The organism is Nocardiopsis synnemataformans (assembly GCF_965343085.1).
Classification (GTDB): domain Bacteria; phylum Actinomycetota; class Actinomycetes; order Streptosporangiales; family Streptosporangiaceae; genus Nocardiopsis; species Nocardiopsis alborubida.
Map to the genome: position 1 here is coordinate 54,424 of NZ_CBDRFA010000014.1, position 53,517 is coordinate 107,940.

Annotated in this window: 63 protein-coding genes and 3 pseudogenes (2 of these 66 cut by a window edge); 13 read left to right on the plus strand and 53 right to left on the minus strand. The window is 69.2% G+C overall.

The annotated features are described in order from the left end of the window. On the minus strand, positions 1-45 hold the 5' portion of the coding sequence (locus tag ACSIH6_RS10550; RefSeq protein WP_435108063.1) for a zinc finger domain-containing protein. It extends 1,602 nt beyond the left edge of the window; only the first 45 of its 1,647 coding nucleotides appear in the window; the start codon lies at positions 43-45; its stop codon lies beyond the left edge, outside the window. 56 nt (positions 46-101) lie between these two features. Next, positions 102-452, minus strand: a complete 351-nt coding sequence (locus ACSIH6_RS10555) for a hypothetical protein (RefSeq protein WP_435108064.1) — start codon at positions 450-452, stop codon at positions 102-104. A gap of 472 nt (positions 453-924) precedes the next feature. On the opposite strand from ACSIH6_RS10555, the gene ACSIH6_RS10560 reads away from it, so the two are divergent. Beyond that, on the plus strand, positions 925-2,295 hold the full coding sequence (locus tag ACSIH6_RS10560) for a type I-G CRISPR-associated protein, Cas3-extension family (protein WP_435108065.1): 1,371 nt from the start codon (positions 925-927) through the stop codon (positions 2,293-2,295). Further along, a complete protein-coding gene (locus tag ACSIH6_RS10565) occupies positions 2,295-3,296 on the plus strand; it encodes a site-specific integrase (protein WP_435108066.1) in 1,002 nt (333 codons plus the stop codon). The genes ACSIH6_RS10560 and ACSIH6_RS10565 overlap by 1 nt, the downstream gene beginning before the upstream one ends. A 137-nt stretch (positions 3,297-3,433) precedes the next feature. Here ACSIH6_RS10565 and ACSIH6_RS10570 read toward each other — a convergent pair whose 3' ends face one another. The 4 genes from ACSIH6_RS10570 to ACSIH6_RS10585 all read right to left on the minus strand — a co-directional run bounded on the left by ACSIH6_RS10570 (position 3,434) and on the right by ACSIH6_RS10585 (position 6,277). Further along, positions 3,434-3,577, minus strand: coding sequence for a hypothetical protein (locus tag ACSIH6_RS10570; RefSeq protein WP_435108067.1), 144 nt, complete (start codon positions 3,575-3,577; stop codon positions 3,434-3,436). Positions 3,578-3,718: 141 nt separating this feature from the next. Further along, entirely contained in the window at positions 3,719-3,988 is a 270-nt protein-coding gene (locus ACSIH6_RS10575; RefSeq protein WP_435108068.1) for a hypothetical protein, read from the minus strand. A 1,148-nt stretch (positions 3,989-5,136) separates the two neighbouring features. Beyond that, positions 5,137-5,469: a hypothetical protein gene (locus ACSIH6_RS10580; RefSeq protein WP_435108069.1), complete on the minus strand. Its 333-nt coding sequence runs from the start codon at positions 5,467-5,469 to the stop codon at positions 5,137-5,139. Between the two features lie 367 nt (positions 5,470-5,836). Further along, positions 5,837-6,277 carry a hypothetical protein gene (locus ACSIH6_RS10585; RefSeq protein ID WP_435108070.1) on the minus strand — a complete coding sequence of 147 codons (441 nt, stop codon included), beginning with the start codon at positions 6,275-6,277 and terminating at the stop codon, positions 5,837-5,839. A 103-nt stretch (positions 6,278-6,380) separates the two neighbouring features. On the opposite strand from ACSIH6_RS10585, the gene ACSIH6_RS10590 reads away from it, so the two are divergent. Further along, positions 6,381-7,382 (plus strand): hypothetical protein, encoded by a 1,002-nt coding sequence (locus tag ACSIH6_RS10590; RefSeq protein ID WP_435108071.1) that lies wholly within the window; start codon positions 6,381-6,383, stop codon positions 7,380-7,382. A gap of 57 nt (positions 7,383-7,439) precedes the next feature. On the opposite strand, the gene ACSIH6_RS10595 is transcribed toward ACSIH6_RS10590, so the two are convergent. From ACSIH6_RS10595 to ACSIH6_RS10610, 4 genes are all read right to left on the minus strand, one after another. Further along, positions 7,440-8,264 carry a hypothetical protein gene (locus ACSIH6_RS10595; protein WP_435108072.1) on the minus strand — a complete coding sequence of 275 codons (825 nt, stop codon included), beginning with the start codon at positions 8,262-8,264 and terminating at the stop codon, positions 7,440-7,442. A gap of 63 nt (positions 8,265-8,327) precedes the next feature. After that, complete coding sequence (locus ACSIH6_RS10600) at positions 8,328-9,119, minus strand: DUF6042 family protein (RefSeq protein WP_435108073.1); 792 nt, start codon at positions 9,117-9,119, stop codon at positions 8,328-8,330. Between the two features lie 479 nt (positions 9,120-9,598). Further along, entirely contained in the window at positions 9,599-11,110 is a 1,512-nt protein-coding gene (gene casA, locus ACSIH6_RS10605; RefSeq protein ID WP_435108074.1) for a type I-E CRISPR-associated protein Cse1/CasA, read from the minus strand. Between the two features lie 165 nt (positions 11,111-11,275). Further along, entirely contained in the window at positions 11,276-11,734 is a 459-nt protein-coding gene (locus tag ACSIH6_RS10610; protein ID WP_435108075.1) for a hypothetical protein, read from the minus strand. A gap of 353 nt (positions 11,735-12,087) precedes the next feature. Here ACSIH6_RS10610 and ACSIH6_RS10615 point away from each other — a divergent pair, with 353 nt between their 5' ends. Then, entirely contained in the window at positions 12,088-12,354 is a 267-nt protein-coding gene (locus tag ACSIH6_RS10615; protein WP_435108076.1) for a hypothetical protein, read from the plus strand. Between the two features lie 95 nt (positions 12,355-12,449). Here ACSIH6_RS10615 and ACSIH6_RS10620 read toward each other — a convergent pair whose 3' ends face one another. After that, positions 12,450-13,196: a hypothetical protein gene (locus tag ACSIH6_RS10620; protein WP_435108077.1), complete on the minus strand. Its 747-nt coding sequence runs from the start codon at positions 13,194-13,196 to the stop codon at positions 12,450-12,452. A 161-nt stretch (positions 13,197-13,357) separates the two neighbouring features. Further along, on the minus strand, positions 13,358-14,290 hold the full coding sequence (locus tag ACSIH6_RS10625) for a hypothetical protein (RefSeq protein WP_435108078.1): 933 nt from the start codon (positions 14,288-14,290) through the stop codon (positions 13,358-13,360). Between the two features lie 203 nt (positions 14,291-14,493). Between ACSIH6_RS10625 and ACSIH6_RS10630 the strand changes: the two genes are divergently transcribed. Next, on the plus strand, positions 14,494-14,925 hold the full coding sequence (locus ACSIH6_RS10630; protein ID WP_435108079.1) for a hypothetical protein: 432 nt from the start codon (positions 14,494-14,496) through the stop codon (positions 14,923-14,925). Between the two features lie 855 nt (positions 14,926-15,780). Here ACSIH6_RS10630 and casB read toward each other — a convergent pair. The 16 genes and pseudogenes from casB to ACSIH6_RS10710 all read right to left on the minus strand — a co-directional run bounded on the left by casB (position 15,781) and on the right by ACSIH6_RS10710 (position 31,095). Then, a pseudogene (gene casB / locus ACSIH6_RS10635) lies at positions 15,781-16,449 on the minus strand (type I-E CRISPR-associated protein Cse2/CasB). After that, positions 16,450-18,144 (minus strand): annotated as a pseudogene (gene casA, locus ACSIH6_RS10640) (type I-E CRISPR-associated protein Cse1/CasA); the annotation flags it as partial. Positions 18,145-18,477: 333 nt separating this feature from the next. Then, a complete protein-coding gene (locus tag ACSIH6_RS10645) occupies positions 18,478-18,744 on the minus strand; it encodes a hypothetical protein (RefSeq protein ID WP_435108080.1) in 267 nt (88 codons plus the stop codon). A gap of 142 nt (positions 18,745-18,886) precedes the next feature. Then, positions 18,887-19,537 (minus strand): hypothetical protein, encoded by a 651-nt coding sequence (locus ACSIH6_RS10650; RefSeq protein ID WP_435108081.1) that lies wholly within the window; start codon positions 19,535-19,537, stop codon positions 18,887-18,889. 159 nt (positions 19,538-19,696) lie between these two features. After that, entirely contained in the window at positions 19,697-20,284 is a 588-nt protein-coding gene (locus ACSIH6_RS10655; protein WP_435108082.1) for a hypothetical protein, read from the minus strand. 156 nt (positions 20,285-20,440) lie between these two features. Next, the gene (locus ACSIH6_RS10660) at positions 20,441-20,950 is read right to left on the minus strand and encodes a hypothetical protein (protein WP_435108083.1); all 510 of its coding nucleotides are present in this window, start codon (positions 20,948-20,950) and stop codon (positions 20,441-20,443) included. Between the two features lie 79 nt (positions 20,951-21,029). After that, entirely contained in the window at positions 21,030-22,091 is a 1,062-nt protein-coding gene (locus ACSIH6_RS10665; RefSeq protein ID WP_435108084.1) for a hypothetical protein, read from the minus strand. A gap of 142 nt (positions 22,092-22,233) precedes the next feature. Next, positions 22,234-23,838 (minus strand): hypothetical protein, encoded by a 1,605-nt coding sequence (locus tag ACSIH6_RS10670; RefSeq protein ID WP_435108085.1) that lies wholly within the window; start codon positions 23,836-23,838, stop codon positions 22,234-22,236. Between the two features lie 28 nt (positions 23,839-23,866). Next, complete coding sequence (locus tag ACSIH6_RS10675) at positions 23,867-24,730, minus strand: hypothetical protein (protein WP_435108086.1); 864 nt, start codon at positions 24,728-24,730, stop codon at positions 23,867-23,869. Further along, positions 24,727-25,128: a type II toxin-antitoxin system prevent-host-death family antitoxin gene (locus ACSIH6_RS10680; protein WP_435108087.1), complete on the minus strand. Its 402-nt coding sequence runs from the start codon at positions 25,126-25,128 to the stop codon at positions 24,727-24,729. The genes ACSIH6_RS10675 and ACSIH6_RS10680 overlap by 4 nt, the downstream gene beginning before the upstream one ends. A 111-nt stretch (positions 25,129-25,239) precedes the next feature. Further along, positions 25,240-27,894 carry a UvrD-helicase domain-containing protein gene (locus ACSIH6_RS10685; protein WP_435108088.1) on the minus strand — a complete coding sequence of 885 codons (2,655 nt, stop codon included), beginning with the start codon at positions 27,892-27,894 and terminating at the stop codon, positions 25,240-25,242. Positions 27,895-27,984: 90 nt separating this feature from the next. Continuing rightward, positions 27,985-28,536 (minus strand): hypothetical protein, encoded by a 552-nt coding sequence (locus ACSIH6_RS10690; protein ID WP_435108089.1) that lies wholly within the window; start codon positions 28,534-28,536, stop codon positions 27,985-27,987. A 73-nt stretch (positions 28,537-28,609) separates the two neighbouring features. Then, the gene (locus ACSIH6_RS10695) at positions 28,610-29,215 is read right to left on the minus strand and encodes a hypothetical protein (protein WP_435108090.1); all 606 of its coding nucleotides are present in this window, start codon (positions 29,213-29,215) and stop codon (positions 28,610-28,612) included. 18 nt (positions 29,216-29,233) lie between these two features. After that, positions 29,234-29,527: a hypothetical protein gene (locus ACSIH6_RS10700; protein WP_435108091.1), complete on the minus strand. Its 294-nt coding sequence runs from the start codon at positions 29,525-29,527 to the stop codon at positions 29,234-29,236. Between the two features lie 211 nt (positions 29,528-29,738). After that, positions 29,739-30,644, minus strand: coding sequence for a hypothetical protein (locus ACSIH6_RS10705; RefSeq protein ID WP_435108092.1), 906 nt, complete (start codon positions 30,642-30,644; stop codon positions 29,739-29,741). Positions 30,645-30,900: 256 nt separating this feature from the next. Continuing rightward, complete coding sequence (locus tag ACSIH6_RS10710; RefSeq protein WP_435108093.1) at positions 30,901-31,095, minus strand: type II toxin-antitoxin system prevent-host-death family antitoxin; 195 nt, start codon at positions 31,093-31,095, stop codon at positions 30,901-30,903. 165 nt (positions 31,096-31,260) lie between these two features. Between ACSIH6_RS10710 and ACSIH6_RS10715 the strand changes: the two genes are divergently transcribed. The 3 genes from ACSIH6_RS10715 (at position 31,261) to ACSIH6_RS10725 (ending at position 34,286) form a co-directional block, all read left to right on the plus strand. Beyond that, the gene (locus tag ACSIH6_RS10715; protein WP_435108094.1) at positions 31,261-31,728 is read left to right on the plus strand and encodes a MarR family winged helix-turn-helix transcriptional regulator; all 468 of its coding nucleotides are present in this window, start codon (positions 31,261-31,263) and stop codon (positions 31,726-31,728) included. Positions 31,729-33,357: 1,629 nt separating this feature from the next. Next, positions 33,358-33,591 (plus strand): hypothetical protein, encoded by a 234-nt coding sequence (locus tag ACSIH6_RS10720; protein ID WP_435108095.1) that lies wholly within the window; start codon positions 33,358-33,360, stop codon positions 33,589-33,591. Positions 33,592-33,647: 56 nt separating this feature from the next. Then, positions 33,648-34,286, plus strand: coding sequence for a hypothetical protein (locus ACSIH6_RS10725; RefSeq protein ID WP_435108096.1), 639 nt, complete (start codon positions 33,648-33,650; stop codon positions 34,284-34,286). A gap of 692 nt (positions 34,287-34,978) precedes the next feature. Here the strand turns inward: ACSIH6_RS10725 and ACSIH6_RS10730 are convergent. The 6 genes from ACSIH6_RS10730 to ACSIH6_RS10755 form a co-directional block, all read right to left on the minus strand. Beyond that, positions 34,979-35,512, minus strand: a complete 534-nt coding sequence (locus ACSIH6_RS10730) for a hypothetical protein (protein ID WP_435108097.1) — start codon at positions 35,510-35,512, stop codon at positions 34,979-34,981. Between the two features lie 25 nt (positions 35,513-35,537). Then, positions 35,538-36,245 carry a hypothetical protein gene (locus tag ACSIH6_RS10735; protein WP_435108098.1) on the minus strand — a complete coding sequence of 236 codons (708 nt, stop codon included), beginning with the start codon at positions 36,243-36,245 and terminating at the stop codon, positions 35,538-35,540. Further along, positions 36,242-36,586 (minus strand): hypothetical protein, encoded by a 345-nt coding sequence (locus tag ACSIH6_RS10740; RefSeq protein ID WP_435108099.1) that lies wholly within the window; start codon positions 36,584-36,586, stop codon positions 36,242-36,244. Before ACSIH6_RS10740 ends, ACSIH6_RS10735 begins: the two co-directional genes overlap by 4 nt. Further along, entirely contained in the window at positions 36,586-37,281 is a 696-nt protein-coding gene (locus ACSIH6_RS10745; protein WP_435108100.1) for a hypothetical protein, read from the minus strand. Before ACSIH6_RS10745 ends, ACSIH6_RS10740 begins: the two co-directional genes overlap by 1 nt. Positions 37,282-37,411: 130 nt before the next feature. After that, entirely contained in the window at positions 37,412-37,714 is a 303-nt protein-coding gene (locus ACSIH6_RS10750; protein WP_435108101.1) for a hypothetical protein, read from the minus strand. A 60-nt stretch (positions 37,715-37,774) separates the two neighbouring features. Beyond that, positions 37,775-38,464 (minus strand): DUF6573 family protein, encoded by a 690-nt coding sequence (locus ACSIH6_RS10755; protein ID WP_435108102.1) that lies wholly within the window; start codon positions 38,462-38,464, stop codon positions 37,775-37,777. 156 nt (positions 38,465-38,620) lie between these two features. On the opposite strand from ACSIH6_RS10755, the gene ACSIH6_RS10760 reads away from it, so the two are divergent. The 3 genes from ACSIH6_RS10760 (at position 38,621) to ACSIH6_RS10770 (ending at position 40,827) form a co-directional block, all read left to right on the plus strand. Beyond that, positions 38,621-38,881, plus strand: coding sequence for a hypothetical protein (locus ACSIH6_RS10760; protein WP_435108103.1), 261 nt, complete (start codon positions 38,621-38,623; stop codon positions 38,879-38,881). A gap of 143 nt (positions 38,882-39,024) precedes the next feature. After that, positions 39,025-39,192, plus strand: a complete 168-nt coding sequence (locus ACSIH6_RS10765) for a hypothetical protein (protein ID WP_435108104.1) — start codon at positions 39,025-39,027, stop codon at positions 39,190-39,192. A 927-nt stretch (positions 39,193-40,119) separates the two neighbouring features. Further along, positions 40,120-40,827 (plus strand): DUF6879 family protein, encoded by a 708-nt coding sequence (locus ACSIH6_RS10770; RefSeq protein WP_435108105.1) that lies wholly within the window; start codon positions 40,120-40,122, stop codon positions 40,825-40,827. Positions 40,828-41,003: 176 nt separating this feature from the next. On the opposite strand, the gene ACSIH6_RS10775 is transcribed toward ACSIH6_RS10770, so the two are convergent. From ACSIH6_RS10775 to ACSIH6_RS10825, 11 genes and pseudogenes are all read right to left on the minus strand, one after another. After that, positions 41,004-41,504 carry a hypothetical protein gene (locus ACSIH6_RS10775; protein WP_435108106.1) on the minus strand — a complete coding sequence of 167 codons (501 nt, stop codon included), beginning with the start codon at positions 41,502-41,504 and terminating at the stop codon, positions 41,004-41,006. Beyond that, complete coding sequence (locus ACSIH6_RS10780) at positions 41,504-41,803, minus strand: hypothetical protein (RefSeq protein WP_435108107.1); 300 nt, start codon at positions 41,801-41,803, stop codon at positions 41,504-41,506. Before ACSIH6_RS10780 ends, ACSIH6_RS10775 begins: the two co-directional genes overlap by 1 nt. A gap of 175 nt (positions 41,804-41,978) precedes the next feature. After that, the gene (locus tag ACSIH6_RS10785; RefSeq protein ID WP_435108108.1) at positions 41,979-42,296 is read right to left on the minus strand and encodes a hypothetical protein; all 318 of its coding nucleotides are present in this window, start codon (positions 42,294-42,296) and stop codon (positions 41,979-41,981) included. 20 nt (positions 42,297-42,316) lie between these two features. Then, entirely contained in the window at positions 42,317-42,865 is a 549-nt protein-coding gene (locus tag ACSIH6_RS10790; RefSeq protein WP_435108109.1) for a hypothetical protein, read from the minus strand. Between the two features lie 219 nt (positions 42,866-43,084). Then, positions 43,085-43,504 carry a DUF6283 family protein gene (locus ACSIH6_RS10795; RefSeq protein ID WP_435108110.1) on the minus strand — a complete coding sequence of 140 codons (420 nt, stop codon included), beginning with the start codon at positions 43,502-43,504 and terminating at the stop codon, positions 43,085-43,087. Between the two features lie 257 nt (positions 43,505-43,761). Further along, entirely contained in the window at positions 43,762-44,913 is a 1,152-nt protein-coding gene (locus ACSIH6_RS10800) for a hypothetical protein (RefSeq protein ID WP_435108111.1), read from the minus strand. A 32-nt stretch (positions 44,914-44,945) separates the two neighbouring features. Continuing rightward, positions 44,946-45,383, minus strand: coding sequence for a hypothetical protein (locus ACSIH6_RS10805; RefSeq protein WP_435108112.1), 438 nt, complete (start codon positions 45,381-45,383; stop codon positions 44,946-44,948). Positions 45,384-45,487: 104 nt separating this feature from the next. Then, a complete protein-coding gene (locus ACSIH6_RS10810) occupies positions 45,488-45,904 on the minus strand; it encodes a hypothetical protein (RefSeq protein ID WP_435108113.1) in 417 nt (138 codons plus the stop codon). Positions 45,905-46,005: 101 nt separating this feature from the next. Further along, positions 46,006-46,272 (minus strand): annotated as a pseudogene (locus ACSIH6_RS10815) (DUF6283 family protein); the annotation flags it as partial. 43 nt (positions 46,273-46,315) lie between these two features. Continuing rightward, positions 46,316-46,528: a hypothetical protein gene (locus tag ACSIH6_RS10820; RefSeq protein WP_435108114.1), complete on the minus strand. Its 213-nt coding sequence runs from the start codon at positions 46,526-46,528 to the stop codon at positions 46,316-46,318. A 209-nt stretch (positions 46,529-46,737) separates the two neighbouring features. Beyond that, positions 46,738-47,046, minus strand: coding sequence for a hypothetical protein (locus ACSIH6_RS10825; protein WP_435108115.1), 309 nt, complete (start codon positions 47,044-47,046; stop codon positions 46,738-46,740). Between the two features lie 258 nt (positions 47,047-47,304). Between ACSIH6_RS10825 and ACSIH6_RS10830 the strand changes: the two genes are divergently transcribed. Then, a complete protein-coding gene (locus ACSIH6_RS10830; RefSeq protein ID WP_435108116.1) occupies positions 47,305-48,636 on the plus strand; it encodes a coiled-coil domain-containing protein in 1,332 nt (443 codons plus the stop codon). A 65-nt stretch (positions 48,637-48,701) separates the two neighbouring features. Beyond that, a complete protein-coding gene (locus ACSIH6_RS10835) occupies positions 48,702-48,950 on the plus strand; it encodes a hypothetical protein (RefSeq protein ID WP_435108117.1) in 249 nt (82 codons plus the stop codon). 258 nt (positions 48,951-49,208) lie between these two features. Here the strand turns inward: ACSIH6_RS10835 and ACSIH6_RS10840 are convergent, their stop codons facing one another. The 8 genes from ACSIH6_RS10840 to ACSIH6_RS10875 all read right to left on the minus strand — a co-directional run. Then, positions 49,209-49,880 carry a hypothetical protein gene (locus tag ACSIH6_RS10840; RefSeq protein ID WP_435108118.1) on the minus strand — a complete coding sequence of 224 codons (672 nt, stop codon included), beginning with the start codon at positions 49,878-49,880 and terminating at the stop codon, positions 49,209-49,211. 228 nt (positions 49,881-50,108) lie between these two features. Beyond that, a complete protein-coding gene (locus tag ACSIH6_RS10845) occupies positions 50,109-50,240 on the minus strand; it encodes a hypothetical protein (protein ID WP_435108119.1) in 132 nt (43 codons plus the stop codon). 259 nt (positions 50,241-50,499) lie between these two features. Next, positions 50,500-50,904, minus strand: a complete 405-nt coding sequence (locus ACSIH6_RS10850) for a hypothetical protein (RefSeq protein ID WP_435108120.1) — start codon at positions 50,902-50,904, stop codon at positions 50,500-50,502. Further along, positions 50,904-51,575, minus strand: coding sequence for a hypothetical protein (locus ACSIH6_RS10855; protein ID WP_435108121.1), 672 nt, complete (start codon positions 51,573-51,575; stop codon positions 50,904-50,906). The genes ACSIH6_RS10850 and ACSIH6_RS10855 overlap by 1 nt, the downstream gene beginning before the upstream one ends. Continuing rightward, a complete protein-coding gene (locus tag ACSIH6_RS10860; RefSeq protein WP_435108122.1) occupies positions 51,575-52,393 on the minus strand; it encodes a hypothetical protein in 819 nt (272 codons plus the stop codon). The genes ACSIH6_RS10855 and ACSIH6_RS10860 overlap by 1 nt, the downstream gene beginning before the upstream one ends. After that, positions 52,390-52,980, minus strand: coding sequence for a hypothetical protein (locus tag ACSIH6_RS10865; RefSeq protein WP_435108123.1), 591 nt, complete (start codon positions 52,978-52,980; stop codon positions 52,390-52,392). Before ACSIH6_RS10865 ends, ACSIH6_RS10860 begins: the two co-directional genes overlap by 4 nt. Next, on the minus strand, positions 52,973-53,386 hold the full coding sequence (locus tag ACSIH6_RS10870; protein ID WP_435108124.1) for a hypothetical protein: 414 nt from the start codon (positions 53,384-53,386) through the stop codon (positions 52,973-52,975). Before ACSIH6_RS10870 ends, ACSIH6_RS10865 begins: the two co-directional genes overlap by 8 nt. A 75-nt stretch (positions 53,387-53,461) precedes the next feature. Then, positions 53,462-53,517: the 3' end of a hypothetical protein gene (locus ACSIH6_RS10875; protein WP_435108125.1), read on the minus strand. It continues 376 nt past the right edge of the window; the window shows 56 of its 432 coding nt (coding positions 377-432); the start codon falls outside the window, past its right edge — the gene reads right to left on this strand; the stop codon is at positions 53,462-53,464.

Below are 53,517 nucleotides of genomic sequence, written 5' to 3' on the forward strand. Positions count from 1 at the left end.
CCGGCAGACCGGGCAGGGGTAGAGCAGGGAGTACAGGATGCTCACCTCACGGTGTCGGGGGCCTTCGAACGCTGACGTGCGCCCGGGACCGGCCAGGGCTTTCAGGTCGTGGGGGCGGGGTGGAGGCGGTCCAGGACGGCGTGCAGGCGCTGGCGCAGGAGCTGGCCCTCGCGGTCCTCGATGGTGATCAGCCACTCCAGCACGGTCCGCGGCTCGGCGTCCAGTGCCCCCTGGTCCTGGAACCAGGGGGCCAGCCCATCGCGGAGCGCGACGCTCGCAGCCCGCTGCTGGGGGTCGGGGTGGTGGTGGGCCTCCCCCATCAGATCGGTCCAGGCCCCCAGCACCCCAGCGCGCATGCGGCGCGCGAACGCTGGGACGGCGTGGGCGGCCTGCGGGTGGTGGCGGTGGACCTGCTGGGCGATGTGCTGGGCGTGGTCATCGGTGCGGCGCATGGGACTCCCTGGGACGTGCACGGGGGCGGGGATGATCCGTCGGCGGATCGGCTCCTTGGTGGGAGCACCGATCACGACGGGGCGCGCTCGCGTGCGCGCGAACGGTCTGTGCGCACAGATAGCACATCGCCTCACCCCCGGGTGAGGGGTTCGCGGCACTTGACCGATGGTGGACAGGCCGGGCCAGGGCAGCGCCGCACCGGGCATACCCCCGGGGAGGGCTGCCGGACCGGCCGCGCGAGCGGTCGTGCGAAGAACCCGGCGCCGCGGCCGACCCCACCGCGGGCCCTGGCCGACGCCGTCTGAGGGCACGGCGGCGTGACAGCGCGCGTTGGACCCTACACTCGTGTCAGCGCCACCTTCCACGGCACCCTGTCGGGTTCGCCGTCCACGTTGATGTACCCCGGCCGCTCACCCCCGCGCAGGGGTGTGGGCCGTTTCTGAACGTCGATGTGGAAGCTGAGGAAACGCCGTGGACAAGCAATCGAGTGTGCTGGTGCTGGGCCCGCTGCCGTTGGTGCGTGAGGCGGTCTGGGCGGTGGTCGACGCCGACCACGCCACCCGCGCCCAGACTCCCTGCCGCGCCGGGGAGGACATCCTCGACGCCGTGCGGGCCCTCCAACACCAAGGAGCCCTCCCGCCCGGGTTCGCCGAGGCGTTCGCCGAACCCCTGACCGGTGAGCCGCCGCTGGACGAACCCGGGGCCTACGTCAGCCGCCACCACCCCCGGGTGCGCTACCACGTGCGCATCCGCCCCGTCACCGCGCCTCCGCCTGAGACGAACACGGTGGCGCTGCCCGCGCTGTGCGGCACCCAGCCCTTGCCGTTCCTGGCCGCGCTCGGCGTCGTGGTCCTGCTGGAGGCGAGCCGCCCCCCAGCAAGCGCGCGGCCGCGCCTGTCCTGGTCCCGCCAGGACGGGCAGGCCCTGATCACCGCACCGGCCGCGACCCTGGAGGGGATCGTGGCCGCCCTGGCCGAGTGCGCCCACACGATGCTCGCCCAAGACCAGGTCATCTGGGGAGTGGACCGCTTCCCGCCACCACGCGAGCCCGGCCATACCGGCGGCGACCCGCTGCGGGTACCGGTCGAGCGCGCGGACGCTCTGGTCGCACAGGTGCGCGCCCACAGCGGCCCGGCCGGGGTGCGCTGGTTGGAGCGGTTGGTGAACCTGAGCGCCCCCGACGCCTCGGGCCGCATCGCCCTGTCGCCCTTTCTGGCGCCCCGCGGGCGGCAAAGCACCCGCACCTTCTTCGAGTTCCCGCTGAGCCTGGTGGGAGAGGACCCCGCCACCCTGCTGGAGGAGGCGCTGACCGGGTGGCGCCGGGTGATCGGGTGCACGGGGGAGAACCTGGACTACAGCGCGCCGGTGGACGCGGTGGAGTCCGGCGATGGCCAGGCCTACAGCCGGGGAGTGCCCGGCCCGACCTGGTTGGCCACCCAGGCCCTGGCCCTGACCGAGATCGCCCAGCGCCCCGACGCCGCAGGACCGGCAACGCTCTGGCACTTCCTGCCCGACCTGTCCGCAGCGGGGTCCTTCCTGAACACGGCGATGGTGTGGCCGCTGTGGGAGACCCCGTTGACCTGTGAGGAGATCGCGACGTTGCTGCACGCCCCCGGCTACCGCGTCCACGTGGTCCACGACGCCGGCCGCGGCCCCACCGTCGGGGTGGACCTGGCCCCGGGCCCGGACCGGGGAACCTGGGCCCGCGCCACCCAACGCGGGGTGTTCACCGCCCGCGCGGCCCTGCGGCACGTGGGCGCCAAGTCCCTGGGGCCGCTGGTGCCCCACTTCCCGCGCGTGGAGCACGGCGCGGCACCCCGCCAGGACCGGGAGGTCGTGTGATGGCCCAGCCCAGCACCACCTGGAGCAGCCGCTCCGACAGCCAGACCGTGCAGCGTCTGCTCGCGGACACCAGCCGACTGTGGGTGGACGCCGACCCCGAGCACGAGTGGTTGGGCCGTCGCCACGACGGGTGGTGGGACCACACCAACCAGGTGTGGGTGCTGCCCGTCCCCGGCCGTCACCGGCGGCTGGCCCGCCTGCTCGCCGAACTGGAACGCACCCGGATCAAGTACCAGCCCGCGCACCTGCCCCTGCGCGACCGGGCCGTGGGCTCCACCGACCGCACGCCCCCCACGACGCCCGCAGGAGCGGACCAGCCGGTGCCCCAGGTGCACGCCCCCGGACTGGTGTCCCACGCACAGATGCTGGCCATGGTCCACGCCTGCCCCGCCACCACCGTCCAGGGCAGGCGCGACCGCGCCCTGGTGCTGGCGTGCTGGGAACTCCTGGCCACCCCCGCCCACCTCCAGGCCTTGGACGTGGGGCATCTGCGCCCCCACCCCGAAGGGGTGGAAGTGGAGGTCACCGGACACCTGGCGGTCATGGCCTACCGCGCCGACCCCGCGCACTGCCCGGTGCGCGCGCTCACCGCCTACCTGGATCTGCGCGAAGAGGTCCGGCTCCTGCGCGGCCCCCTATGGTTGCGCGCCGCGCCACAGCGCGCTCACACCGACATGTTGACGGCCCAGCCGATGAGTGCGGCCGAGATCGCAGGGCGGTTGAACGCCATCGCCGTCGACGCCGGTCTGAGCGGGCGTGGTACCGCACTGGGGCTGCGCCAGGGCTCCATCGCCACAGCGGCCGCCGCGGGCGCCGGCGAGGCGTGGTTGGCCGCGCAGAGCCGCCACGAACCCGGCTGCGCTTTTCTGGAACGGCTCATCGCGTTGGGGCGGCGAGCAGCGGGGCCCGAGCGCGTGGACCTGTGGGAGGAACGTCCGAGGGATCGCCGCGCACCGCAGGTGCCCGTCAGGGAAGCGTGTTCACCACTGCAACCGGGCTGAGGGCACCACGCCCACGAGGCCATGACTGCTGAAAGTGGCCCGGGGTCGAGAGGGCGTTTCGCACGTCGGGGGTGTCCTGTGCGGCCCCTCGGTAGCGGGAGGGGGCGGCACTCGGCCGCTCCCTCGGCGCCTCGTAGCTAAGCCCCTGCGACCACACCGGCGGTGACACCGGACAGCACCGCGAGCACCACGAAGGTCACACCCCACAGCGCCCCCATCGCGGCGACCACCGGTTCGGGGCAACGCTCGAAGACGTCGTCGAGCTTGGCCAGCACGTTCATATCTTCCTTCCCATGACAGGACCGCCCTGTCAACGTGGACAGCCCCAGAGGGGCCGTTGAAGAGGTCGCGGGCCACGACGGGCCCAGGGTAGCGAATCCTTCGGCCGAGGCGCAGGGATTCTCAGGTACTCGGCGGGCCGCCTACTCGGCGATGATGACGCGGTACCGGTACGGGTGGTCCTCGTGGACCCAGTCCACGTCACACCGTTCCCGACCCGCCACCGACACCCCACCGGCTGGGAGCTTCCCCTGTTCCTGGAAGCGGGCGACCGCGGCCGTGATGGTGTCGCCGTCCTGGTAGACGATCTCGTCCACGAACGAGTCCTTGCCGTCCGTGTACCCCCACCGGGGGGTGGGGTTGGTGTCGGCGGCCTCTCGACCGTTGGATGCGATGATCTCGAAGATGCTCACGGGTACCTCTTCTTGGAGTTGAGCGGCCAGGGGACGTAGACAGCGCGTGAGCACCGTTGAAGGGACGGCCGCCGGATTGCGGTGATGACGATACCGGGCGGGCCCGACACCCACCCGACGCTCGGTCAGTCCTGGGTTTGGACCCACCGGCGCATCTCCGTGCCCGTGATCGTCTTCCCAGATGGCAGAGCCACGGTTGCGCCGTCACCGAAGTGAGCGCCCGCCATCATGCGGATCAGCGCGGCGTCAACGGGGGTGATCTCGTGAGCGTGCAACGGCCTTACGGCCTTACGGGCTTGCGGGCTGGGGTGCGAACCGATCGGGGTCATGCGGCCAGGGCACATCACCCTCGCAGATGTCCTCGACCAGCACCACAAGCGCCTTGGCGACCCCGTCCGGGGTGACAGCCCGGTCCCCCCACGCCGCTCATAGTCAGCGCGCGCCATGCGCGCGAACCCCGGGAGAGGGTTTCCGTTCGGATCCGCCATCGCGCTTACGTCGGGGAGCGCGGCGCACTCCTGGGCCATCACATGGATGATCACATCGTGGACCAGGGAGGGGAAGTCATCGACCTGCCCGGCCCGCCGGGCTCGGCCCCGCTCAACCTCGGCCGTCAGGGCAGAGCTCGAGTGGTGCATGCCCTCCAAGACCTCGGTGCCCTCAGCGCTGCCCCACGGGTCACGCGCGGGCGTGGGCGTGCCGTTCTTCGGGGCGGTGACCTTGTGCTACAGGTCGCTCAGCCTGCTCATGCTCTCCTCCAAAGGTGGTGTTCAGGGTGGGCAAGGTGCGCGCTGTCTCCGACCAGCTTTCGGGGACCGAACGGCCACTACTGCGCTGGTTCAGGTGCCGGTCGATTCTTTCTCCACTCCGCCAGACTTCGACAGTGGTTCGGTTCGCGAGCCCTGCGGGGTGAGGGTCTGGTGGTACCCGGGGGCTCACGCCCCCGGGCCCCTGTTCCGCCCGGGAACCCGGCGCCGTCAGGGTGTGCGCGGGGTCGGGGCGGCAGGCGCCGGAACCCCGTCCGGCTCGGACACGGCACCTCCCCGCCGTCATCGGTCTCGATGGGTGCCCTGTCCTGGCTGCGGCTTGAGCCACCCGCGGGGCCGCCCCGGTGTCGGGCAGCCCGCCATCATGGGTCTGCGCGTGGTTCACACAGCTGGGGCCTGGAACAACGGCACGGTGACGCGGCGCTGAGGGCGCTTGCGCGGAGCGCTTTGGCCTTCGCGCTGCACCCGCTTAGCCTGGCGGCACTCCGGGCACCGGCACTGGTGGCGCTTGTACGTGCCCGCCTGCCCGTGCTCGACGCCCTCCGGGCGGCCCCGCATCAGGGCCTGGTCCAGCTCGGCCAGCCAGCCCGCATCCAACGCGGCCGCGGCCCACACCCGTTGGTGCGACGTCCCCAACTCCACCGCGACCTCGGCCAGCGACTCCCCAGCCGCCAGACGGCGCAGCAACTCGGCGCGCACCGGAGCTGACAGCACCCGCTGGCGTAGCTGGGTGCGCGTTTGACGGTCGGCCTCCTGGCGGCGGGGGCCGCAGCGCGCGCACCTTGACGCCTCACCGGAAGGCTGCCCGCACTGCCTGCACCGCGCCCGCCACGGCGGGCGCCGGGCCAACTGCGCGCACCGCGTGCACGGACCGGCCGCGGGAAGGAACGCCCGACACTGGTCGCACCGAGGCGTTTGTGGGGACATGGGCACTCCCAAAGGTCAGAGCCGAGGCCTTCTTCTGCCCGGCGTACCTCCGCGTGCGCGGAGCCGACCCCGCCTGCGTGGGGAGCATCATCTCTTGGCAGAACGGGGACTGTCCCCGCGTGCGCGGGGCCGTGAAGAAGGTTGTACCGCATCGTCAAGGATTGGGGCGAGTGCCCGCCGGGGAGCCGACCTGGTGCCTCGCGGGCGCGTACACGTAGGGGAGGGTGGAACGGTCGACCTCGCACGCGTGCTGTGGTGGTCGCCATACGTGGATGGGCACTGTGCGCTGCTGGTGCTGGGCCGCCGCGTTGCTGGAGAACGTCAACCTCGTCCCTTCGGGCCGGGTGATCTGCCCCAACGTGGACAGGTTGCGCAGCAGGCGGATCAGTCCGCTGGGCGAGATCAGCTTCGGGGCCTGGCCGGGGTCAACGGAGGCGGAGTAGACCACGGTGCACAGGTCGGCCGGGGCGATGACGCAGACAGGTTCGGTCTCGGTGGTCAGCATGAACAGCACCTGGAGGAGGGCCTTGTCGGACACGCCCATGTGCGGGCACAGCGTCGCCCAGGGCGGGGTGGGGGTCGGGTCAAGGTGCACGGTGGCCTTCCCAAGTCGTGGTGGTGCCATGGTCGCGCACGGGTCGGGGTCGCGGGTGCCAAAACGCCGGACGCACACACCCGATCGGCACTAGCGTTCCTGCATGGACACGAACTCTCCCCTCCCGTACCGGCTCGTCGCCGACACTCCCAACACCGAAGTGGACGACGTCGAGGACAAGGAGTCCTTCACCGAACTGGCCGTCGACGGCAAGACGCTCTACGCCCCGCGGGCGGTCGCCGGCGCCGCTCTGACGGCGGCGCACGGCCTGGCGCACCTGGCGCGCAGCGTGGACTCCGATTACGCCTTGGGCTCACCTGAGCAGGCGGCCGCCGTTTTGGACGCCGCGCACGACATCGTGGTGTCCTTGGAGCGCCTCGTGCAGGGCGCGGGTAGGTGGCTGGCGGCCGCAGGAGATCGCGGGGAGGTCGTGGGCGACTCCGAGGAGGTGTACCCCAAGCTGCATGCGGCACAGGGATCCCTGGAGAAGGCAACCGGCACGGTGGGCACGGCCGCCGACGGGGTGCGGGCCATGACCGCGGTCCATCCGGGCACCTGGGGCATCCGCGAGCAGGCCGCCGGTGTGGCCAAGCTGCTTCAGAAGCGCGACGCCACCATCGTGCTGGAGCACGTCCAGGACCTGCCCGAGATGCTGCGCCTGTGGCAGATCCAGTTCCGTGTGCCGGGCGATGCCCGCACCTTCGAAGTCGTGCTCAGCGACACCGACTTCGGTTCCGTGCCCTGGCCTATGGAGGACTTCGACGTCCACCCGGGGGCCGTGGTGGAGTGGGTGCTGAGCCACCTCGACGCGTTCGTGTGCGAGGACGCCCCCCAGCAGGTCTGCGAGTTGACCGAGGACGAGCTCACGTTGCTGGGACACCTCCACCGGGCGGGGCGACCGGCGGATATCACTGCGTTCTTCGACGCCATGAACACCGAGTCCGGCAAGCGCGCTACCGAGCGACAGTTGGAACTCTTCGGGGTCTACCTAGGCCTGTGGAAGCGCTTCCTGATCCGGACCGTGGTGCCCTCGAATGGGGCCGAAGCGGACCAGATGATGCTCACCGGCTCCGGGGAGGCCTCGCTGCACGCGGCCGGGGGCTGAACACCGTCGGCGGGGGGTGCCGGTACACCGGTGTAGTGGTGCCCGGGCGGAGACGGGTCAGGCGATGCCGTCGTCGACGTCGACTTGGAGGAGGACCGGGACCAGGGCGTCGTCACCGGTGCGGGCACGAAGGCGCAAATAGCCCTTCCTGCGGTGCTGGCTGCTGTGCTCGGCCCGCAGGTGTTGTGCCCAGTCGGTGAAGGCCTGGTGGCGCTCGTCCTGGTCGGTGACGGGTTTCTCGGGCAGGATGGCGATGAGTTCGCCGGTGCCGGTCAGGGTCCAGTCCAGGGCGGGCAGGTCGTGGTGACGGGCCAGGTGGTGACGGGCCAGGTTCTGTTCCAGGGCGGCCAACGCCGTGGTGGTCGGGGAGGCCGGGGCGGGTTCGAGGTCCCAGCCGGTTGTGGTGAACGCGCTGGCGGGTCGGCCGTGGTGCTGCTTTTCGCCGATCTCCCAGAGCTGGGTCAGCTCCCACGAGGCCCGGGTCCAGTGCTGTGGCGGGGTGGGCATCCGGGGCAGGGGCGGGAAGGGCTGGATCAACGCGGTGTCGCGGTCGGGGTCGAAGCGGTACCACTCGGGGGCGGTGTGGTCGGTGGCCTCGGGGGTGTCGTGGACTGAGCAGCGCTGTTCGGTCCACATGCGGATCTCCTCGGTGGTGTTGCGGGTGCGCCAGACCGGGAGCAGCCCACGGGTGGACCACAACACGGCGGGGCGGTCCTGGTCGTAGAGGTCACCGCCGCGGTTGCTGATGATGCCGTTCTTGCAGCGCTGTCGCTGGCGGGTGCGGGCCACGCACCGCGGGTCCAGGCTGGGCACGACCAAAAGGTCGTGTCCAGCCTGGACGACGTGCGGTGCGTCCGGGTGTGGGTGCCACTGCATGCTCATGCTTGCCTCCTGAAGGGTGGTGAGACCACACAAGCACACGGCGGGCCGGGGTTGGACCTGGACTCAGGAGTGCGCCTGGTCCAGTTCACGTGGGGCGGCTTGCAGGGTGATGCGGGTCTTGCTGAAGGCGTCCCAGTCCATGCGGATGTGGAAGCGCTGGTGGTCCTTGAGGGCGAACACCTCGGTCTCGTTTAGGGGCTGGTCGTGGCGCAGGAGGGTGACGTCGGAGTCGTTGCTCAGCAGGGCCAGGCCTTCGCGGACTTCCTGGGCGGACAGGTCGCAGTCCGCGGCCAACTGGCGGATCGTGGTCGGGGCTTCGCCGACCTTGTCGTGGTCCGGGACGTGGTCGATGGCCCAGTTCAGCACGTCCTGCTCGGAGCCCTTGTGATCCCAGTACCGACGCAGCCGCTGTTCCCGGGCACGAGCTTCCTCGGGCAGGGGCAGGGTCTGCGAGATCAGGGGCATGGGCAGGACCAGCCGCCAGCGCTCGGGGGAAGGGGTGTGGGTGAGCACACCGAGTTCGACCAGGAGGTCGGCCAGTTCCTGGGTCGTGGTGGGCATTGGGTGGCCGGCCTTGCCCAGCACCTCGGCGAGGGCCTGCTTACGCTCTTCGCCTTCGGTGACGTCCTCAGGGTTGTCGGTGTCGTGCCACCGCAGGGGCCCGTCCAGGGGGCCGCAGTGCGGGAGTTCGGCGTTGTCCGCTTCCATGACAGTGTCTACGACCTGCTGCAGGGAGCCGTCGATGTCGTGGTGGGTGGCGGTACCCACGGCCATGGCCAGCATCATCCAGGGTCCTAGGGGGAGCCAGTGGTGCCACGTGGTGCGGTGGAAGTCGTCGGGCATGCTCAGGTCCATGACCGTCCTTCGATCGTGTGGGTTCGGGAAGGCCACACAAGCACGCGAAGGAGGTCGTGGGCAGGGGTTCGGCGAAATCCGTTCCGAGGTCATCCCGCCTTACCCCGCAGGGCAGGGCCGTATCAGCTGTTCACAGAAACAGTCTCGCAGCGGTTCACCGATCCGTTGACGGGCATCCCGGCGCAGGGGGTGTTGTGGGAGCCCACCGGCGCGGGAGAGCGGACTTCCGCGCCGGTGGGCTCTTGTGTCAGTCCGTGGCGGTCACGTAGCAGCGGGCCGTGACCGTCCGCATGGTGCGGTACTGGATCTGGGCGCCGCTCGCATCCAGGACGCGCGCAGCCGCACCAGGGCGTCGGACACCTCGTCGCGCTCGGGGGTGCGCACCTGGTCCATGAGCGCGCGGGACACCGGCAGGGGCCGGTGCTCTGCGAAGGGTGCCCCGCTGGGGCGGGTCAGGTACTGGAGGGTCCCGGCACCGCCTACCGACCGATGCCAGCGGTCTCCTCGGCCTGACTGTCGACGCCGTACCGGGCGAGCTGGTCGCGGAGCTGGCGGGCCTGGGCCAGCGAGGAAGTGCCCGCCGCCAGGCGGGCGGGGTTGCCGCGCAGGCGCTGGCTGGCCAGCCCGATGTGCTGATCCACCACGGCCACCAGCGCCTCCCTGGCCTGTGCCACCCCCGCGGCGGAGTCCAGGTGTGCGAGTTCGGGGGTCAGGTCCCCGGACCACTGGTGGCGGGCACGGTCCGCGAGGTCCTCCGCCTGCTCCGGCGCGTGGGAGGACCGGGCCGGGACGGTCGCGGCCGCGGCCGTGCGCACCGCGTGGTCGGCGAGGCGGAGCATGTTCCGCACCTGGACTAGGCGGGCATGGGCGTCGGTGCCCGGGACCAGGGCGGCGGCGGGCAGGTCCCAGGTGCGGGCGTGGGTGTCCTGGATCGTGGACCTGTACTTGTCGGTGGCCATGGTGGTGGTCTCCACCCTCACCTGGTCCAGGAGGTGGTGGCGGTCTGAGAACCAGGTGATGGCCTCCGGCGTCACCGGGGCCGCGGTGCGGCGCTTGGTCGGGGCGGTCAAGCCCGGGATGGTGGTCTCCAGCGACCGGGGCAGCACCCGCTTGTAGGCGTCCTGATAAGACTGGTCGGCGCCGTGGCCCGGGTCCGCGGGCGCTTTGAGGTCGTCGCCGCCGGTGACGAAGACGCCGCGTACCAGGCCGTCGGCGTCGACCAGTAGACGGATCCGCCGGCTGGGCCAGCACAACAGGTCGACCATCCCGTCAGGAGTGCGGCCGCGACGGCGCCCCACCACCGGCTCGGTACGCTCCCACCACCCCGTTCCGGCCGGGCCGCGAGCGCCGGGGGCCAGGTTCAGCATCAGCGTCTGGGCCAAAGATTGGCCGATCAGGCGAGTGTAGGGGGCGGCGGCCGCCGGGCCGACCGGCACACCGGCGTCACGTCCCTTGCCGTGCGCTGCACGGATGCCCGCAGTGTCGTAGGACTGGCACCACAGCAGCCACCGGGCGGCCTCGGCTGGGGTCAGCGACTCGGGTATGCGCCCGAAGAACCCCGCAGCGCTGCCGCGCTCGGCCCACATGGTCAGCGACGCCACGGGGGCCGCTTCGGGGCGTTCGACGGGGTCCTGGGCAAATCCGGGCGAGCCGTCGGCGGGCAGCAGCTCCCACCGGCCGGCGCCGACCTCCTCCAGCCCCTCCAGGGGCAGGCCCGACTCCCACAGGGCGGGCCACGCCTGCGGGGCGACCTCTCCGGCCAGGCGGTGGGCCACGGCCAGCAGCAGCCGGTGCAGGGCGACATCCACGGTGGGGTCCTCGGCGGCGACGGTACAGATGCGGGCCGCGTCGGTCAGGGCGTCGCGGACACCGACCTCGCCGTGGCTGCCGTCCAGGTAGATCACAGGAATCCACGGGTCGGTGAAAAGGTTCAGGCCGGGCGTCGCGCCGCTCCCGCGGCCAAGGCGCATCGTGGGGGTGTCACTGCTCATGCGGTTGATCCCTTCGGTGGTGTCGGGTGCGCAGATGTGGAGCACGCCCCTACGTAACGGTAGGTGCCGGGGGCGACGCACCGGGGGTCCTCTGTCCTCCTCGGGCGGCCGCCTGCCCCGGGCGGCCGTGGCCCCTCGAAGGGGCGATGAGCGTGTCTCACCTGGTCAGACGCCCCACTCCTGGACGTCCTTGATGTCGTCGATCAGGTCGCTGATCTCCTCCCCGAGCATCATCCACAAGGCGTCTTCGTTGGGGCGGTCCTCGCCGCGCTGGCCGCGGGGGGTGGCGTTCCACTCCTGGTCGCTGATCCGGCGCAGGAGGGACAGGGCGTACTTGACCTGCGGCCTGGTGGCTTTGGGAAGGGCGGCCAGACGTTCGCGCTCGGCCTTCTTGCGGTCGGTGACATAGGCGCGCTGGGCGTCCTCGGGGTCGATGCTGAGCTTCTTGCGCACCGCCTCGCCGTCGATGTGCTCGATCACTTCCAGGACCAGCTTGTTCGACGGGGTCCAGCCGAGCACCGTGCCGCGGTGGCTGCGCCGGGTGCCGTCCTCGGCCTGGGTCAGGACCGTGCACAGGTCGCCCTTGTCGTGGCTGAGCCGGATCCAGATCTTGTGCTTGCGCACCAGCTGTTCTCCTTCCCTGTGGGGGTGCGGGGCCCGCCCCGCGTGTGCGGGGCGGGCGGGAGTGTTCTCCGTGCTGCCTGCGCGTCCCGGGGCTCCTGTTCCGGCCGGGAACCCGGCGCCGTCAGGACGTGCGCGGGGCCGGAGCGGCAGGCGCCGGAACCCCGTCCAGCTCGGACACAGCGCCGCCCGCACACCCGGGCCACCCCCCGGGGGGGGGAGAGAGGTCCGTCCTCGTCCAGGCTGTGGCCTCCTGCCGGGGTCGGCCCGGCCCCTAGGGGGCCGCTGACGGCCTCGACGTCCTCGCCTGGTCGGCATCGCCCCGGCAGCACCCTAGCTCCCACTACAGTGCGCACATGGACAAACACACATCCAGCTTTCCGCGTGGGGAGGCGGCTCTCCTGCTCGGTGCCGTGGCGACGATGGCGCCGGGAACGTGGATCGCCGTCACCGCGCCGCACAACGACTGGGGGATTGCCCTGATCTACCTGGGAGTGGTCATGGGCGTGGCGCAGATGGTGCTGTACCAGCGTGATGTGCGTTGGCGGCGGGCTCGCCGGGAGGCCGATAGGCGTCTTCAGGGGCCGGGCACGCCTGTGTCCGACTCTGAACAGCACGGGTAGGGTGGTGCCCGGTCCCGCCTTCCTCACCTGGGCGGGACCGTTCTTGTTTCCTCGGCCGGTCCGCAGATCCCTGCTGAGCGCAGGGTCTGGGGTGTTCAGAGCGAGAGCGGGGGCTCCACCGGCGCGGGGGAGACGGTGACCGGCCAGCAGTCCCCGGTCTGGGCCCCCACATGGGCGTTGGTCGCACCGGCGGCGGTCAGACGGTCCTGCCACATCCGGGCACGGTCCTCCCACTGGCCCCGGGCACGGTCCACCACCTCGCGCAGCTTGGCGCAGGCGTCCAGGTAGCGCCGGTAGGCGGCGTACTCGGGGTGCCGGTGCGCCCCGGCCTCGCGGTGCTCGACGTTGTGGGCGGCCACCGACCCGATCCGGTCCTCCTCCTGGGCCAGGCGCTCGCCCATCTCCTGGAGGGCCAGCGTCAGCCCGGCGTGCTGCTGGATGCGGTAGTCGTGGCGGGCCTGGAGCACCAGCGTGGCAGCGGCGACCAGGCGCGGCACGGTCCGCTCGCACTGGTCCACCGCGGCGTTCTCGTGCCAGGGCTTGTTGTCGCTGTACAGCGGGTGCGGGACGCGCTCGCCGGTGACCGCGGCCTCGGCGAGCTTGGCGCCCTGGTGGTAAGCCGTCAGGACCCACCCGGCCGACACCGAGGAGCAGCGCACCAGGATGGCGTTCGGGTGGCGCCGGGACTTCTCCTCAGGAGAGGACTGGTCGACGTCGCCGGTCTCAGCGTCCTCGATCACCTCCAGGTTCAGGTGCGGGTCGGGGCCGAAACGGGGGTGCTCCCCGCGGTCGGCGCCGACGTGGTGCGCCAGGGCGGCGTGGGCCGTGGGGCTGAGCTGCATCAGTTGTCCTCCTGCGTGGTGTTGCTGTGGTGGGACCGGCGGCCTCGGGACCGCCGGGGGTGGCTCGCCCTCCTCACCTGGGCGAGCCACCCTGATTGACTATGCCGGGGGCCTCGGACACCTGCCCGGCCCGTGGTGGCGCGCGCCGCGCCTTCCGCCGGTCACGAACGCTCTGGGTCCTGTGTGCCCGCGGTGATCCGGTAGCTGGGGATGTCGCTGGCACTGGTCGGCTCCTCGCGGACCAGGACCAGGACCAGGCCCTGGGCACGCAGGACGTCGGCGGCGCGCTCCAACAGGGTGTGGGCCCGCGCCAGGTCCTGGGGCATGGAATCGCTCGACCGGATGGCGGGCTGCACCCCCAGGAACACGCGGGAGGCGTCCGAGGGGTCGGCGAACTGGGGGCGGCAGACCACGGACAGGCGTGGGCCCTGGGGGAGGGGCGCCACCTGGTGGGGAATCTGGCGCAGCAGTCCAGCCCGCGCCAGGGCGATACGGGCGTCGGCGGCCACCAGCTCGGGGGTGCGCTCTCCGGCGTGCTCGTTCGCGACGGTGGGGTGGGTCTTGCCCGTGGCCCGCGCCATCGCCCGGTTGGAGATGTCCAAGTCGTGGCCGCGCTGGAGCAGGGTGCGGATGCGCTTCTCGATCTGGGCCTGGACCTCCACGGCCTCGATCAGGGCTAGCCGTACCCCTTCGCGGGTGTCGTCGCTGCTGGCTTCGGCGAGCTGGTAGCCCTCGGGGTCCAGCAGCAGGACGGTGGCGGGGGAGCCGTCCCACCGCGGTCGCTGGGCGAAGGTGCGTTCTTTGCTGCGCTGGATCTGGGCGGAGAAGCGGCCGTACTGGGCCAGACCGGCCGCGATGGCGAACAGGGCCGCGTCCAGGTGGTCGCTGGTCACGATCACCCCGCCCTCGGGCAGGCGGGGCTCGACCTGGGCCCGGACCCAGTCCTGGCCGAACAGGGCGGTGACCGCGTCCTCGGCGACCCATCCGGGCATCAGGTGGGCGTCGGCGTGCAGACCCTCGATCTCCTCGGTCTCGTCCTGCCAGGTGAGCAGAGCGCGGGCGACGACGGCGGTGCGGGTGCGGGTCTCGGACATGAACACTCCTAAGTGGTAAGCTACTTTCCAAGCTTGGTAAGTACCTTTCCACGCTTGGGGGTGCGGTGGGGCCCGTTCGGCGAAAAAACCTGCGCCGATCTCGTGGGGACGTCCCACGTCGGCGCGGCCCGCCCCGACAGAACCGGCCGCCCGTTTGACGAAAGCAACCCTCCTGGCGTGCGAGAACGGCCAGGATGGGCCGTATGGACACTCCCACCTCCACCGAGCCCGTACGCGCCCCCGTGGCGCTGTGGCTGCTGGTCCTGGCCTTCGCCGCGCTGAGCCTGTACGCGATACCCCTGAACGTGCCCGCGCCGCTGGGGGCGGCGTTGCCGGTGGCAGCCTGGCTGGTGATCGCCTACGGGGCGCTGGCCAACCGCGGGCTAGTGCGCCACGGGATGCTCACGCACCAGCTCGTGGTCTGGGGGCTGCTGGTGGCCAACACCACGGCGGTAGCGGTGGCCGCGCCGCGAGCACCGGAGACGGTCTTCGACGTCTTGGTCGGCACGATGCTCGCTGCCACGTTCGCGATGCCACTGTGGGCGGGTCTGATGCTGGTGCACCTGACCACGCCCCGTTCAGGACAGGCACGCAAGCGGGTGCCCTCAGACAACCGACTCCCGGAAAAGGGGTGAAGGTCAGTAGCCAGGCGTGCAGCCAACAGCCCACACCGGGGTAGCCCATCCGGACGCGGCTCGCCCTCGGCCCCCGTCCGCTCACGTGAAGCCCTGAGGTGGCCCGGCCTCGACGGCGGATCGGCATGCACGCTCCGGGTCGGGGGTCTGGTGGTACCCGGGGGCTCACGCCCCCGGGGCCCCCGGTTCCGCCCGGGAACCCGGCGCCGTCAGGGTGTGCGCGGGGTCGGGGCGGCAGGCGCCGGAACCTCGTCCGGCTCGGACACGGCACCTCCCCGCCGTCATCGGTCTCGATGGGCTCCCTGTCCTGGCTGCGGCCTGAGCCACAGGCGGGGCCGCAGCGCGCGCACCTTGACGCCTCACCGGAAGGCTGCCTGCACCGCGTGCACGGCCCGGCCGCAGGAAGGAACGCCCGACACTGGTCGCACCGAGGCGTTTGTGGGGACATGGGCACCCCCAAAGGTCACAGCCGGGGCCTTCTTCTGCCTGGCGTACCTCCGCGTGCGCGGGGCCATGAAGAAGGTTGTACCGCATCGCCAAGGACCGTGGACGCTCCGTGATGGAACGCCTTACCAAGGTTCACCCCGGTGAGCTTGGTGGCTTGACGTCAGCATTGGGAAGTTCCTCGTCTGGATCGTTGCCGCCGCGCGGTACGCGGTGCGGCGGGCTGGGGCCGACGGCCGTGGGCCGATGGCCGGAAAGGCGGCATGGGTACAGGCACGCCCGTCTTCCCTGGGCCGGAGTGGATGCCCGCGTGCCAGCGGTGAAGGCGGTGACCTGTCAGGAGGATGGCGCTCCGGACCTGGAAGAACGTCGGAACCCGACGGGTGTGGTGGATCGTGGTGTCCCCCGGGTTCAGTCCATGGCGGGCGGGTCGTCGGTCTCTCCGGCGGAGGTGGTGTCGGAACCGGCGGCGGCCTCACCACCCTCCTGCGGTTGGTAGGCCTGGAAGCCCCGGCCCCAAGCCCGGCGCACGCGTTCGGCCCCGGGCCAGGTGCGGGCCTCGTGAAGCTGGTCGGCCAGAAGCCCGTAGTCGAGCGGGATGTCCTCGGCGCGCAGGAGCTGGACGATCCCCCGGAGCCAGTCGAGGCGGGTGGCGTGGTGCACAGCGCTTCCCGCCTGCACGAACCTGCGGCGCAGTGGCTCGTCAATGTCCCCGGGCGGCATGAGGCGGCGGACGGCCCCACCAAGGTCACGGCCGCGCCGGTGCATGCCCTTCTCCCGTTTGGACTACTGGTGCAGGGCGTAGAGGATCAGCGCCTCGTGCGCGGCGGTCTCTGCGTCTGCGGTCTTCAGGACGTGAGGAGGAAACCTTTCATAGAAAGAGTGATCCAGCGTCACGCCAAAGAGTTCAGGAAGCGCCTCGACGGGCTTGCCCGCGCCCCGGCGCAGCTTGGCCAGGGTGGCGACGGCTTCGGGAAGGTCCTTGAGGTAGCCGCCCTGGAGCTGGCGGACGCGTTCGTCGACCAGCTCCCCGACGTCCTTGAGTTCAGGCACGAACCCGGCGGTGCTCGTGGTGGTCACTTGCTCCCCCTGCGGGGAGTGGCCGGCGTCGGTCAGCGGGAGCGCCCTGCGCAGGGCGGAGCGGAAGCGCAGTTCGGCCCGGGAGGCGGTGAGCCAGACCGACCCCTTCTTGGTGGCCACGACCCGGCCCGTCCAGGCGGCCTCCCCGGCCGTGTCCATGAGTTCGTCACCGAGCCGGGACACGATCCGGTGTGCCTCCATCTGCCACTCACGGCGCTGTTCGGCCTGGTAGAGGGGGTTCTCCGAGGGGCGCAGGTCGCGCAGCCACTTGCGGAAGGGCTCGTCCAGCTCCGCGAACCCGCGGTCGCGTGCGGTGGACCGCGGCCCCTCGCCGTCCGCGCTCGCCGCGTCAGCGAGGGCGGTGGCCAGGTCCCCGAGGGCCGTGACCGCCTCCTCGGCATCGTTGACCGCGTCGATCGCGGTCTGGGTGAGGGCGCTGTCGCGGTCGTGGAACAGGACGACGGGCATGGCCACGGCGTCGTCCACGATCTCGTCGACGACGGACTGCTGGGTGCCGTAGACGACGCCGACCAGGCGCGCGCAGACCAGGAAATCCTTGGGCAGGATCCCCTCGAAGGTGAGGAGGGAGATCCAGTCCAGAACGCGCGGACGCACCACCTGCGCGGCCTCCTGGCGCTGCTCACCGTAACGGTCGTATCCAGTGACCAGTGCGCCGAGTCCCCGCCAGGCGCTGCGTGCGGGGTCGTGGTCGCGCGGCAGGTAGACGGTGTTCTCGCGCAGCTTCTGCTCCTGTGCGGGGCTGCGCCGCCACGCGGTCATGGGCTCGCGGTCGTGCTTGTTGCGCGGGGTGAGCGGGTCCCCGTAGGCGAGCAGGACGCCGTGGACCGCTTCGCCGTCGTGGTGCAGCCGGACGCGGCGGCTCTGCCAGGTGTAGAGGTCGCGGAGCCCGTGAGGGCGGATCTCGGCCTCCGCGCCCTTCAGGGGCTGGGCGGTGCCCTGGGTCCGGCGCCAGGCCGGGGCGTCCTTGTCCGGGTTCGTACGCAGGTCGAGGTCGTGCTCGTCGAGGGCCACCAGGTTGAGCAGCAGCGTCCGCTGGAGGTCGTCGCCCTCCACGTACACCCCGCCGAGGTTTCCGGACCAGCCCACGCCCTGCGGGTAGACCTTGCCGCCCTTGAGGCGGGGGTCTCCGACCGCACCCGACTTGATGCCCGAGGTGTCGTAGGCGTGGGCGTGCAGCAGCCAGCGGGCGGCCTCGGCGAAGGTCAGGCGCTCGGCACCGTGCGCACGCATGGTGAAGAAGCGCGCGTTGTTGGGCACGTCCGCCACGATCGGGTCGGGTGAGGAGTACTCCCCCTTACCGGTACGCAGGTCCGCGACCTGGAAGAACGGCGTTTCGGGGTGCAGCAGGTCGAAGCGCTCCCGGTGCTCACGCAGGTAGTCGCGGACCCGGTCGGTCGGGATCCCGCCCCGCCACAGCTCCTCCCAGTCCTCGATCTCGCGCGGGCCGTCGATCGCGTCGTGCAGGATGGCCAGAAACAGGCGCAGGAGGGCGAAGTCCTGGGTGGGCACGTCGCCGACCAGACGGCGGATGTTCGGCGCCTGCTCGAAGACCCCGGTCAGGGAGAGTTCGACCTCCTCCCCGTCCAGGCGCTGGACCGGGATCCATGGGCGCGAGGTCAGGTCGAATGAAGCGGGCCGAAGCGGTGGCGGTGACGCGGTGTCGTCAGTCGGCATGATGGACCTCCAGGCCGTCAGATTGGGTGTAGTGGAGCGTGTGTCCAGCGAGTTCGGGCGGTTGTCCTCGTCCAGGAACAGAATTTGATCGGCGCCCGGAATTACGGCGATGTCGGTAGAAACCGCGTCCGTGGTGCTGTCGTTAGCCGCGCTGTCAGCGGTGGGGTCCAGCCGACTACCTTGCCGCGGTGACTGCGCCGGGTACCGTCCTCGGCCTGAGTCAGGACCGTGCACAGCAGGCGGCCGCGCCCCCTCGAAGAGGCGATGAAGGTCAGTGGTGCCCCGCGTGGGTAGGGGTTCCTGCCCCCGCGGGCAGGAACCCCCACCTCTCCTTTAGGACTCCTTGATGATCCGATCGACCTCCACCTGGAGGATAGGCAGGTACCCGTCGATGTCGTCATCGGTGAGGGGGCCCGCGCCGGTCGGCAGCAACACCTCCTCCGCCTCGTGCTGACGGACGACGACCTGGTGGTGGTCGACATGGGCCTCCACCCACACATCCAGCTCCCCCTCCTCGTTGACGTACAGCACCGGGTCGTCCCGGTGGTCGTTGAGCAGTTCCCGCACGTGCGCGACGGTGACCTTCGGCGTGCTGTCCATGGGTCTCCTTGCTGTGGGTGCCCGCCCCCGTGTGGGGCGGGCCGTCCCCGCGATGGCGGGGATCACGTGCGGTTCTGACTCTTTCTCGTAGAGGCGGGCACCGGCGCGGGGGAGCGGACCCCCGCGCCGGTGGGCGGCTGTGTCAGTCCGCGGCGGTCACGTAGCAGCGGGCCGTGACCGACTGCATGGTGCGGTACTGGATCTGGGCGCCGCTCGCATCCAGGACGCGAGCGGCCGACCACAGACGCGCGTGCCAGGGCTCCCCACCGGGACCGGTCGCCCGTCCCTGATCCAGGTAGAGCACCTCAGCCATGTGCCAGTTCGGCGCGTCCCCCTCCATCTGATAGGCCATCACCACGTACCCGGTGCTGTCTGCGACGGCTGGGTCCGGCACGGTCAGGTCGTCGTCGTCGCTGGGGGCATACTCCGGCGGCAGATCCGCCAGCAGCAACCCTCCGGCCGCCAGTACCTGGGCGATCACCTTCCCCGCGGGGACAGAGGTGTCCTCTTCGGGCAGGCCGTCCGGGGCGCTGGCGTAGTTGGCGGGGATACCGTATCCGCCGCCGGCCCGAGAGTTCACCAGCTCGCGATACGGCTGCCACGCCCGCAGAACCTCGCGGCCGAACGCGGTCACGGTCTGGTCGGTGCGGCTGGCGATCAGCCCGAGCCGTGCCATCTCCTCCAGGCCGTCGGGAGCGGCCAGGCCGCTCCCGACGCGCTCGAATGCCTCCAGGTTTTCGGCCGACCACGGGTGGGTCTCCAGGTAGCGCAGCGTGTCGTCCAGGGCAGCCATGTTGTTCCTCCAGGGTGTTCGTGGTGCTGCTCTTCCCAGGGTGGGCAGAGCGTCTCCGCGCACGCGGAGCGAAGAGGTACATAGGTCAGCTCGAACCGGAGACAGCCGACGCATGTAGGGGGTCGACGGCGATTCTGGAGGAGCGGGTGCTCTGTCGGGTCAGACTTTGCGCCAGGTGGGGCCCGCACCGTGGCGGTCCCCGCTCTGCCTGATCAGCCCCTGGTCTTCCAGGATGTCCAGGCATGTCCCCAGCGCCACAGCGTCCGCCGGGGGGATGTCCGCGGCCCCGCCGACGTCGATCATGGCCAGGTCCTCATCGGGACGGTCCGCGAAGACGGCCCGAACGCGTTCTGTGAGCTGCTGGGCCCGACCGATGTCGTCGCCCGGCAGACCGAACACGGCCGCCGCGGAAGCGGGTTCCTGGGGCTGGACCCCCTGGTGCGGGTATCCCCACCGGTGGTTGCCGTGGGCCACGAGCAGACCGAGGTCGCGGTGCATGTCCACCGCCAGGGCGACCGCGAGAAGCCCCTCCTCGTCCTCCTCGTCCAGACCCACGCCCGCGGTGATCTCCTGGACCGTGGCGGGCCCGTGGGCGCGCAGGTGGGCCTGGACCGGCCCGGACACGCGGGCCTTATTGATCATGTCCTCCTCGTCGGCGACGCGCGCGGCGAGTGCGCCCACCATGCCCACCAGGTCTTGGGGGTCTCCGGTCCACTCCGCTCGCATCTGGGACAGGGTGTCGGCCATTATCCATACCTCTCTTCGGGGTTGATCCATCATGGGCGATACAGGTGCTGCAGCGGGCGGGGAACGCCAATCCTGCCCCCCGCGCCCCGCCCAGGGGCCGCCCGCCACAGTGGCGGGCACCGGCGCGGGAGCGTGGGTCCCGCGCCGGCGGGTGGCTCAGGCGCGGGAGGCGCGGGCGCTCCGGTGATCCTTGGACCACCGGTTGGCCACCGCGCGGCGGGCGTCGGGGTCCTCGCCGAACATCACGGCCAGGTCAGCGGCCAGCACCACCGGGTCCGGGCGCCCGGCCGGTCCCGGGCGGGACCGGCACAGCTCGGCCACGGCCTTCACCGTCTGCTCGGCGGCCTGGCCGGGGATGCCGATGGCCTGGAGCAGGCGCCGGTCCACCCCCGCGGCCGGGCCCGCGGCGGCCCCGGCGTGAGCGCCGAGACTGACCTCGGACCCGCAGGCGCCGATGCGCCTGTATCCGGCCAGGGCCAGCACCAGCCACACCGCCGTGTGGGCGGGGGTGTCGGGCTCGGCGCCGCTGATCTGGAGGGCCAGACCGTACGCCCTCGACCTGGGGTCGGGGACCAGACCCCGCGCGGTCAGATCGTGGCCCCACGCGGAGTGGGGGCGCTCCAGGTGCCGGGCCAGTTCCTCGGCGTCCAGGGCTGTGGTGCTCACAGTGCTCTCTCCTCACGTGGTGGGCCGCCTGGTGCGGCCCCGCCTCCGCCGTGGCGGAGCTGACAGGTTCGGGGCAGGGTCAGACGCTGTGGCTGCTGGCGTAGCGGCCGGGCCGGTCGGCCATGGCCTCGTAGCAGTCAACGCCGCACGCCAACCCGAGACTGGCGGCCATGCCGCTGCCGGGGATGAGGCGGCCGCACTCGTCGCAGCGCCGCCCCTCCTCCTGGGCGCGGGCGGCCATGCCGCGGGCGCGGCGCTCGACCAGCGCGACCAGGAGCGCGTTCTCCTCCTCCCTGGTGAGCACGTAGGGGCTCAGGATTCGCTCGATCTTGGCGTCGCTGGGGGCGTCGACCCCGGCCAGGGTGCACGCCGCCTCGAACTCTGCGCGGGTGTACGCCTGGCCGGGGTGGGCCGCGTCCACCTGGGCCAGGGTCCGCTGCTGGGCGTCCTGCTGCTCGCGCTCGGCGTAGGGGCGGTGTCCTCGGGCCAGGGCCACGTACAGGATGTGGTCCAGGCTGTAGGAGTACAGGGTGTACTCCCCGCTCATCCCGGGCCCGGTCAGGATCTCCTGCGGCGAAGCGGGCACCAGCCCCAGCTCTCGGCAGGCGGCTTCGTAGGCGAGGCGGTCCATGAGCATGGCCGGGCGGTCCACCAGGGCTGGGCGGCCGATGCGCTCCACGACGCCGCCGCAGGCCGCGGCCGCCTGTGCCGCGCGCTCCCATCGGGCCTCGACCTCGTCCCACATGGCCGTGTACGTCTCGGGGTCGCCCAGGCAGGTGAGCAGGTCCTCGCGGGACAGGTAGCTGTTCTGGGAGCCGTAGCCGGACCACTGCTCGCGGGCGGGCACGGACCGCGTCTCGATGGTGACCCCCTCGCGGGTCTGGACGCGGCCCTTGTCCTTCATTCCCTCGACCGCCTGCGTGGCCACGTGCCAGCGGCGACCCTGGCCGTCCTCGAACACATGCAGGTCGAACACCATCCCGTTCCTGGGGTGCTCGTAGCGCTCGGGCTCGGCGACCTCGGTCAGCCCGACCAGGCAGGACAGGACGATGTGCGTGACCCCGTCCTCGGTGGTGCGTTCGACCTCCACGAAGTCGCGCTGGTCGGCGGCCAGGGTCATGCGGTGCTGGTGCTCAACCACGGGTGTCTCCTCTGTGTCGTCGGTGGTGGTGCTCCCGCCCCCCTCACCAGGGCGGGCCACGAACTTCACTGTGCAGGGTGCCTCGGACACGCCCCAGAATCAGGCGTTGCCCTGACCCCCGTCTTCCGCAGGGCCGTCAGGCTCAGGCGGCGCGCAGCTCCCTCAGGCGCTCGGCGGCGGCCTGGCGGGCCTCGGCCTCGCTGTGGTGCAGCGTGGTGACCTGGTCCCAGATGTCGCCGTCACCGGGGGTGTAGCGCTCGGTCCAGCACACCCACCACGTCACCGAGTGCGCCGCGGGGAGTGCGAACTCGTGGCGCTCCAGTCCGGCGGCGATGCCGTCGCCCCACGGGCTGCCGGGGGTGTGGTCGATGTGGCGGACGCTGTGGTCGGTGGCGGCCAGCAGGGGCTGCCACAGGGCGGACTCCTCCACGCGCTCGGCGCGCACGGCCAGGCCCACGGCGGTCTCGGCGGCCGTGGACAGCTCGCGGGGGCGGCCATCGATGTGGGAGCTGTACCAGTACCCGTGGGTAATGCTGTTGTCGTCCCACAGCTGCCAGGAACCCGAACTGGCGGTGTGGCGGATGCGCGGGCCCCTCTCAGCGTGCAGGGTCCACGTCCACTGCTCGGGGTGGATGGCCAGGTAGGCGTTCATCTCCTCGGCCGAGCCGGTGACGATGTCCCCCTCGAACGGGCTCGCCACCTCCGGGCGCGGGTGGGACAGGCGCACGCGGGTCGCGCCCTCGGGCACGTGCGGCGGCCGGGCGGCCAGAGCGTCGCGCACGGTGCGGTGACCCTGCTCGCGCAGGGCCTTGGCCAGGTGGAAGGTCATGCCCGCCTCGACCAGCGCGGCGGCCTCGCTCGCGCGCCATCCCTGGTCCCCGGTCCAGTGCGGGTGGTGGCGCAGGGGCCACCCGGCGCTCTGCCATTCCTGGCTGGTGCGGCTGGTCAGGGCGGCGACGTCGGCGACGTCGACCACGCGCATCGTCTCGACCTCCCGGTAGGCGGGCAGGGTCCACCCGGCCGCGATGAGGGCGTGCATCGCCTCGGCCTGCACGCCCAGGCGTTCCCACGCGGCGGCGTCGGCGTAGAACGCGGTCAGGTCGGCCACCAGCTGCTCGCGCTCGGGGGTCAGCGCGTGGGACAGGGCGATGTGGGCGCCGTGGTTGGAGAGCGACCAGTCGTTGCCGTCGGCGCCGTTGTAGACCAGGGTCCAGACCAGGTCCGCCGCCCGGTCGATGAGGATTCGGTCCGGGAACGGGCTGTGGCCGTAGTCGGGGGCCTGGGGCACGGGGACGGCGGTGTCGGGGGTGGGCCCGGTCAGGGGGTGGGTGTAGGTCGCGCCCACCTCGGCGTTGGGGTAGCGCCAGCGCAGCAGAGCGCGGGTGCGCCGGGCCAGCTCCTGCGCCTGGGCGGCGCGCTGCTCGGCGGCCAGGATCGGCGCGGCCTCCTCGGCGGTGGCCGCGCGCACGGTCGCGACGTAGACGTGGCCCTCGTCGGCGCCCACGCCGAAGCTGAGCCCGTCCTGGTCGTAGTAGCGGGCGCTGGTCTGGATGGGCACCACGATGCCGGTGACCAGCCCGGTGGCCAGGGTGCGCCCGCCCGGCACGTGCTCGGCGGTGAAGGCGGCCGGGGTGTGCTCGTCGGCGGGCCAGGTGGCGCGCTCGGCCACGCCCTCGCTGTAGGGGCCGACCTCGGGGGCGGTCTCGCCGCTGCCGCGGCTGATGGTGATCGTCGGCTGATCGCTCATGGGGGTGTCTCCTTCTCCGGTGTGCTGCTTAGGCGTGGGTCTGGCCCCATCGCCACGTGCCGGGACGCCGACGCAGCATCGCCTTGGCGTCCTGGGACATGACGTATCCCTCGACGTGGTCGCGTTCCTCCCACGACAGGTCGTCGCGCTCCTGCGCGGCCACGGCCTCGTACAGCTCGCCGAGCCGCTCGGCGGTGGCCCTGGTCTCCGAGCCGTCGCCCAGGTAGGGGACGGGGTGCCTGTCCGGGTCGTGGGCCAGCAGCTGCTCCAGGACAGTGCACGCCCGCCGGTAGCCGTACAGCTCCGCCCACGCGCGGGGGCTCGCGGCCCGGTGCTGCATCTCCTCCCAGTCGGCGCGGAACCGCCTGTACTGCTCGGCGGCGGCGTCGCGCAGGCCGGTCCGGACCAGATCCAACAGCCGGTCCCGGACGGCGTAGTAGTCGGGGATGGCCTCCACGATCGGGCGGAGCGTGCGCAGCTCCCGCAGGGTCAGCGGCACGTACTGGCCGCCGCCCACCCGTTCGCGGCGGATCCGGCTCGCCAGCACGCGCAGGGGGCGGGCGTTCTCCTCCTCCAGGACCTCGGCCAGATCCGTGCGGCTGTCATCGACCATCACCCACACCGCGGGGTTGGCCACCGCCTCCCACAACCACGCCTGGCCCTCCGCCATGAGGTACTCGATCCGCCCCGGGCTGATGGGGAGCGTGTCGGCGACGATGGGCGCGGCCTCGGGGCCGCGGGCGGCGTCCCAGACCTCCATGACCACCATCGCCTGGGACCGGTCCCGCGCCAGCGGGTCGGTGCCCAGCTCGGCGTTGGCGAACCGCTCGCGCGGCCGCTCATCGACCAGCGTGTGGACGTCCAGCCGTGCGGGGGTGTTGTGCAAGGTCACGGGGTGTCTCCTTCGGTGGTGTCGGGTGCGGGGACGTGGAGCACGCCCCCGACGTAGCTGTAGGTGCCGGGCGCGATGGGGCGCCCGTCCTGGTCGGTGATGCGCGCCCCGTCGAAGTGCAGTTCCTCGGCGACCAGCACGGGGAGACCCCGCTCGATCACGCGGGCCTGCTCGGCCGAGACCAACGCGACCACGGGTGCGCCCCGGTCCGTGATGATCTGCGGGCCCTGCTCGTCGGCCTCGGCGCGCAGCTGCGCCCACTCCTCCCGGGCACGGCGGATGCCCCACTCACCGGTCGGGACCAGCCCGGCGTCGGTGACCTGCTCCAGCGGCACCAAAGCGCTCTCGGCACGGCCGTCCACCGTGAGCGTGAGCGGGCGCCCGCTGGTGTGGACCATTACATCGCCGTATTCATGTGTGGGGTGCTTTTCATGAAAACTCGTAAGAACATCTGATGCCCGCCGCGACCGGGTACACAGCCCTTCGAGGCGGGCACCGCTACCGCACGGTCAGACGGACGAGGCTGCTTCCAGGACAGCGGTCACCTGCTTCTCGTCCAGGTCCCCCCAGGAGGTGAGCCCGTAGCGGGCCACCACCGCCTCAGCCACGGCCTCGGGGTCCACGTCCCGGGCGGCATCGCCGCTACTGTCAAGGAACAGGGTGACGTCGCGCACCAGGTCCTGGCGGGTGATCGACCTGCGGGCGCCACCAGTGATGTGGTACCCGTCGTCGGCGCGCACTCGCCCGGCCGGGCGCGGGGTGAGACCGACGTGCAGCGATTCCTTCCCCATCAGCTGGTAGCGCAGGGCCTCGGCCAGGTCCAGGACGTGGTCGATGGTCAGGACCGGGTGACCCTGGTAGGTGGTGAGCAGCCGTCCCCGGTCGCGGTAGGTGGCGAGCCCGTTACCAGGGCCGTCGTCGATCTGGTCGGTGATGACGATGTGGCCGCTGTGGCGCAGAAGGATTTCCACGTGAGGGCGGTCGTAGTCGCTCAGGGCGGCGAGCCGGTCGGCCAGGAGCGGGTGCAGCCCGCTGATCATGATGTGGCGGTACCCGTCCTTCACTCGATCCCGGACCCTGGGGGTGACGGTGACCTCCTCACCAGCGGTGTCGCGATAGATGTAGGTGGCCTCCAGGTCCAGGGGCCCGCTCGCCGGTACGGGGCGAGTGTGGTCCTCGACCTGGGGCAGGGACGGGGTGGCCGGCAACAGGGGCGAGTGTTCGCCGGTGAGGTGGGAGCGCAGGTGCTCGGCCAGGTCCAGCACGTCGGCGCGGGTGAGACCGGGGTGGCCCTGGAAGTTGGTCGCCAGCCGTCCCCGGTCGCGGGTGGCCACCAACCCGTCGTCGGGAGCGTCCTCGATCTCCTCGGTGAGGACGATCTCTGCGCCGTGCAGCAGGAGTTCCACGTGGGGGCGGTCGTAGTCGCTCAGGGCGGCGAGCTTGTGCGCCAACAGTGGGTGCAGCCCCATGACGATGGTCAGCGTGTGGCCGCCGTGCGTGTGCTCCTTGACCTGGGGGGTGATGAGGACTTTCCCCCTGCCGGGGATGTGGGCGGTGTAGGTGGCCTCCAGGTCCAGGGGCGGCCACGCCTGGAGGGGGCCCCGCCCCCCGGCGCGGGACGCACGGCCGGGCCGGGGCGCGCGCTCGCGCCGCGGCCGGGTCGGCTGTCGGGTCCCGCTGGTCCCGGCGGCGGTGGTGGTGCGGTCGTGGATCCATGCCAGCCCGGTGTTGTCCAGCCGGTACCGGGCGCGGGTGACGGCGACGTAGGCGAGCATCGCCTCGGCTCGGGGCACCGGGCCGGGGCTACCGTCCTGCCGCGGAGCGGGCTCGCGGAAGTCCTGCTCGACGCGGACCGTGTCCCACTCGGCGCCCTTGGCCCTGTGCGCGGTCCCGCACACCACCTGGGCGTGCCGCTGGTCGACCATGCGGGTGGCAGCGGCCAGGATCGCGTCGGGGCCGTGCTCGTCCACCAGGCGCACCAGGGTCGCCAGCTCCCCGGCGTCGGCGGGAGAGTCCTCCACGTAGTCCTGCACCTGCCGCCAGCTGGTGAACACCAACAGCTCGGGGTGGGAGGTGGGGTAGCCCGCGCGCAGGGCCTGGGCGGCTTCGGCCATGCTGCGGATGCCGCCCGCTCCACCCAGCAGCGCCACCGTGCGCCCCTGGGCCAACTCCTTCATAGCCGCGCCCATGGCGCCGGCGTTGGTACGGCACAAGATCGCGTCCGGCGCGGCGACGGGCCCCAGCGTGGATTCGCGGGTGGGGGAGCCGCTCAGGCGCAAGCTCACCCCCACCTGCTCCAGCCAGGTGTTGGCCTCTACGGCGAGGCGTTCACCGAAACGCCAGGAGCGGGTGAGCGAACACCGGTGGGGCGCGGGCCAGGTCTCCAGGGCGTCGATGGCGCCCCTCCACCCGTAGATGGCCTGCGCCGAGTCGCCCACCACGATCTGCTGGACGGGCTGGGCACGCACCAGGTGGGCCAAGACGGGGTTGGTGTCCTGGGCCTCGTCCAGGGCAATCCAGTCGTAGTCCAGGACCGGGTGGGTGAGCGCCCACGCCTTCATGTAGTGGTCGGGGGTGTGGCGGAGCATGCCGCCTTCGCCGTCGGGCAGCTGGAGATCGGCCCACGCCCGCTCGGCGAAGGGCAGCAGGAATCGGGCCAGGTGGGCGCGCTGACCCCGGTCCAGGTCCAGACCGGGCACCCGCGGGGCGTGCGCGGGTGCCGGTTCGGGGTCGGCGCTGTAGCAGAAGCGCTGGACCATCTGCATGGTCAAGGTGGCCAGGGCGGCGGGGCTGAGGTGAACCTTCTCGGTGACGGCCAGCGGGCCGGTGATGCCCAAGATCTCGGCGGCGCGCTCGGGCCGGACTCGGGGCGCGTCCAGGCGCTCCCGGTAGCGGTACCCGAGCGCACGGTAGGCCAGGGCGTGCGCGGTGGAAGAGGTCACGTGGGCGGGCATGCGCTCGCGCAGCTCACGGGCGGTCTCGCGCCCAAACACCAGGCACAGGCCGCGGCGAGGGGCCAGCGCGCGTGCCATCAGGACCAGCGCGCTGGTCTTGCCGGTACCGGCCCCGGCCGTGACGCGCAGGTCCTCGCCGGTGGCGGCGGCCTCGCATACGGCCTGCTGCTCGTCGGTAGGCGGCCAGGAGGTGCGGGTGTGTGTGCTCACAAGGTCCTCGTCGTGGGTCGGGGGCCCTGCCCCGCCCCCGGCGCGGTGCCGGAGGCGGGGCGGGGCCCTGCTCGGCTGGTACGCAGGCTGCTACTGCTGCATCCAGCGTTGGACGTCGTCGGCGCGCTGGGCGCGCAGGTCGGCGACCACCTGGGGGTGGCGGGCGTCGAACTCGGCCAGCGCCCGCTGGGCGTCGGCGATGTCGCGTTCGTGGCGGTCGCGGTCCCCGCGCGGGGACAGGTAGGGGTCCAGCGCGCCCGCGTCGTGGGCACGTCCGACGGCGTCGGCGGCGATGTCGCGGGCCGCGGACAGGCGCTCGACCAGGTGCGCCCGGGTTTCCCACAAGTCCTCGGGTACGCCCGCCTTGACCTGGGACAGCACGGCCTCGACTTGGTCGGCCTCGGCCTGGGTCAGCGCCAGAACGCCGATGGAGGCCACGAACCCGTCGGGGAGGTTGCGCGGGTGCGAGAGCGCGGTGCTGGTACCGACCTGCTCGCCGTCCAGGCGGGCCACCAGCTGCACCGAGTCGTCGCGGCGCCCGTGGGGCAGAGCCTGCTGGGTGTGGACGACCTCCACGGTCGCGGTGCGTCCGTCGCGCACAGCCTTGGTCAGCGCGGTGGTGGTGTGGACCTGTCGACTCATCTGTGCCCTTCCTGAGGCATCGGAGTGGGGCGCGCACCCGGGCGGGTGCGCGCCCTCGACGGCGTTGCGATCCTCAGCCCCGGCGAGGGGCCGCCACCGCGGTGTGCTTCCCAGGGAGCGCCCGCGGTACCGCCGTACCCTCTGGGGGATGACCTCCGCGGAGGGCGGGCGGCAGCGTCAGAGTAGCCCGCTGCGCACGCTTTGGGGGGCCGATCGGCGATGCCGGTGGGGTGCGGGGCCCGCTCTCCCTAGTGAGGCCCGTGGCCTCCGGGGAGCGCGGTACCCACTCCTGTTCGTCCTCAGCACGCAGCCGCCAGTCCTCTACCTGGCGCCACATTTGCTCGGCTTGGACCCGGTAACCGATGACCAGGTCCTCCAGCAAGATAACGTGCGTGCTCGCGTCACCAGAGGTGGATAGCAAAGACGCCCAATGCCCACCGTCGGCTTCGGTGATCAACGCTTGGAGTCCGGTACGGGTCTTCCACTCGCCCCGGTGCCAGGAGCCCTCGGCGATGGCCGCCTCGTCCCGGCGTAGGTTCTCCGCCAGCAGCCCGAAGGCGTGCGCGTCGGCCCGCCAGAACAGCAGGGTTGCCTGCCTGCGCTGGCCGTCCTCGTCTAGCTCCTGCCACTCGGCGTCGGCCCACACCGCTGCGCCCGTGTAGGACAGCGTGATCTCCACCCGCTCAGGCAGGGGGCCTCACTCGAGGCCGGAGGGGGCGCCCCGGCAGATCTGGTGCACTTCCTGGATCGGGACGCCGAGCCATCCGGCCACGGCCTCCTCCTTCGGGGACATCCGGCCCCAAGTCATCAGTGCGACGATCGCTCCATTGATCGCGACCACCAGCTCATGGAACACGCTCACCCCGAAGTGGGCCAACAGGGGCGCCAGCGTGATGACGACCCTGGTGAACGCCGCAGGCGTGACGGGCCGTACCATCACTGCCTGCGCGGCGCCGAGCACCGCGCCTACCGCGGCCACGATCAGCAGCACGGATTTAGTGGTTCACACTCGCAAGGATCTGGGCGCGGTCGCCGCCCAACTCAACTCACGGCCACGCGAAACGCTCGTCTGGGGTGACCAAACGAGCGTTTCGCCAACTTCTTGCGGTTACTCACTGACTTCACGTGTTGCGACGACTGTTGGGATCCGCCACAGAGGTGGTGCCCATGGGAGAGGACGTCAACGGTGGAGCGGCCGGTATCTACTCCGAGTGTTCGCCCGGGGTGATTATACGCTCTGCCCACGCGCTCAGCTCTTGAGACGCACTGGGCACGATGTTGATGCTCATCGGGTCGGCTCCAGCCGAGACCGGCACGTCCCGGGCCGCGGCACGGAGCTGGCCGTTGAGCAAACGCCCGGTCCACCAGGGCAGATCGGCCCCGCCCACGCCGGTGGTCGGCACGGCCTCATCGGTCGGCGCCGCCGCCGCGACCGGCTCCAGGATCACGACCACCTTGGCCTCTGCCTCGTAGTCGGACACCGCCAGGATCCAGGCGTCGCTGACCGGCATGGGCCCGGGGCTCTCGGACAGGGCGCGGGCGCGCGCGTAGGCCATGACCTCGTTGCCGATCCGGTGCAGCGAAGTGGGCAGGGCCAACTGCTCGACGTCGTCGGGCTCCTCGGCAGCCAGGACCAGGAACGGGATAGTGCGTTCAGCCCGCCGGTCCTCGGCGGGCAGCACGAACGTGGTGAAGTGGCCGGAAGGGGCCCGCCCGGAGCGGGCGGCGGGGGCCGGGCGCAGCAGGCCCTGGATGCCCTCGAGGCCGTCGGCCGTGTCAGAGAAGCGCTCGTTGATTCCCGCTGGCGCCGGGCCGCCGTCGGGCCCCACAGTCAGACCCATCCGCCCGAGCATCCCGGCAATGGTGTCGCGCACCTCGGCCGGGGCCCCGGCCATGCCGTGCTGGGCCAGGATGTGGTCGGCGTCGCTGCGCTGGCGGCCGGTGGGCACCCCTGTGTCCAGCATGAGCAGAGCCCGTTCGTACAGGTCGGTGACGTAGCCGTCCCCGGCCTGTTGGCGGACCTGGCGCAGGGTCTGTTCGGCCTGCTCGGGGGTGTGGCCATGCTCGGCGGCCTGGGCGAGGTAGCGGCGGTGGGCGGCACTGGGCATGAGCGGCTCCTAGGGGGTCATCGGTACGAAGGGGTTGTGCTGGTGCACCGGCCGGGCCGCCGACGCACCCGGCTATTTACTCGCGGCCGGGTCTGTAGCGGGACGCCATCACGTGCACCGCCCCGGCGAAGTGCTCGGCGCTGATCAGCGCCATTGCCGCGCCGGTGCGGCCCATGATCTACTGCGTCCCCTGGACGGCGGCCAGCTTGCGCACCGCCGCCAACTGCACGCTGGCCTTGTACACACTCTAGGTGCCTTATGCCTGATACCCGGCCTGCTGGGCGCGGGAGGGTGACATCAACACCCCAGCCGGGTGCCCCTGCACGGTCAGCCGAACCTGGGCGTCGTATGCCTGGACGTGGGCGACGTACGCACCGAGCCGGTTGCGAAAGACGTGGCTGGTGGGCTTGGGGTCCAGCGGCTCGGACAACGATGTCCTGGATGCGGACACAGCGGGTTTCTCCCATAGGCAAGGCCCAGTGAGTGGCTTACGGGTGGCCAAGCGTCAAAAGGCACCCCGATGTGCAGATAGCGGCTGAAGGGCAAGGCGAGGGTCGCATGTGGGAAAGAAGAGCGATGAGTAGCCTTACTTGACCTTACAAATTATAGTGGGGGTATGGACACATCATCGCTGCATCAGCTCACTGCGGAACAAGAGTTGGCCTGGGTGGGTCTGACTAGCATGATGACGAGACTATCCGCCGCTCTTGACCGCCAACTGCAGCGCGATGCAGACATCAGCTTGTTCCAGTACCAAGTCCTAGCTGCGCTGTCGATGCATCCGCACCACACTCTAAGCATGGGTGATTTGGCAAAAGCAGTTGAAGCGTCGCCATCGCGACTGTCGCATTCGGTTTCCCGCTTAGAACAACATGGCTGGGTTACCCGCACACCAGACCCAACACATGGCCGCAGCATCTTGGCTGCACTAACCAATACGGGCAGAGATAAATTGGTGGCGAACACCCCAGGGCACGTTGCTGCTGTCCGTGCTTTGGTTATTGACTCCCTAACCGAAACCCAGCTCCACCAACTTATACAGATCACCCAGAACATCAACAACGCCTGTTGTTCCAAGAAGTAGGGCAATTTCTGGGGCTAGGATTCGGGATCGGCGGAATGACACAAGCGCTCCCAGTTGTGTTGTTTGGGGGCAGTGGCTCAGGCGTTGCTGAACCGCTGGTTGAAATTTACGACAAGCGCTCTTCGGGATATCAGCTTTTTTCAATCCCGAATTCCTGCTCATCTCTATCAGTTGCTTTCGTGAGTCTCGCAGCATACGCTCCTCAATCTCCGGAGTCTTGCGGACCTGCCCCCTGTGAGGCGGTGGGCACGTGAGGAGCGTTTCCTGGTGTGTCTAAGTACGGGGCAGATCATTCCCTGCAGTGCTCTGGAAAGGAACTCTGCCTGCTCGAGCGCAATGCCGACACCCCACCGCTCGATGACGAACTTTGGAGTACCGAGGAGCAACTTCTTGGCCACATTGCGAGCAAGAGGAAGGCCAGGGCTTGTCGGCCCCTGGGTAGTCTACTAAGGGCTCCAGTCCCGCGCTGCGCATCACTTCAACCGCGGCCTCGTGGTTGTTTCTGCTGGCCTTAGCTCGAAGCCGTTGAGCGCAGTAACGGCATCCCACTGTTCGATTCTTGACCTTGGCGAAAGAAGGCGCGACTTCTGCGCCGCAATTAATGCACTTGCATCGCCATGGTGTTTTGGACCCCGGATAGTCAGTAAGTGGTTTCAGTCCTGCGTTCCGCATCACGTCAGCCGCCGTCTTCGGTTCAACGAGCGTATTCGATCCGGGCGTTAGCTGAGAAGCGCGCTGGCGCGCAGCGCCAGACCGTTCAGCGTTCACGCACTGAGAACACCCTAGCTTCCGAGTTCGTACCTTTAGGAGACGAGGTGCAACCTCCGAACCACACCGCTGGCACCGGCTCGGCCAAGGCTTATCACTACCGGGATAATCTACCAAGGGCTCCAACCCAGCCGCCCTCATTTCCTGCACCGCAAAGTCCGGGTCCACATCATTTCCAGGCCCACGCCAGTTGCATATCCGGCAACCGCCACCTCGGCGAATATCGTTGAACCACGGCGTGATTTCGTGCCCTTGTGCAAGACATCGGCAACGCCAGGGGCGCTTATAACCCGGGAATTCCTCTAACGGCTCCAACCCCGCAGCCTTCGCGAGGTCCCTGGGTGAGCCTTCGCGGTACGGATTGGTATCTGCCGAGGGACGGCTTCGACGGGGGCTCATGCCGAAACTCTACTATCGCTCCCCCAGGACAGCCTTCATCCCAGGCTTGCCTGTGATCGAAGCCGCGCTGTTGCGGAACGGACCCTATACCGCCCTTGGTCAAAGCCCGAGGCGCTCCAGCAAGGGTGCGCGCGCTAGCTGTCGACCCTACGGCACCCCATGACGGGCTTCCTTCTACCTCAAGTGTCACTCATGCGCTAGGAGGAAGCCCGCCCTTGCGGCGTGAGCACTCGCTTTGCTGCCGTGTCCCACAGTTGCTGAATGAGGGCCAGGCCCTCCCGCGCCTTCATTGCCTACTACGGACTCTACCGCGCCCTAGCCGGCGCCACCGACACCTGAGCAGCGCCTGCTGCGTGTGCTCCTGGACGACGCCGGGAGACCCTCGAATACGCCTTGGCCGAGCGCCTGGCCCGGTACTCCGAGAGCATGCTGACTGATGCTGTGCCCCGTAGTCTGCTGGCCATGGGCACCATCGCGCTGGCCGCACTCGCCACCCAAGTGCGCGGGTGGGACCTGGACATCCGGTTCGGTCACCTCCCCGCTGATTTGCTGCGCTTCCCCAAGGCGCACCTCAAGTTGTTGTCTGAACAACGAAGTTCGCGCCGTGCCAGGCTGGCACGAATCGCTTGCCGCGCACACCTTCTTTTGCTGATTCCGGACGTGTCGCATAGCGTTCAACGCGGACCCTTAGCGTGACATTACAGCAAGGAAGATCCAACCCGCCTTCCCCCGGTACTGCAAGGACAAACATAATGACTTTCCCCAGAAGACTGAACCCGTACCACAGCGTATTCCTGCCTTTCACCGCCACGATGGCGCTTGCCATTACCGCCTGCGGCGCAGGCAGCGCCGGACCGACCCAGGGCGGGGAGCCCTCCCCGACCTCAGGGGAATCACCTTCTCAGGCTCCCACGGCCAGCGCCACAGAAGAAGGTCCCGCACTCGCCTTCACCCTTCCTACGGACTGCGCGGCAGCGGGAGCCGACGAGATCGCCCTGGCCTATCTGCCCGAGGACGCAGAGCAGATTAGCGAGGACGTGCAGGAAGGCGAGGTGCGATGCCCCTTCGGTAGCCGCAGCGGGCAGACGGGGGTCAACCTGGTCTACTCCGAGGGCTTCACCCTGGCCGACATGCCCGACATCGAAGACAACTATGAAACCGTCGCGGAGATGCGTGACGTCGACCTTCACATGACCGACCGGGTGAGCACCTTGGGTGGAGTTCTGGAGACCATGGACATGGGGGATGTCCAGGAGGGGCGCGGGATCCGTCTCCACCTTCCAGGGGGCCTGTTGATTTCCGCCGTCTCCGTCGGGGGCACTCTCGAACAGGCTTTGTCTGCAGAAGAGCTAGACGAGATCCTCGCCGAGGCGGCCGAGGCACTCGTGTAGCCGTCTCCTTATAGCCCAGCGGCCGGTGCCACCGCTCCCGCGCAGGTCCAGGAACCGGGTGCGCACCGTTGGCGGTGTTTACCGCGGCCGTGCGTGAGTGCACCGTAGATCGGGTGTTCGGCGTGCCGGACGAGGTGCTCCAGAACTGGGGGGGCGGCTGGCGTGCTTAGCTCAACGCGGGTCCTCCCCGGTGGCCGATCCGGACGCCAGCCGTGACTGCGTCCGAGGACCACAAACCCCGTTTCGGCGGGGCTCCTGCTCCCACGGCAGAACGGGCGAACAGGAAGCAGCCCGGGCGCCGAGCGCGATTCCTGCGGCCAGTAGTCTGCCGTCGCACACGTGACGGAAACGAGGTAAGACGGCCCGGACGGCGAAGGCACGGCTGTGGAGGCGCGGAACGGTCCCCACGAGGACGACACCGGTGCGGAGAGCGCCGCGACAGATCCGGCTGAGCTGGTCCTGTGCGGGGAGCTGGGTCCCCCCTGCTGCTACCTACGCGCATCGGCGCTGGGCCCTGCTGGTGGACCTGCCCGCGGTCCCGGTCACGTGTTCCCACAGCAGTCGTCGCACGCACGGCCATCCACTCGTCGGGTCAGTGGCGTATAGGTATCGACCGAGCTGCGGGCTCTTGTGACGGTCCACGCAGTAGCACGTGGTGTGGGCCGGCCACTCCATGGCCGGTCCACACCACGTCAGTGTGCCCCAAAGTGCCTGTCGTTCAGGTGCTCGCGCACCTGCTCGGCTATGGGCTGCAGGGTGGTGGAAGCGGAGGCCTCCCACAGGCATCCACCGAGAACCTCGCCCCGGTGGCGGTGGACGCATCGGGCGCCTGGGGTCTCTGCGTGGGGCCCTTGCATCATGATGAACCGGGGGAAGTGCAGGGGCTCAGCCCCTTCTTCTTCCGCAGCCCGTTCGATGCTCAGGGCCTGGCGGTAGGCCGCGGTGGGCAGGGCGAGGGTGGTTCCGTTCACCCCGAGGCGCCGGTTCTGCCAATCCCTCCCGTCCTTGGAGAGGGTGGTGTGCGGTGGAAGGAATGGCGTGAGCGCGTTCCTGATGGTGGCGCGCACCAGCTCCATGGAGGCCTTGGTCTCCTCGTGGTTGTACGTGCGGCTCCTGGTGAGCGCTTGCATGACGGTGATCCAGGTTGCGTGGCTCTCCTCATCGAGTGTGAAGACACCGGATCCCGTCTGAGGGTCGGTGACGGTGTAGTCGAGTTTCGGTGCCATGTGGCCCTCCAGCCTGATTCTTGGGTCAGGTGGTGTGGTGGTAGAGGCGTTCGAGGAAGTGCCGGTCGCCTTCGTCGTCGTCTGCGCTGTGGCTGACCAACCACGTCCGCGCGCTGTCCTCACAGCCGAGCGCGAAGAGGAGGGAGGCGAGGGCGTCCACCTCCGAGCAGGTGAGCCGGGCCGCGAGTTCGTCCGCGAGGTCCCCTTCGGAGAAGGTGAGCACGAAGGTTTCGAGGAGAGACGCGGGGACGAGGACGAGGTGGGAGTCCTGGACCTGGAGCGGAGTGCCTACTCCCTGGTCATCGATCCAGAACAGCAGGTCACCGTCCTCTTCGATGCTGCCGTTGTCGTGGGCGCCGATGTGGTGTTCGGGGAGGAAGCAGGACTCGCTGGGCTCATCGGAGTTGGGAGGGGTGAATGTTGCCTTGCAGCCGGGGATGCCCACGGCGTAGGTCTCGGTGACGGTGAAGGCCGTCCGAGCCCGGTGGCCGAGCGGGTGGGTGGTGTTCCGGCAGGGACCGTAGATGAGGCTGGTGGGGGTGTAGGGGTGAGGTGTGGGGCTGGTGCGTAGGGAGGCGATGGCGGCCGACTGGGTGGGGTGGGGGCCGGTGAGGTCACCTGCTGCCACCAGGGTGTAGTCGATGGACTCGTAGAGGCCGTTGTTGTCGATGGTGGCCTGCGGAGTGCGTTCGGCGCGGGCGGCGCGTCCGTACCAACCGGGAGCCGGTGTCATGACTGGTCCTTGGGAGAGTTGGGGTGGGAGAGGAGGCACGCGGAAGCCGGGGCGTCCTGCATGCGAGGCAGCGGACCTTCGGCGCCAGCAGTGCAGACGAGTAATGCGTGGTGGCACGCGACGGTGGCGCGACTGGCGACGGTCTTGCGCAGGTGTAGGTCCAGGTACTGGACACAGGCGTAAGCGCTCTTCGTCCTCTCGCCCTGCCTCCACAGCACCTCCCACACGGCCGTGCCGTGGCAGGTGATGTCGGGGTAGTTACTCCATGGGGCGGTGCAGTAGTACATGGAGCGCTCCTCATGAGGGGTGGACCGCTCAGGAGCGATCCACCGTTGTGGCATCAGGGCAGGCCAATGGCCAGAGACCGCTCCTTGCCACCGCCCAGGGCGATGACGATGGTGAGCGGCTGGTGGGTGGTGGCGTCGGGGTGGGTGAAGGCCGCCATACCGTGGGGGAGGCCGGTGCGCTTGCTGTGCTTCTCGGCGCGGTCCGCGAGGGCGTCGCAGACCGCGTTGAGGAGATCGAGGAGGCGTTGTGCCTGGCCTTCGTCCTCGTCACCCGTGCTCACGCACCTGCGCCACGCCTCGCGGGAGAGCGTCACCTGCCATCCCTGGAGGCCGGCCTCCTCGGTGACCTCTCCAGATACCAGGACAGGGCCCTCGTGCTCGGGGCGCAGATGCTCGGTGATGTAGGTGGCGTACTCCTGGGAGGTCAAGAAGGACCACCTTTCCGGTCGGTCCGCGATGGCAGCAGAGAGGGCCTTGATGTCGACGAGTTCCGCCGGGTAGTAGGAGCTGCTGCGGACACGCCGGTAGTTCCTGATGGGAGTGGATTCAGGCTCTCCCAGACGGCGGACGCGGCTGATATGACCCTCGCCGGTGATGCCGGTGACGACGGTGAGGTCGTATTTGTGGGGCCCGGCGCCGAGGGTGCCGTCGGTGAGGGTGATGGGAGGCTGGTGGTGGATGATCGCGAGGTCGCCGCGCTTGACGAGGGCGAGGTCGCGGGGGCGTTTGGGGCGAGCGGGTAGCTGCATGGGTTCTCCGATCGAATTCCCGTCCATAACCTTACAAATCTGACATTTGTAAGGTTATGGACGGAGGTGGTGTGCGGCGACGGCTTCAGGGGCAGGCGGGTGGAGGTGTGCGCCTCCGCCCGCCCCGGGTTCAGCTCTTGCGGTACGCCTCGTACCAAAGGGCGAGCCGCTCCAGTGCCCACTCTCGCTCGGTCCGGTCATCCCACGCCTCGACGACGAGGGTGCCTTCGGTGTTGCGGGCGATGGCGTACACGCCGCGGGCGTCGTCCAGGATGCAGACGATGGCGTAGGGGGCGTTGCCCATGGGGACCCCTTCTGGGCCCCACAGCTCTACGACCTCCCACCCTCCCGAGAGGGCGCGGGACCAGTCGTAGCCCACATGTTCGATGGGGCAGGGCAAGGGTGGCAGGGCGGGGTCGGTCAGCTTGGCCAAGGAGTGCCCTTTTCGTGAAGTGGTGGGTGGGGCGGCTTGGCCACCCCACCCCATGAACGGTCAGCTCTCGTCGGGGCGCATGATCGTCAGCACGTGTTCACCGGAGTCGCCCGGGCCGAGGACGCAGAGGAGCCACAGCGGTTCCGCACCCTCCTCCCCGCGCCGCACGCACATGTAGCGGATGTGGGCGCGAAGGCCGTCGGAGGCCACCTTGATGGCGCGCATCGCCTGCCGCAACAACTCGCGCAGACGCTCCTGCTCGGACTGTCCGGGGCCGTCCCCTTCCTCCCATCGCACAGATTCCTCCCAGGCGCCCCGGGTGATCGCGATCGAGATGGTGAACCCGCTGGCGGTGGCGATGTCCTCGGGGACCGCGATCAGCTCCCCGTCCTTGATCAGGTCGGCACGCGTCGCCCCGACGATGACCGGGGCGCCCTCGAACGGGTTGCGGGGGGCTCCGGGGGCGGGGGTGGAGTGGCCGAGGAAGAGCCAGCTCGTGTGTTTCCCGGCGTCGTTAGCCAAGGGGATGGCTCCGACCGTCTGCGCGTCGTCGCGCACACGCGGGTCGCCCACCCGCATCAGCGCGAGCGTGCGGTCGACGGCGTGGGCGAAGGCCATCGGCGTCTCTTCCAGAACGGTGAAGCTCTCGGGAATCTGCTCATCGTCGTTGGCGAACTTCCTGCGCAGCATCTGGTGGGCAGTGGCGGCGTCGGTGTGCTCGACTACCGAGTAGAAAGGTGTGGCTTGCACGAAAGTCCTCCAAAGAACTTTACAACACTTACATTGGTAAAGTTATGACGTGTGTGCGGAACTGGCGTCTGGAGAGGGCTGGCTTGGACGGTGTGATAGGCCTCCACCGCTCTACCGCTGCCATGATGCGAACCATCAGCAACAGGAGGAGTGGACGTGACGGTGGAGGAGACGAGCCAACCCGATCCGGACGCCGAGTACTGGACGATCAACGACATCGCCGCCTACTGGGGGATCAAGCCACAGACGGTGCGCTGGTACAGGGCGCGACCAAACGGCTACCTACCCCCGCAGGACGACTACTTCGGCAGGACCCCTGTGTGGAAGCCGAAGACCGTCATCGACTTCCAACGAGCCGGGCAGGGAAAACGCACCGATCTCGAAGACGAAGGGTCAGACAAGCCGAGAAAAACATGAATGAGGGCCTAAGCGTCTCCCCTCGCTTCCGTCGCCCTGTCGCAGGTGACCGCCCACCGACAACCGTAGGCGGCATGGTTGTTCGTGCAGACTGTCCACGCCTGTGCATACTGGGCTGGGGTCCCGGAACGGCAGAAAGCGTCGTGCCTGATTGGGTCCAAGTCATCACCTTGGGCCAAGCCGCAGGCGTACTGGTGGCCATTACCGCTTTTACCATCACCCTGTGGAAGGTCGTGCCGTGGATGCGCAAGGTTGAGCACGCGATTGACAGCCTCGTTCAACGCCAAGGTGACGGTGAATGCTACGGGTGACGACGTGCTAGCCGTCAACGATGTTGCCAGGCGGCGCGCGATCGCCCCGTCCCAGAGGGCCGCCGTAGAGCGGAACCCCCATCACTCCTCCTTGGTAGGTCGTCGTTCCTGTCCGTCCGGGGCCGCCCACTCCACAATCACACCTAACTCCTGGTGGGCGGTGGCGAGCAGTCCGTGCCACTGGTACGACTTCATGGACCGTAAATTCTGGCCGTCATGTGTGAGGGAGTGGCCGTCTATAGTTGTCACGACCAATCGGGTCGGGGGCGGCATAGGCCCCTTGACCTCCGATTAGGTGGCCTACTGGGAACGCAACTTTGTGGAGCGGGCGACCAATCTGATCAAGCGGAATTGGGCGGTCGCGACCCGTTATCTTGGACGGGACCATGCGGGTGGCCTCGATCCGGACCGATTCAAAAACAGTGCACAGGTGGGGCCGCTACGTATCGTGGGCCTAGGTGTGCTGGTACAACACTGAGCGCCACACATGCCCCGAGGCGGGCGTACGCCCGCCCTGACCTGGGCCGAGGACACTTTTGCCGTGCACCGCGTCGTTGCGGCCCAGGCGCTTCTCCTGCTGGTGATCGGTGCTGACCGTACCATCGGCAAGGATGGCATTCGCCCACAATCTGTCCTACCTAGTACCCGAGCTGAACGGGAGCAGCGGTTAAGCGGCCCTCCCGCTACGGGGTCGACGCTACCGCGTATACCTCGCCCCGACCCGTCCAAAGTTCCTGGACATCGCACGCGATGGAGTGAGGCACTACCTGCGCCCATTCACGGGGCGGTGTGGGCGTCCAATGTACTGCCAGGTAGGTGGGGTGTTGCGGCTCTCGGAATTTACTTCCGTTCCGCCCTGGACTCATACTGGACCAGGTATGGACATGACCTTCTATACAGAAGGTGTCATACACCAGAAGGAGAGCTATGGACGGGACTGCCGGATCCCCCGGTGCTGAGCGCAAGAACCGGGCAGTATTCGATGCGCTGGCCGCAGCGGATATCACACGGTTGGCTCGCGGCAAGGTGACCGAAACAGAGGAGGTGGACCGTATCCGCAGCCGGTACCTGCCCCACGATCGATCCCACTCTTTGACAGATAAGGAGTTCGACCGTCTCTTCCTGGAGTGCCGTTACACAGCCTTCCGGCTGGAGACACTTCAGGTCTACGACGTCGGCTACGAGAGGGAGGCGTTTGCGGCGTTCCTGGCTGATGGCGAGCTTGCTGCGTCCGACTCTCAACTGGAGTGGAACCGCATCATCAGCCGCGGCCCTCTTTTCCATCGCGTTCACGTGGTCACCGAACCCCTCACCGATTACGTGCGCTTCGAGTGCGTCTGTGCCTACCGCCACAACGTCCAAGCGGGCGAGGACGTCCGTATCCTGCCCACCCGGAAAGGCACCTGGCCCGAGGGCATTCCCCAGTACGACTACTGGCTGTTCGACTCCCAGTACCTGGTTCGGATGCACTACACCACCGATGGCACCATGCTCGCCCCTGAGCTGATCACGGACCCCCATCAAATCGTGACCGCCAACGTGGTGCGAGACCGGGCACTACACCGCGCTGTCCCCTTCAGCGACTACGACCGGCGGTTTGATGTCCGCATGCGCCCTCACTTCTTTGACGTATGAGCTGCGTCGCTCCTGGCCTGCTCCCATCAGCATGCCTGGCCACGCCCATCAGCTGGAGGGGCTCAGCGGCCCTGGTGAGAAAGACTCGCCGGTCGTCGACCTCGGCGATGATCACCTCGATCCGCTAAAGGGCCACGATGTTTCCGGTGTGTTCGGCCGCCGCGGTGTGGGACAGGTCAGATGTGAAATCCGTTGTCTGCGAGGACCTGGTCGGCCAAGGTCAGGGTGGTCTCCCGGGTTTGAGAATTCACGTGCCGCGGGTCGTACCAGATGAGGCTGTAGAAGAGGTCGGAGACGGTGTACACCGCGGTGTTGTCGCCGGGGTGGCGGCGCTCCTTGTGGTGTTCGTGCCACCAGGCGCACACCAGGTCGACGTCGTGGGCTCCGCCGACGTCAACGAACAGTGCCTTGTCCTCGGTCAGGGCGCCCATATGCCACCAGTTCCCCCAGTTGCGAGCGTCTCCGATCAGGGCCAGGTGCCAGGTGTGCCCGTGCTGGGCCGCCTGATGGACCAGGGCCCAGGCCATGAGGGGGCAGGCGCCGGAGCGAAACCACTCGATCGTCTGCGTGGTGATCCGGTGAGGGGACACGTCCGTGGTGAACTGGCCGTAGGTGAGTCTGACCGGGGCCGCAGAATTAAGCGCAGGGATAGCCGCTTCGGCCGGCGTAGAGTCCATCAGATCACCTGTGATTGTTCGGCGCGGCGGTGACGTTCATGCTCGGCCAGAGTGCGAATGCGACGGTCCACGGCCCGCACCGACAGGCCGGGGTGGCGAGCTTGCAGGGTTGCGCGCAAACAGGTGTTCCACGCGGAGTTGGTGGTCAGCTCGTACAGATGCTCAGCACCCCGGAGCAGTCGCTGCACCAGGTCGGGCAGGTCCGCAGCGTGGTCGGCCATCGCGGTCAGGCGCGCCCACACCTGCGGCTCGTGGCCGTAGGCCGACCGGTAGGTGCTGCGCTCACGTGCGATACCCACGCGGGCACGCTCCAGGGCGTCTGCGCTGGGAGGCAGATCCAGTGTTTCGTGGAGGCAGGCCAAGGCTGCGGCGCGGGCCGCAGGGTCCAAGTCAGGGCAGGTGGCCAACGCGTCAAGGGCACGGGCCAGTTCGGTGGCGGTAGGCGCCGTGGGTGCAGGCATGGCGGTGATCCTTTCAGCGCAGGGCAGTGTGGTGTTCGTCCAAGCCACAGGCAACTTCGGCCAGACGCAAGGTGAACTTGTTGGCGTAGTCGATGTGACCGAGCGCGGTTGACTCCACCTCACGCACCCTCTCAGCGGTGATCTCGGCCAGACCGCGGCGGGCGCGTTCGGTGTTGACCGCTGCGGTGAGCATGTCGCGTTCGTCGAACACCCACCTAGGGTGGGCCTCCTCGCCCCGCTGGTGCAGGTCCGTGCGGTGGGCCCGTCGGGGGTGGGCGTGGGTGAGCAGGGCACGTAGGCGCTCGTGGACCTGCGTCAGTTCGGTGTACATGCGCTCTTCTCGGTCGTGTGCTAGCGAAGCAGGTGTGCGGTCATTCGGGCGATGGTGGGCTGGAGAGCGGCGGAAGTGACCATTTGCCGTTGCTGGTATTGCTCCAGCCACCACCGCCCTGTGTCAACGCGCATGCGCACGATCCAGGGCGCATAACAGGAGTACCCGCCGAGGGGGGCCAGGCGCACCTTGCCGATCAAAGGTGTCGGCGCGTCCACGACGAACCACAGGTCGTCAGTGCCGGGCATCGGTACCGGACGGGTACTCGGAAGGCTGCGGAGCAGGCGGTGAACATGCTCGGCCACGTCCCGACGACACTGCTCTTGAAGAGCACGTTGCTGGTTCGGTGAACGTAGAGCCCCTGCCTCCTCCTGCCGGTAATGATCGAACAACGGTGCTTGCAGATTGGGCGTGCTGGGGGCCACGGATGCTTCGGACAGCCGGTCCCGGAGTTCTGGTTCGGTGAGCGGGGTCTCACCGAGCCGCTTGAAGGTGCGACGGTCAAGTTGGTGATACTCGTTCAGGATCCAAACGGTCCGTTGCTTCGCCTCGTCTGCGGTCTGGCCCACGTATCCCATGCGACAGGTGCTGCGCAGGTTCTCGGGGAAGGACTGGGCTGGCGCACGATACAGCTCCCACCCAGCCACAGTGCCCTGGGTCAGATGAAAGGTCTCCCCCCACCAGGAGCACTCCCAGGTGTGGTGCGCGGTTTGCACCCAGACGGGCGCTTGCAGAGGTTGATTGGCGAAGCGCTCGGACGGCTCTCGGCAGTGAATCACCGTGAGGCCTCACGCATCTCGGCATGGAGCCAGGACAGGGTCGTTGGGGTCGACACCATTGGCGATGGCCATCTCCCTGTAGGAGTTGTAGAGTTCGGCGCCGCCGGTGTCCAGGGTGTCAGGGTCCACCGGATTCAAGCGCACGGCGAGGTTGTGCTCGGCTCCGCGCAGCAAAAACCCCACACAGGTCTGGACATGCTCCTTGCCGCTGGTGTGGCAGCCGAAGAGGCGCTCGGACATGTTGTAGGCGGTGCGAGCAGAGCGGCGAAACGCCTCAACGGGGAACGCCCCCGCCTCAGTGTCCCGGCGCCAGGGACAGTCCCCGCAGATCTTCCTGCGGGAGTGATTATCGGCTTCCATAGAGAGGACCCGGTAGTCATCACTGCAAAGATGTGCGCCTTGGACTTTGGCGGGCGTTCTGGCTGTCATGGATGTGTTTCTCCTATCGCTGGTGGGGATTGGGCGGCAACAGGACTTCACCTCTGCGGCGTTGGAGGGGCGTCGTGGGAAATTAGCTCAGCGATGTGGGGCCAGAGTAGGCGGATCGTCTGCTCCAGTTGGGCGCGCTGGAAGTCCACGAGAACGCTGCGGGGCTGCTGTTCCTCAGGGGCAACGATCCGGTCCATGATGGCTTTAACCTGGGCCTCGGTAGGGCGGGTCATGGTGGCTCCGTTCGAGACATGTGGTCAGTTACGAGGACGGCGCTCGATCTGGTCGAGTAGTGCAGCAACATCGGAAGACCCTGCCCCTGCCGCAGCCAGAGCGTCGTGCCAGAGTGCGGGCAGCCACCCACGGGCCAGGCCGTCGTTGAGGATCCGCCCCAACCAAGCCGTTTCCAGTTCGTCGTAGGTGCACAACTCCTGCTCCACAGCCCAGTCCCGCAGGTGTCGTGAGGGGTCATCGGGAGAGCCGGGGATCTTGGCGGCGCCGATCGCGAGTTCAACCAGGTGCAGGGCCAGTACGGTTCCGGGTGTAGAAGCGGCGTTACCGGACCGGGCGACCTCATCGAGCAGGCGGCCAAGTGCAGCCGGGTCGCCGGTGTCCTGGGCACGGTGGAGTTCCGTTCTGATCTGGTGGCTCCATGCCTGCATAAGGGGGTCAGCGACGACGTCGCGGGGGTCGGTGTCCATGGGCTCGCCCTTCTGGCCGCCTGAGGCGTCGGCCTGCCTTATGGCTTGTCTACTCTTGACCGGCGCGGTGAACATGAGCGTGTCCGCCGCTTTCGCGGCTTGCTGGAGCTCAGTGGAGGTCATCGGGTTGTTGTAGCTGTACAGATGGGTGATGAGCACCGTGGCTGACCCGTGGGTGACCAGGTTCAGGTAGAAGTCCTCGGGCACCTGGCCCTCGAAGGTAAGGGGAGGACCAGAGGTGGGGACGCAGTGCACCCGCACTCCGTAGCGGTCCTCTGCACGGACCGGTTCGATGTGGAAGCTCTCCTGCGTCTGGGACCCGGTCAGCGGCACGAGCGGGATGGGCAACCACACCCCTGCGGAGGAGCGACCGAGGATGATCGCCTCCATCGAGGGGTTGAGGATCAGGGTTGGTATCGCGCCGGGAGTGGCTGCGGGCAGCAGAGAATCCAGGGCGTAGGTGCTCCACTGACGCGCCGGGAGCAGGCCAGGATCGCTCCATCCTGCATCTCGGCAGTAGGGGTGGTAGAGCGCCGCTTGGACCTGGGGGCCGAACACGTCGAAGACCAACGAAGGACGCGGACCTTCCATGAGGGTCTTGCCGCAGTGCTGGCAGTCCCATAGGTGCAAGCGTTTGAGGACCCGGGTGAGGGAGATGCGCTGGCCGTCGATACCAGCGATGGTCACGTCGGTCTGCTGGAGGGGCACAAGAACTCCTGGTGGTTTCACGGCGGAAAAGATCAGGCGCGCGGGTTGCTGTCCCCAGGGCCAGGGGAGAGCACCATCTTCTTTGTTCTGAACAGATAGGCCGCGCTCAGGGCTGCACCGACCAGGAGAACCAGGACGCCGGGCCAGTACAAGGAGGAGAAGGAAGCCCCGAACATCAGCCCGATACCGCAGGCGATGAGCACCGGCGGCCAGAACCGTAGCCAGAACGGACCAAGGGCGGAAGCGGAGTCAGCTGCCTTGCGCTGCAGGGCCCCTAGCTCTCCGATCTGGAACATGATCAGTTCGGCCATAGCCGCGTCCAGCGAGGCCTGCTCCAGCACACGCAGGGCGTAGTGCTCAGGGATGTCAAGGTCGGGGTGGGCGGCAAGGTCGCGGGCGGCCTCACCCAAGGTGAGGTCGCCGGAGACGAGCCGCTCGCGTAGGTGCTGCAGCTCCTCGATGAGGGACATGGTGTTTCTCCCGGATGTTCACGGTTGGGGGTGCATCGGGCCCTGTGCGCCGCGCAGGATGTGGCAAGCGGGGGCTGATGGTTCTGGTGTTCCTGTGTACTTAGTCAGGTGGTGGGGGCGTAGCCGTTTTTGATCCTGGTGCCGTCAGGGCGTATCCCGGTGGGCAACAAGGAGGAGGCCTTGATGGAGCGTTTTCGTTTGCCGTTCGTATCGGTGACGGTGACCTTCTCCCCACCGTCATACTCGGCCACGACGAGGGTGATGCTGTCGCGTGGGGCCAGGGAGACGAACTCGCGGCCTGCGTAGATGTGGGGGTTGGTCGGGGAGATGGGGGTGATCGTGGCCCGGATCTTCATGGCATCGAGCAGGGTGCGCACGAGATTAAGGCCTTCCTCCTCACTGTCAGGCAAGCGGACGGACACCGATTCCTTGTCTATTCCGTCCTCGGTCGCGGTCGCGGTAATCGCTCCGTTGGCGATCTCCAACCGGTCATCGTCAGGATCGACGTAGGTGTAGCTCATAGGGGCCTCGGTTCGATGTGTCGTTGATGCGTACGGAGGGGAGGTATTCGCGCTGAGGCATCGGTTTGGATGGATGAAAAAACGCAGGTCCCGGCAGGGAGTCAGGGCGGGACGTTGGGGTTAACGCCGTTGGCGATGGCCATCTCCCGGTAGGAGTGGTACAGCTCGATGCTGTCGGTGTCCAGGGTGTCAGGATCCACCGGGTTCAAGCGCACGGCGAAGTTGTGCTGGGCGCCGCGCAGCAGAAACCCGGCACAGGCTTGGTCATGGTCCTTGCCACTGGTGTGGCAGCCGAAGCGGTGCTGGGACAGGTTGTAGGCGGTGTGGGCCAAGTACCGGAACGCCTGGACAGGAAACATGCCCACCTCGGTGTCCCGGCGCTAGCGGCAGTCACGACCAGCTTGCCGTTCTTCATTTGTCCTCGGGGCCAGAGGAGGGCTTCCTCTTCTTGCTCGCGATTAGGTAGGCCACGATCAAGGCCGCGCCGACCAGGGTGATGATTAGGCCAGGCCACCACAGCCTGGTGAAGGCCGAGCCGAACATCAGGCCGATCCCGAAGGCGAGCACGGTCTGGGGCCAGAACCGCAGCCAGAGCGGAACGGGGCGGGTTGGGGTGTGGGTCACGGGTGCAGCTCCTCGTGGGCTTGGGGTCCGGGTGTCCTGTTCCGATGAACCAAGACAGGCGACCCGGTGGTTTGCCGATCGGAGTGGAAGGCGGCAGTCCCGCGTCCCACTCCGACAGGACAGAACTGGTTCTTGTCTCACTCAATCGGGCCACTTCCGGCAGCCGCCAGGACATCGAGCGGCACTAGCTTCCCGATTGACCGAGATCGTCAGCGCACCTGACCTCGTTGACCGGGACTTTCCTCAGTTGAGTGAGACGGGACAGCCGTCGCGTGGTTGGAAGCTGAGCGTCCGGTAAGCAGCGAATAGCCGGTGCGGCGGGTGCGGCCGTCCGTGTGCAGCTTGCGCAGGGAGACCCAGCGTTGACGCCGCGGCGTCGTGGTGTTCTCAACCCATGCTGAAGGCCCCAAGTAGTAGTCATGGTCGATGTTCAATACGCGGATGGTGGTCTTGCTGGTGTTGGAGGCGTAGTGCTGGCCGATCGCGACGGGGGTGGCGTCGGGCGCGGTAGGGGGCATCGTGGGGCTCCAAGTGTGCTCGGATCGGCGGCCTTCGTATGCGTGCGGAGACCGGGGCCGGGTTTGGCCTCTTAGTCTGCCGCCTCAGGGGTGCTCGCAGGGCGGTTCCGGTGGTGTGTGGCTTCGAATCGCATGCCTCACCGGGCGAACCCTCAACTTCCGATAATGGACCTTATCGAAAGTTGGTCTGTAAGTTCTAGTTCCAAATGAAACTAGAAGGCTTCCGCTATCAGATGGAAGTATTGCTAGAGTGTGGGGATGGATACCGAACCCACCACGGCGGCCCCGGCCCTGTCCGGGGACCAGTGCGGCCTCTCTCAATGCCGACGCCCCCTTCCGGCCCGCACCGGCAGGGGCCCACGCTACGAGTACTGTCCTGACCGCACCTGGGATTACGACGGCAAGACCCTCACCTGCCGCGAACTGGGCGACGCCGAGAAGAAGTGGACTACCGTGTTCGGCCGCGCGCCCGCCGACACCGTCCTGACTGACCTACGCGCGGCCGTGGCCACCGCCGGCGAGCCCCTAGGACAGCTAGCCGCGGTCCTGGAGCGGGTACGCACCGAAGTGGGCCAGCACGCCGACGCCGCCCTGACCGAGGCCGCGCAGGCCCGCGCGGCCGCCGCAGACGCCGAGGGCCGCGCCCAGAGCGCCGCAGCCGAGACCGCGACGGCCCAGCGCGCCCGCCAGGCGGCCGAAGAAGACCAGCGCGCGGCCGAGCAGCGCGCCCGCGAGGCCGAAGGCGTCGCCGACCGCGCCCAGCGCGCCGCAGCGGCTGATCGGGAGGGCGCCGCGGTGGCGCGTGGCGCCGCTGAGCGCCTGGAGGAGGAGAACGAACGCCTGCGCGCCGCGGCCGACACCGCCTCCGGTAAGGCCAACGCCGCAGCGGCCCGCGCTGAGCGCGCCGAGGCCCAGCACCAAGCTGCGGCTGAGGAGCGCGACCGGCTCCGCGCCCAGCTGGAGACCGAACGGGGGGAGTGGACCATCGAGCGCACCCGCCTGACCGAGCAGATGAACCGGCTCAGCACCGACTACGCCGTGCGCTTGGACGAACTCCAGCAGGCCCACACCGACGCCCAAGAGCGCACCGCACGGGACCACGCCGCGCAACTCGCCGACCTCCAGCGCCAGGCAGGACGCGCTGAGGTGCTGGCCGAACGGATCGGTGATCTGGAAGGCCAGCTCCGAGCGGAGCAGGACCGCGACCGCGACCAAGAGCAGGCTTCCACCGAGGTACGGCACGGACTGGAGGCGATGCTGCGCCAGCTCCGCGAGGAGCCGCATGCTCCGCAGGAGAACCTGGTCGATTTGGTCGTGCGAGCGCTGCGGTTCGCGCAGACGCCGGAGGTACGCAAGGCCGCTCATGCCCTGGTGGACATCGACGACCGGGTGGTGGGCGTGTGCAACGTGGCCGTCGACCACCATGACGGCCTCATTCCTGACGGACACCTGCCCACGAGCGTGCTCGACCGCCTGGAGCGAGCCGGGCTCACCGAGGAGAAGGAGTTGCGCCGCGTCACCGCTCTGGCTCGGGAGGCACTGCCCGTGGCCACCGCGATGGCCATCCGCAACAACCACCCCCTGACCTGAACCCGGCAGGAACCCTGCACCAGAAGTCCCGACGTCCTCCTGGCGCACGCCGCCTCGACGCACCTTTGGAAACGAAGACCATCGTGCCACCGAACCCTCGCGAACAGCCACAACGCTCAAAGAGTCTGCTCGCCTACGCCTTGGACGCCATCGACGACGGCACCTTGCACCGTGTCAAGGCTGTTGGTGTCGTCTCGGGTGTGGTGGTCGCCTGCGTGCTCGGTATCCCAGTTGGTTCTGCCTATTGTGTGCATCTGCGCTCCGACGGCGTCGCCGGGCGCGTCCAAACGCAGTTCGCAGGAGACATCATTTGAACGTCGTGTTCTACTACGTGCTCTACGGAGCGCTGATCAAGCCCTGGCTCCGCCACGGGAAGAACATGGACCGCTCCGACATCCCCGTCGCGATTGTTCGGCGTTTCGGTGAGCTAGCCATGGGGGAGCGGCGGTCCGCCGCTCCCCCTAGGGGCGCTTCCTCATCAGGAGGGAGTGGCCCTTCGTCGTGTCCGGGCCAGATATCTGGAGATGCCGTGTGTACGGCATGCCGTACACACGGCGCGTTCCATACGTTGGCTATACCGTGCGAGGTTCGACGGGCGCGTCGATCCCGCCGTTCTGCCAGGCTCGAAACAGGCGCGCCAAGCGCACGTCTTCAGGGCTTTCTCCGACGAACTCGGCGAACTGCTTCTCGGAGACCAGGATGGCTTCCCCCAGCAGATCACCCATGGCGTCCTCCAGAGCAGAGGTGCCCAGTTCGTATTCCCCTTCCTCCTGGAGCCGGTTGTGGATGACGTCGTGGGCGTCCTGCATGAACCCGTCCCCGATGAAGACGTAATGGCCCTCGGGCATCAAGTTCCACAAGCCACCAGCAGCGTGAATCTCCGCCGAGTCGTACTCGGCCACGACCCTGCCTGTCAATACCTCGGTGAAACGCACGCCTCGTTCTGTGCTGCGTTCGGACACCGCGGTCTTGCCGGTTCGCTTCTCCTCTTCCCTGATCATGTCCAGCGTGCCCTTGGCGTAGGCAAGGGTTCGGCGTACTTCGTTGGTCACGTCCTCTTTGAGGATGTCGAGGAAGTCCTGCGGATTCTGAGCGGTCTGGTCTTGCATGTGTCCTCCGAAGAGCTCGTCTGCCAACGCCAGAATGGCGTGTTCTTCGTGGGTGTGCTCAGACAATGCTTGAAGCGAGGGCCGAAGATCAGCGTGCATCGCTGTTGAGGACGCCTGCGACACCAGCTCCGACACTGACTCGTACTCCTTCACCTGCCACGGACGCGGTGTCGTGGTGACTGTCCCGGTATGCGGTGGTGGGTCCGGCTTGGGACAGGCACGTAGCGGCGGCGCGCGGGGAAGCGTCGTGGGAACGGCGCATGTGCGGGATCCAAGCGGTGGCGCGGACCTGGGTGGCCTGGTCGGGGCTCAGCGGGGGCTCCTCTCGGGGTGTGGCCCTGCGGGGCTGATGGTGTCCAACTCTCAGGGGATGGTGTGGGTCAGAGCGGGAGTGCGGGCTGTTCCCAGGCGGGTTCGGCCGGGGGCGGAGGCGGGGCGGTCGCGCGGCGGGGCGCTGTCCGGCAGGTACAGGCGCAGTCCCGAGGCGGCGTCCACACCCGGTAGTGGGACCCGGGCGCCCAGTACAGGTCCGAACCGTGCGAATCCAGGATCCAGGTCTCTTCCAACCGCGGCCAAGAGACGCCCATGCAGGTCCCGTGATAGCCCGCCCGGCACTGGCCGCATTCCGGGGTGGCCAGGTGCAGGCACGAGTTCTGCCCGATGCGGCGGGCTTGCATGAGGCGGCGTCCGTGCTGGGGCCGGTGTGCATGTGTCCTGATCCACTCGGCCTGCTCATCAGCCAACGGCGGCTGGGTCACCTCCCGCTCCTCCCGGTCGGGTCGGCGTCGGCGGTGGGCAGCGAAAGCCCGACCTGCTCCAAGTCCCACACCAGGTTCCCAGCGTCCACCCCGCCGTGCTCCGTGGCCGAGCGAACCCACTCGGAAACAGTGCGGAGGATGGTAGCCTGCTGCTCCTCTAACTCCCCGACGCGGGCCTGAGCTTCCGCCACCGCCTGGGCGGCACCCTCCCCTATGGGTACGTACTGCACCCACCCAGCGGCATCAAGCTCAGCGGTTCTGACGAACCGGCCCCGGGAGTTCTCCACAGGGATGAACCACGGGGCGTTGGTGGGTCGGAACTCCGCGATGTGCCGCTGGTCGGGGGACACGCGGATCTCGAAGCCGCGGTGGGCGTCGGGGTACTGGAGGTCGGTGCTCATCAGGTGGTCTCCCTGTCGTCGGCCCGCATCCGCTGGTTCTCTTCCTTCAGCTCTCGGTAGCGGGCCCGTGCGGTGCGGGCGTCCGCCTCAGCCTCCAGGCGCAACGCGTGCGGGGTCTTGCCTTCCGCGCGTTGGACCGTCACCGTGTACCGGCCGGGGTGAGCGGGGTGGGCGGCGTCGAGCTCCACGTAGTTGGGTGCGCCACCCAGCATGTCGATCATCGACGCGACCAGGGCCCGCATCAGCTTTTCTGGGGGGCGGAGCCGGACTGTGGTCCCGTGCCCGGGGGATCCGCCGATCCCGGTCAGGAGGGTTTCGTCCGGGTCCACCCCGGCCGCTTCATGGATGGCGACCTCAGCGGTCAGCCCGCGCACCTGCGCTTCCAACTCTCCGATGCGGACAGCCTGGGCTTTCACCTGCTCGGCCAGCTCGGCGTCCGCGCCTTCCTTCTCCTCGGCCAGAGGGCGCTTCCACGTGTTGGCTTCGGCCTCACGCGCCAGCTCGACCTGGCGTTCGGTGTAGGCGCGGCGGCGGGCCGCGTCCGCTGCCACGATCCCCATCACGGCGTCGGCGCAGGCAAGGTGATTGCCCTGGTCGTTGTAGGTCGCCCAATCGCCATGCGGGCGGCCGTGCTTGAAGATGACCTCCGCGATCTTCTCTCTCAGGCCCATCACGCCTCCTCTCCTCGTAGGGCGCGGGCCAGGGACTCGTGAGCGTAGCCGGGAATGCCCGGTTCGTTGGCTACGAGCTGGAGGAAGCGCGCCTGCTGCGTCGCCCGGTCGTCCTCCCACGCCGCGATCAGCCGTTCGGGGTCACCACCCCAGTGAGCTTCGACCTCAGTCCGCGGGTCGTAGTCGACTCCGGCCGGGGTGCCGATCCTGTTCGCGAGGACGTCCATCACCACCTGGGCGACGTGGTCGGCTTCGGCGCCGGACAGGCGGGTCACGTTCTTCCCGGCCTGGGCGTTGCGGATGGTGGCCGGGCTGAGCCGGATCGGGACGGTGAGCGCAGCGGCGGCGAACCGCTCGTACAGGGGGGACCGCTCGTCGTGGTTGTCGGGGGTGCGGGCTTCCCCATCGGCCAGGAGTTCCAGGTGGTCGGTGGCGTCCTTCCATCCGGCCCCGTACCAGACCGGGCCGGTGAGGGCGGTGGCGTCGATGGGGGTTTGGCGGAGGTGGTGGGCGGCCCAGCGGAGGATGTCGGCGCGGGTGCCTTCGTCGCTGGGGGCTGCGTTCTCCAGCTCCCGCACTCGGCCCACCAGCGCGGGCACGTCCTGCCGGGCGTGCGCGACGAACCGGGAGTTGGCGTAGCTCTCCGCTTCGGGCCGGTCGGCAGCGAAGGCCGCGATGTCTCCCCCGTTCTCCGTGCCGGTGGGGGTGGTTCGCGGTTGGGCCTGCACCGTGTAGGTGCCGCCCAGGTCGCGATGAGATCCCCAGTGGCCGGGGGTGGCGGCGTTGGCGCGTTTCTCGATCGCGTCGAGGTCCATCACGGCTGTTCCTTCGTGTTGAGCGGGACAGGCAGGTAGCTGGTGACGCTGTTGTTGCAGGTGGTCACCGTGATCGGGGTTCGGTCCTCAGCAGCCAGTTCCAGAGCAGCGGTGACGTCGTAGTGGCTCTGCTCGTAGGTGTCGATCTCGACCGAGCGGGCCAGGGCGGCGGACTGGCGTTCCTGCTCGGCTCTGATCACCCCCATGACCTTGTCGGCGCGACGCTCGGCCTCGACCCAGCGAAGGCGTTCGGCCATGGCGGAGGAGGCGTCGGGGGCGACGTACAGGGCGGCGGCGATCGCGGCGTGCAGCGGGTCCGCGGTCTCCTCCACGCCGGGGTTGGTCTCCTCGCAGCGGTCCCCGTGCAGCAGGGGGCGACCGAAGCGGAACGCAGCGGCGCACCCGTGGCAGCAGAACCCCGCCGAGTTCACCCCCGGGCGGGGACAGCAGCGCGACTGGCACACCGCCGGGGCAGCCGGGGCGGGCGGCTCCCATCGGACGCCGGGGCAGTTCCGGTACACGCCGTCGTCGTTGTAGCGGTGGCGGTCGTGCGGCCACGGAACACCGCAGATCAGGCCGAAGTTACTCATCGTCGGCCCCGCACACGTGGTCAGCGGCGGCCTGGACGACACGGAGAAGGCTGTGGTCCCCACCGGTGAACTCGACCAGGTGCCCCTCCGCCCCCTCACCGCTGCCCGCCGGGACGTGGTACAGAGCCGGGTACGCCCCCTCGGTGATGTAGAACTCGGACAGGTCGGTGCCGTTGATGCGCAACAGCTCGGTCGCCGCCAGGGTGGTTTGAGCGGGGCTGAGGATGGTGTTCGCGCCGCCGTCGTCGTCGGCGAGGTTGATGTGGACGCGGCCGTGCTCGGCCCTGGCGCCGAACCCGCATCCGCCGTTGTGGGAGGAGATGAAGAAGGAGCCGGTGCCGCCGAAGTGGCGTAGGTCGGGTTCGGTGGGGTGGGGCAGGTCGGGGGTGGCGGGCTGGTCAGTCATCGGGGGTGTGCTCCTCGGGGTTTGGGGGTCGCGGGTTCCCTCACGGATGGAGGAGAGAACCCGCGACCGGGTCGGTCAGCTACAGGTCGGGGCGGTCGGTTCGTTCAGGACACGTCGGGCCAGGGTGAGGG

Excerpts from the sequence above, each read along its gene's own strand:
- ACSIH6_RS10735 (WP_435108098.1), bottom strand. The coding sequence starts at position 36,245 with ATGACACCGGCTCCCGGTTGGTACGGACGCGCCGCCCGCGCCGAACGC.
- ACSIH6_RS10690 (WP_435108089.1), bottom strand. The coding sequence starts at position 28,536 with ATGAGTCGACAGGTCCACACCACCACCGCGCTGACCAAGGCTGTGCGC.
- ACSIH6_RS10570 (WP_435108067.1), bottom strand. The coding sequence starts at position 3,577 with ATGAACGTGCTGGCCAAGCTCGACGACGTCTTCGAGCGTTGCCCCGAA.
- ACSIH6_RS10615 (WP_435108076.1), top strand. The coding sequence starts at position 12,088 with ATGGACAAACACACATCCAGCTTTCCGCGTGGGGAGGCGGCTCTCCTG.
- ACSIH6_RS10555 (WP_435108064.1), bottom strand. The coding sequence starts at position 452 with ATGCGCCGCACCGATGACCACGCCCAGCACATCGCCCAGCAGGTCCAC.
- ACSIH6_RS10625 (WP_435108078.1), bottom strand. The coding sequence starts at position 14,290 with ATGTCCGAGACCCGCACCCGCACCGCCGTCGTCGCCCGCGCTCTGCTC.
- ACSIH6_RS10705 (WP_435108092.1), bottom strand. The coding sequence starts at position 30,644 with ATGCCCAGTGCCGCCCACCGCCGCTACCTCGCCCAGGCCGCCGAGCAT.
- ACSIH6_RS10620 (WP_435108077.1), bottom strand. The coding sequence starts at position 13,196 with ATGCAGCTCAGCCCCACGGCCCACGCCGCCCTGGCGCACCACGTCGGC.
- ACSIH6_RS10720 (WP_435108095.1), top strand. The coding sequence starts at position 33,358 with ATGGGCACCATCGCGCTGGCCGCACTCGCCACCCAAGTGCGCGGGTGG.
- ACSIH6_RS10785 (WP_435108108.1), bottom strand. The coding sequence starts at position 42,296 with ATGTACACCGAACTGACGCAGGTCCACGAGCGCCTACGTGCCCTGCTC.
- ACSIH6_RS10645 (WP_435108080.1), bottom strand. The coding sequence starts at position 18,744 with ATGGACAGCACGCCGAAGGTCACCGTCGCGCACGTGCGGGAACTGCTC.
- ACSIH6_RS10855 (WP_435108121.1), bottom strand. The coding sequence starts at position 51,575 with ATGGGCCTGAGAGAGAAGATCGCGGAGGTCATCTTCAAGCACGGCCGC.
- ACSIH6_RS10670 (WP_435108085.1), bottom strand. The coding sequence starts at position 23,838 with ATGAGCGATCAGCCGACGATCACCATCAGCCGCGGCAGCGGCGAGACC.
- ACSIH6_RS10725 (WP_435108096.1), top strand. The coding sequence starts at position 33,648 with ATGACTTTCCCCAGAAGACTGAACCCGTACCACAGCGTATTCCTGCCT.
- ACSIH6_RS10590 (WP_435108071.1), top strand. The coding sequence starts at position 6,381 with ATGGACACGAACTCTCCCCTCCCGTACCGGCTCGTCGCCGACACTCCC.
- ACSIH6_RS10825 (WP_435108115.1), bottom strand. The coding sequence starts at position 47,046 with ATGCCCCCTACCGCGCCCGACGCCACCCCCGTCGCGATCGGCCAGCAC.
- ACSIH6_RS10600 (WP_435108073.1), bottom strand. The coding sequence starts at position 9,119 with ATGGACCTGAGCATGCCCGACGACTTCCACCGCACCACGTGGCACCAC.
- ACSIH6_RS10595 (WP_435108072.1), bottom strand. The coding sequence starts at position 8,264 with ATGAGCATGCAGTGGCACCCACACCCGGACGCACCGCACGTCGTCCAG.
- ACSIH6_RS10870 (WP_435108124.1), bottom strand. The coding sequence starts at position 53,386 with ATGACTGACCAGCCCGCCACCCCCGACCTGCCCCACCCCACCGAACCC.
- ACSIH6_RS10850 (WP_435108120.1), bottom strand. The coding sequence starts at position 50,904 with ATGAGCACCGACCTCCAGTACCCCGACGCCCACCGCGGCTTCGAGATC.
- ACSIH6_RS10745 (WP_435108100.1), bottom strand. The coding sequence starts at position 37,281 with ATGCAGCTACCCGCTCGCCCCAAACGCCCCCGCGACCTCGCCCTCGTC.
- ACSIH6_RS10565 (WP_435108066.1), top strand. The coding sequence starts at position 2,295 with ATGGCCCAGCCCAGCACCACCTGGAGCAGCCGCTCCGACAGCCAGACC.
- ACSIH6_RS10630 (WP_435108079.1), top strand. The coding sequence starts at position 14,494 with ATGGACACTCCCACCTCCACCGAGCCCGTACGCGCCCCCGTGGCGCTG.
- ACSIH6_RS10650 (WP_435108081.1), bottom strand. The coding sequence starts at position 19,537 with ATGGCTGCCCTGGACGACACGCTGCGCTACCTGGAGACCCACCCGTGG.
- ACSIH6_RS10655 (WP_435108082.1), bottom strand. The coding sequence starts at position 20,284 with ATGGCCGACACCCTGTCCCAGATGCGAGCGGAGTGGACCGGAGACCCC.
- ACSIH6_RS10775 (WP_435108106.1), bottom strand. The coding sequence starts at position 41,504 with ATGGACTCTACGCCGGCCGAAGCGGCTATCCCTGCGCTTAATTCTGCG.
- casA (WP_435108074.1), bottom strand. The coding sequence starts at position 11,110 with ATGAGCAGTGACACCCCCACGATGCGCCTTGGCCGCGGGAGCGGCGCG.
- ACSIH6_RS10805 (WP_435108112.1), bottom strand. The coding sequence starts at position 45,383 with ATGTCCCTCATCGAGGAGCTGCAGCACCTACGCGAGCGGCTCGTCTCC.
- ACSIH6_RS10715 (WP_435108094.1), top strand. The coding sequence starts at position 31,261 with ATGGACACATCATCGCTGCATCAGCTCACTGCGGAACAAGAGTTGGCC.
- ACSIH6_RS10810 (WP_435108113.1), bottom strand. The coding sequence starts at position 45,904 with ATGAGCTACACCTACGTCGATCCTGACGATGACCGGTTGGAGATCGCC.
- ACSIH6_RS10865 (WP_435108123.1), bottom strand. The coding sequence starts at position 52,980 with ATGAGTAACTTCGGCCTGATCTGCGGTGTTCCGTGGCCGCACGACCGC.
- ACSIH6_RS10795 (WP_435108110.1), bottom strand. The coding sequence starts at position 43,504 with ATGACAGCCAGAACGCCCGCCAAAGTCCAAGGCGCACATCTTTGCAGT.
- ACSIH6_RS10770 (WP_435108105.1), top strand. The coding sequence starts at position 40,120 with ATGGACGGGACTGCCGGATCCCCCGGTGCTGAGCGCAAGAACCGGGCA.
- ACSIH6_RS10680 (WP_435108087.1), bottom strand. The coding sequence starts at position 25,128 with ATGGTCCACACCAGCGGGCGCCCGCTCACGCTCACGGTGGACGGCCGT.
- ACSIH6_RS10740 (WP_435108099.1), bottom strand. The coding sequence starts at position 36,586 with ATGCCACAACGGTGGATCGCTCCTGAGCGGTCCACCCCTCATGAGGAG.
- ACSIH6_RS10730 (WP_435108097.1), bottom strand. The coding sequence starts at position 35,512 with ATGGCACCGAAACTCGACTACACCGTCACCGACCCTCAGACGGGATCC.
- ACSIH6_RS10830 (WP_435108116.1), top strand. The coding sequence starts at position 47,305 with ATGGATACCGAACCCACCACGGCGGCCCCGGCCCTGTCCGGGGACCAG.